Annotated in this window: 66 protein-coding genes and 1 pseudogene (1 of these 67 cut by a window edge); 20 read left to right on the top strand and 47 right to left on the bottom strand. The window is 60.2% G+C overall.

All coding sequences use genetic code 11. The features are described from left to right. The 5 genes from C7443_RS10570 to C7443_RS10550 all read left to right on the top strand — a co-directional run. On the top strand, positions 1 to 173 hold the final stretch of the coding sequence (locus tag C7443_RS10570; protein WP_110018568.1) for a GTP-binding protein. It extends 367 nt beyond the left edge of the window; only the last 173 of its 540 coding nucleotides appear in the window; its start codon lies off the left edge, out of view; its stop codon occupies positions 171 to 173. Next, entirely contained in the window at positions 173 to 796 is a 624-nt protein-coding gene (locus C7443_RS10565) for a hypothetical protein (RefSeq protein WP_110018567.1), read from the top strand. The genes C7443_RS10570 and C7443_RS10565 overlap by 1 nt, the downstream gene beginning before the upstream one ends. 65 nt (positions 797 to 861) lie before the next feature. Continuing rightward, positions 862 to 1,224, top strand: a complete 363-nt coding sequence (locus tag C7443_RS10560; RefSeq protein ID WP_110018566.1) for a roadblock/LC7 domain-containing protein — start codon at positions 862 to 864, stop codon at positions 1,222 to 1,224. Positions 1,225 to 1,252: 28 nt separating this feature from the next. Continuing rightward, positions 1,253 to 1,726, top strand: a complete 474-nt coding sequence (locus tag C7443_RS10555; protein ID WP_110018565.1) for a PAS domain-containing protein — start codon at positions 1,253 to 1,255, stop codon at positions 1,724 to 1,726. 10 nt (positions 1,727 to 1,736) lie between these two features. Beyond that, positions 1,737 to 2,495 (top strand): PhnD/SsuA/transferrin family substrate-binding protein, encoded by a 759-nt coding sequence (locus tag C7443_RS10550; RefSeq protein WP_110018564.1) that lies wholly within the window; start codon positions 1,737 to 1,739, stop codon positions 2,493 to 2,495. 63 nt (positions 2,496 to 2,558) lie between these two features. Here the strand turns inward: C7443_RS10550 and bioF are convergent, their stop codons facing one another. Genes bioF through C7443_RS10535 form a run of 3 tightly spaced genes read right to left on the bottom strand, consistent with a single transcriptional unit; the run spans position 2,559 to position 5,157 of the window. Continuing rightward, on the bottom strand, positions 2,559 to 3,710 hold the full coding sequence (gene bioF, locus C7443_RS10545) for an 8-amino-7-oxononanoate synthase (protein WP_110018563.1): 1,152 nt from the start codon (positions 3,708 to 3,710) through the stop codon (positions 2,559 to 2,561). Positions 3,711 to 3,713: 3 nt separating this feature from the next. Further along, on the bottom strand, positions 3,714 to 4,748 hold the full coding sequence (gene bioB, locus C7443_RS10540) for a biotin synthase BioB (protein WP_110018562.1): 1,035 nt from the start codon (positions 4,746 to 4,748) through the stop codon (positions 3,714 to 3,716). A 7-nt stretch (positions 4,749 to 4,755) separates the two neighbouring features. Further along, on the bottom strand, positions 4,756 to 5,157 hold the full coding sequence (locus C7443_RS10535; protein WP_110018561.1) for a hypothetical protein: 402 nt from the start codon (positions 5,155 to 5,157) through the stop codon (positions 4,756 to 4,758). Between the two features lie 105 nt (positions 5,158 to 5,262). Between C7443_RS10535 and C7443_RS10530 the strand changes: the two genes are divergently transcribed. From C7443_RS10530 to C7443_RS10520, 3 genes are all read left to right on the top strand, one after another. Further along, complete coding sequence (locus tag C7443_RS10530; RefSeq protein ID WP_110018560.1) at positions 5,263 to 5,991, top strand: ComF family protein; 729 nt, start codon at positions 5,263 to 5,265, stop codon at positions 5,989 to 5,991. Positions 5,992 to 6,090: 99 nt separating this feature from the next. Continuing rightward, positions 6,091 to 10,833, top strand: coding sequence for a pentapeptide repeat-containing protein (locus C7443_RS10525; protein WP_170123579.1), 4,743 nt, complete (start codon positions 6,091 to 6,093; stop codon positions 10,831 to 10,833). A gap of 120 nt (positions 10,834 to 10,953) precedes the next feature. Then, positions 10,954 to 12,696, top strand: coding sequence for a substrate-binding domain-containing protein (locus tag C7443_RS10520; RefSeq protein WP_246004613.1), 1,743 nt, complete (start codon positions 10,954 to 10,956; stop codon positions 12,694 to 12,696). Positions 12,697 to 12,759: 63 nt separating this feature from the next. On the opposite strand, the gene ubiA is transcribed toward C7443_RS10520, so the two are convergent. From ubiA to C7443_RS10490, 6 genes and pseudogenes are all read right to left on the bottom strand, one after another. Further along, a complete protein-coding gene (gene ubiA, locus C7443_RS10515; RefSeq protein ID WP_110018558.1) occupies positions 12,760 to 13,629 on the bottom strand; it encodes a 4-hydroxybenzoate octaprenyltransferase in 870 nt (289 codons plus the stop codon). Beyond that, the gene (locus C7443_RS10510) at positions 13,610 to 14,218 is read right to left on the bottom strand and encodes a chorismate--pyruvate lyase family protein (RefSeq protein ID WP_110018557.1); all 609 of its coding nucleotides are present in this window, start codon (positions 14,216 to 14,218) and stop codon (positions 13,610 to 13,612) included. Before C7443_RS10510 ends, ubiA begins: the two co-directional genes overlap by 20 nt. 83 nt (positions 14,219 to 14,301) lie before the next feature. Next, a complete protein-coding gene (gene metA / locus C7443_RS10505) occupies positions 14,302 to 15,369 on the bottom strand; it encodes a homoserine O-succinyltransferase MetA (protein WP_110018556.1) in 1,068 nt (355 codons plus the stop codon). Between the two features lie 141 nt (positions 15,370 to 15,510). Next, positions 15,511 to 17,610 (bottom strand): annotated as a pseudogene (gene recG, locus C7443_RS10500) (ATP-dependent DNA helicase RecG); the annotation flags it as partial. Next, positions 17,609 to 18,367 carry a DUF2242 domain-containing protein gene (locus tag C7443_RS10495; RefSeq protein WP_110018555.1) on the bottom strand — a complete coding sequence of 253 codons (759 nt, stop codon included), beginning with the start codon at positions 18,365 to 18,367 and terminating at the stop codon, positions 17,609 to 17,611. The pseudogene recG and the gene C7443_RS10495, both read right to left, overlap by 2 nt. Positions 18,368 to 18,495: 128 nt before the next feature. Then, on the bottom strand, positions 18,496 to 19,857 hold the full coding sequence (locus C7443_RS10490) for a class II 3-deoxy-7-phosphoheptulonate synthase (protein WP_110018554.1): 1,362 nt from the start codon (positions 19,855 to 19,857) through the stop codon (positions 18,496 to 18,498). A 167-nt stretch (positions 19,858 to 20,024) separates the two neighbouring features. On the opposite strand from C7443_RS10490, the gene dksA reads away from it, so the two are divergent. Further along, the gene (dksA, locus tag C7443_RS10485; RefSeq protein ID WP_110018553.1) at positions 20,025 to 20,447 is read left to right on the top strand and encodes an RNA polymerase-binding protein DksA; all 423 of its coding nucleotides are present in this window, start codon (positions 20,025 to 20,027) and stop codon (positions 20,445 to 20,447) included. Between the two features lie 72 nt (positions 20,448 to 20,519). Here dksA and C7443_RS10480 read toward each other — a convergent pair whose 3' ends face one another. The 5 genes from C7443_RS10480 to C7443_RS10460 all read right to left on the bottom strand — a co-directional run bounded on the left by C7443_RS10480 (position 20,520) and on the right by C7443_RS10460 (position 25,087). Continuing rightward, positions 20,520 to 20,900 (bottom strand): RidA family protein, encoded by a 381-nt coding sequence (locus C7443_RS10480; RefSeq protein WP_110018552.1) that lies wholly within the window; start codon positions 20,898 to 20,900, stop codon positions 20,520 to 20,522. 45 nt (positions 20,901 to 20,945) lie between these two features. Then, positions 20,946 to 23,069 carry a bifunctional GTP diphosphokinase/guanosine-3',5'-bis pyrophosphate 3'-pyrophosphohydrolase gene (spoT, locus tag C7443_RS10475; protein ID WP_425467078.1) on the bottom strand — a complete coding sequence of 708 codons (2,124 nt, stop codon included), beginning with the start codon at positions 23,067 to 23,069 and terminating at the stop codon, positions 20,946 to 20,948. Positions 23,070 to 23,186: 117 nt separating this feature from the next. Beyond that, complete coding sequence (rpoZ, locus tag C7443_RS10470; RefSeq protein WP_110018551.1) at positions 23,187 to 23,498, bottom strand: DNA-directed RNA polymerase subunit omega; 312 nt, start codon at positions 23,496 to 23,498, stop codon at positions 23,187 to 23,189. Positions 23,499 to 23,606: 108 nt separating this feature from the next. Further along, complete coding sequence (gmk, locus tag C7443_RS10465) at positions 23,607 to 24,224, bottom strand: guanylate kinase (protein ID WP_110018550.1); 618 nt, start codon at positions 24,222 to 24,224, stop codon at positions 23,607 to 23,609. Between the two features lie 8 nt (positions 24,225 to 24,232). Continuing rightward, positions 24,233 to 25,087: a YicC/YloC family endoribonuclease gene (locus C7443_RS10460; RefSeq protein ID WP_246004612.1), complete on the bottom strand. Its 855-nt coding sequence runs from the start codon at positions 25,085 to 25,087 to the stop codon at positions 24,233 to 24,235. A gap of 139 nt (positions 25,088 to 25,226) precedes the next feature. Here C7443_RS10460 and rph point away from each other — a divergent pair, with 139 nt between their 5' ends. Together rph and rdgB are read left to right on the top strand one after the other, a co-directional pair. Beyond that, entirely contained in the window at positions 25,227 to 25,949 is a 723-nt protein-coding gene (gene rph / locus C7443_RS10455) for a ribonuclease PH (RefSeq protein WP_110018548.1), read from the top strand. Positions 25,950 to 26,031: 82 nt separating this feature from the next. Beyond that, positions 26,032 to 26,649, top strand: coding sequence for an RdgB/HAM1 family non-canonical purine NTP pyrophosphatase (gene rdgB, locus C7443_RS10450; RefSeq protein WP_110018547.1), 618 nt, complete (start codon positions 26,032 to 26,034; stop codon positions 26,647 to 26,649). A gap of 10 nt (positions 26,650 to 26,659) precedes the next feature. Here the strand turns inward: rdgB and C7443_RS10445 are convergent, their stop codons facing one another. Beyond that, positions 26,660 to 27,163 (bottom strand): hypothetical protein, encoded by a 504-nt coding sequence (locus C7443_RS10445; RefSeq protein WP_110018546.1) that lies wholly within the window; start codon positions 27,161 to 27,163, stop codon positions 26,660 to 26,662. A gap of 167 nt (positions 27,164 to 27,330) precedes the next feature. Between C7443_RS10445 and hemW the strand changes: the two genes are divergently transcribed. After that, the gene (hemW, locus tag C7443_RS10440) at positions 27,331 to 28,494 is read left to right on the top strand and encodes a radical SAM family heme chaperone HemW (RefSeq protein WP_110018545.1); all 1,164 of its coding nucleotides are present in this window, start codon (positions 27,331 to 27,333) and stop codon (positions 28,492 to 28,494) included. A gap of 52 nt (positions 28,495 to 28,546) precedes the next feature. Then, entirely contained in the window at positions 28,547 to 30,313 is a 1,767-nt protein-coding gene (locus tag C7443_RS10435; protein ID WP_170123578.1) for an asparagine synthetase B family protein, read from the top strand. 78 nt (positions 30,314 to 30,391) lie between these two features. Here C7443_RS10435 and rimO read toward each other — a convergent pair whose 3' ends face one another. Next, positions 30,392 to 31,717, bottom strand: coding sequence for a 30S ribosomal protein S12 methylthiotransferase RimO (rimO, locus tag C7443_RS10430; protein ID WP_110018543.1), 1,326 nt, complete (start codon positions 31,715 to 31,717; stop codon positions 30,392 to 30,394). 222 nt (positions 31,718 to 31,939) lie between these two features. Here rimO and C7443_RS10425 point away from each other — a divergent pair, with 222 nt between their 5' ends. Both C7443_RS10425 and C7443_RS10420 read left to right on the top strand, forming a co-directional pair. Continuing rightward, complete coding sequence (locus C7443_RS10425; RefSeq protein WP_110018542.1) at positions 31,940 to 32,185, top strand: type B 50S ribosomal protein L31; 246 nt, start codon at positions 31,940 to 31,942, stop codon at positions 32,183 to 32,185. A 433-nt stretch (positions 32,186 to 32,618) separates the two neighbouring features. Continuing rightward, positions 32,619 to 33,908, top strand: coding sequence for a citrate synthase (locus tag C7443_RS10420; protein WP_110018541.1), 1,290 nt, complete (start codon positions 32,619 to 32,621; stop codon positions 33,906 to 33,908). Between the two features lie 101 nt (positions 33,909 to 34,009). Here the strand turns inward: C7443_RS10420 and C7443_RS10415 are convergent, their stop codons facing one another. After that, positions 34,010 to 34,561 (bottom strand): adenylate kinase, encoded by a 552-nt coding sequence (locus C7443_RS10415; protein ID WP_110018540.1) that lies wholly within the window; start codon positions 34,559 to 34,561, stop codon positions 34,010 to 34,012. A gap of 338 nt (positions 34,562 to 34,899) precedes the next feature. Here C7443_RS10415 and ppa point away from each other — a divergent pair, with 338 nt between their 5' ends. From ppa to rnd, 3 genes are all read left to right on the top strand, one after another. Beyond that, on the top strand, positions 34,900 to 35,433 hold the full coding sequence (ppa, locus tag C7443_RS10410) for an inorganic diphosphatase (protein ID WP_110018539.1): 534 nt from the start codon (positions 34,900 to 34,902) through the stop codon (positions 35,431 to 35,433). Between the two features lie 107 nt (positions 35,434 to 35,540). Further along, positions 35,541 to 36,041 (top strand): cyclic pyranopterin monophosphate synthase MoaC, encoded by a 501-nt coding sequence (gene moaC, locus C7443_RS10405; protein WP_110018538.1) that lies wholly within the window; start codon positions 35,541 to 35,543, stop codon positions 36,039 to 36,041. Then, positions 36,028 to 37,182, top strand: a complete 1,155-nt coding sequence (gene rnd / locus C7443_RS10400; protein WP_110018537.1) for a ribonuclease D — start codon at positions 36,028 to 36,030, stop codon at positions 37,180 to 37,182. The genes moaC and rnd overlap by 14 nt, the downstream gene beginning before the upstream one ends. Position 37,183: 1 nt before the next feature. Here the strand turns inward: rnd and C7443_RS10395 are convergent, their stop codons facing one another. Next, positions 37,184 to 37,906, bottom strand: a complete 723-nt coding sequence (locus C7443_RS10395; RefSeq protein ID WP_110018536.1) for a phosphoadenylyl-sulfate reductase — start codon at positions 37,904 to 37,906, stop codon at positions 37,184 to 37,186. 142 nt (positions 37,907 to 38,048) lie between these two features. On the opposite strand from C7443_RS10395, the gene C7443_RS10390 reads away from it, so the two are divergent. Further along, entirely contained in the window at positions 38,049 to 39,131 is a 1,083-nt protein-coding gene (locus tag C7443_RS10390; protein ID WP_110018535.1) for an ABC transporter substrate-binding protein, read from the top strand. A gap of 90 nt (positions 39,132 to 39,221) precedes the next feature. Beyond that, positions 39,222 to 39,881 carry a protein-L-isoaspartate O-methyltransferase family protein gene (locus C7443_RS10385; RefSeq protein WP_110018534.1) on the top strand — a complete coding sequence of 220 codons (660 nt, stop codon included), beginning with the start codon at positions 39,222 to 39,224 and terminating at the stop codon, positions 39,879 to 39,881. 102 nt (positions 39,882 to 39,983) lie between these two features. On the opposite strand, the gene rplQ is transcribed toward C7443_RS10385, so the two are convergent. The 29 genes from rplQ to C7443_RS10240 form a co-directional block, all read right to left on the bottom strand. Continuing rightward, the gene (gene rplQ, locus C7443_RS10380; RefSeq protein WP_110018533.1) at positions 39,984 to 40,382 is read right to left on the bottom strand and encodes a 50S ribosomal protein L17; all 399 of its coding nucleotides are present in this window, start codon (positions 40,380 to 40,382) and stop codon (positions 39,984 to 39,986) included. A gap of 70 nt (positions 40,383 to 40,452) precedes the next feature. Then, entirely contained in the window at positions 40,453 to 41,460 is a 1,008-nt protein-coding gene (locus tag C7443_RS10375) for a DNA-directed RNA polymerase subunit alpha (protein ID WP_110018532.1), read from the bottom strand. A 19-nt stretch (positions 41,461 to 41,479) separates the two neighbouring features. Beyond that, complete coding sequence (rpsD, locus tag C7443_RS10370; protein WP_110018531.1) at positions 41,480 to 42,100, bottom strand: 30S ribosomal protein S4; 621 nt, start codon at positions 42,098 to 42,100, stop codon at positions 41,480 to 41,482. Between the two features lie 15 nt (positions 42,101 to 42,115). Beyond that, positions 42,116 to 42,505 (bottom strand): 30S ribosomal protein S11, encoded by a 390-nt coding sequence (gene rpsK / locus C7443_RS10365; protein ID WP_110018530.1) that lies wholly within the window; start codon positions 42,503 to 42,505, stop codon positions 42,116 to 42,118. Positions 42,506 to 42,551: 46 nt separating this feature from the next. Next, positions 42,552 to 42,908: a 30S ribosomal protein S13 gene (rpsM, locus tag C7443_RS10360; RefSeq protein ID WP_110018529.1), complete on the bottom strand. Its 357-nt coding sequence runs from the start codon at positions 42,906 to 42,908 to the stop codon at positions 42,552 to 42,554. A gap of 91 nt (positions 42,909 to 42,999) precedes the next feature. Further along, complete coding sequence (gene rpmJ / locus C7443_RS10355) at positions 43,000 to 43,113, bottom strand: 50S ribosomal protein L36 (protein WP_110018662.1); 114 nt, start codon at positions 43,111 to 43,113, stop codon at positions 43,000 to 43,002. 91 nt (positions 43,114 to 43,204) lie between these two features. Beyond that, a complete protein-coding gene (gene secY, locus C7443_RS10350; protein WP_110018660.1) occupies positions 43,205 to 44,509 on the bottom strand; it encodes a preprotein translocase subunit SecY in 1,305 nt (434 codons plus the stop codon). Positions 44,510 to 44,535: 26 nt separating this feature from the next. After that, positions 44,536 to 44,976 carry a 50S ribosomal protein L15 gene (rplO, locus tag C7443_RS10345; RefSeq protein ID WP_110018661.1) on the bottom strand — a complete coding sequence of 147 codons (441 nt, stop codon included), beginning with the start codon at positions 44,974 to 44,976 and terminating at the stop codon, positions 44,536 to 44,538. Between the two features lie 6 nt (positions 44,977 to 44,982). Further along, complete coding sequence (rpmD, locus tag C7443_RS10340) at positions 44,983 to 45,171, bottom strand: 50S ribosomal protein L30 (RefSeq protein ID WP_110018528.1); 189 nt, start codon at positions 45,169 to 45,171, stop codon at positions 44,983 to 44,985. Between the two features lie 3 nt (positions 45,172 to 45,174). Then, on the bottom strand, positions 45,175 to 45,684 hold the full coding sequence (gene rpsE, locus C7443_RS10335; protein WP_110018527.1) for a 30S ribosomal protein S5: 510 nt from the start codon (positions 45,682 to 45,684) through the stop codon (positions 45,175 to 45,177). A gap of 10 nt (positions 45,685 to 45,694) precedes the next feature. After that, complete coding sequence (gene rplR, locus C7443_RS10330) at positions 45,695 to 46,048, bottom strand: 50S ribosomal protein L18 (protein WP_110018526.1); 354 nt, start codon at positions 46,046 to 46,048, stop codon at positions 45,695 to 45,697. Between the two features lie 10 nt (positions 46,049 to 46,058). Beyond that, positions 46,059 to 46,592, bottom strand: coding sequence for a 50S ribosomal protein L6 (gene rplF / locus C7443_RS10325; protein WP_110018525.1), 534 nt, complete (start codon positions 46,590 to 46,592; stop codon positions 46,059 to 46,061). 15 nt (positions 46,593 to 46,607) lie between these two features. Further along, a complete protein-coding gene (rpsH, locus tag C7443_RS10320; protein ID WP_110018524.1) occupies positions 46,608 to 47,003 on the bottom strand; it encodes a 30S ribosomal protein S8 in 396 nt (131 codons plus the stop codon). A 91-nt stretch (positions 47,004 to 47,094) separates the two neighbouring features. After that, positions 47,095 to 47,400, bottom strand: coding sequence for a 30S ribosomal protein S14 (rpsN, locus tag C7443_RS10315; protein WP_110018523.1), 306 nt, complete (start codon positions 47,398 to 47,400; stop codon positions 47,095 to 47,097). An 11-nt stretch (positions 47,401 to 47,411) separates the two neighbouring features. Next, on the bottom strand, positions 47,412 to 47,951 hold the full coding sequence (rplE, locus tag C7443_RS10310) for a 50S ribosomal protein L5 (protein WP_110018522.1): 540 nt from the start codon (positions 47,949 to 47,951) through the stop codon (positions 47,412 to 47,414). Between the two features lie 10 nt (positions 47,952 to 47,961). Next, positions 47,962 to 48,276, bottom strand: coding sequence for a 50S ribosomal protein L24 (gene rplX / locus C7443_RS10305; protein ID WP_110018521.1), 315 nt, complete (start codon positions 48,274 to 48,276; stop codon positions 47,962 to 47,964). Between the two features lie 23 nt (positions 48,277 to 48,299). Then, on the bottom strand, positions 48,300 to 48,668 hold the full coding sequence (gene rplN, locus C7443_RS10300; RefSeq protein ID WP_110018520.1) for a 50S ribosomal protein L14: 369 nt from the start codon (positions 48,666 to 48,668) through the stop codon (positions 48,300 to 48,302). A 41-nt stretch (positions 48,669 to 48,709) separates the two neighbouring features. Further along, complete coding sequence (gene rpsQ / locus C7443_RS10295; protein WP_110018519.1) at positions 48,710 to 48,973, bottom strand: 30S ribosomal protein S17; 264 nt, start codon at positions 48,971 to 48,973, stop codon at positions 48,710 to 48,712. Further along, a complete protein-coding gene (gene rpmC, locus C7443_RS10290) occupies positions 48,970 to 49,164 on the bottom strand; it encodes a 50S ribosomal protein L29 (protein WP_110018518.1) in 195 nt (64 codons plus the stop codon). The genes rpsQ and rpmC overlap by 4 nt, the downstream gene beginning before the upstream one ends. Beyond that, entirely contained in the window at positions 49,164 to 49,577 is a 414-nt protein-coding gene (rplP, locus tag C7443_RS10285) for a 50S ribosomal protein L16 (protein WP_110018659.1), read from the bottom strand. Before rplP ends, rpmC begins: the two co-directional genes overlap by 1 nt. Positions 49,578 to 49,653: 76 nt before the next feature. Beyond that, positions 49,654 to 50,328 carry a 30S ribosomal protein S3 gene (gene rpsC, locus C7443_RS10280; RefSeq protein WP_110018517.1) on the bottom strand — a complete coding sequence of 225 codons (675 nt, stop codon included), beginning with the start codon at positions 50,326 to 50,328 and terminating at the stop codon, positions 49,654 to 49,656. A gap of 13 nt (positions 50,329 to 50,341) precedes the next feature. Continuing rightward, positions 50,342 to 50,674 carry a 50S ribosomal protein L22 gene (rplV, locus tag C7443_RS10275; protein ID WP_110018516.1) on the bottom strand — a complete coding sequence of 111 codons (333 nt, stop codon included), beginning with the start codon at positions 50,672 to 50,674 and terminating at the stop codon, positions 50,342 to 50,344. Positions 50,675 to 50,685: 11 nt separating this feature from the next. Then, positions 50,686 to 50,958 (bottom strand): 30S ribosomal protein S19, encoded by a 273-nt coding sequence (gene rpsS, locus C7443_RS10270; RefSeq protein WP_110018515.1) that lies wholly within the window; start codon positions 50,956 to 50,958, stop codon positions 50,686 to 50,688. Positions 50,959 to 50,973: 15 nt separating this feature from the next. Next, positions 50,974 to 51,804: a 50S ribosomal protein L2 gene (rplB, locus tag C7443_RS10265; protein WP_110018514.1), complete on the bottom strand. Its 831-nt coding sequence runs from the start codon at positions 51,802 to 51,804 to the stop codon at positions 50,974 to 50,976. A 31-nt stretch (positions 51,805 to 51,835) separates the two neighbouring features. Next, on the bottom strand, positions 51,836 to 52,135 hold the full coding sequence (gene rplW, locus C7443_RS10260; protein WP_110018513.1) for a 50S ribosomal protein L23: 300 nt from the start codon (positions 52,133 to 52,135) through the stop codon (positions 51,836 to 51,838). After that, positions 52,132 to 52,752, bottom strand: a complete 621-nt coding sequence (gene rplD / locus C7443_RS10255; RefSeq protein ID WP_110018512.1) for a 50S ribosomal protein L4 — start codon at positions 52,750 to 52,752, stop codon at positions 52,132 to 52,134. Before rplD ends, rplW begins: the two co-directional genes overlap by 4 nt. A 10-nt stretch (positions 52,753 to 52,762) precedes the next feature. Beyond that, positions 52,763 to 53,407 carry a 50S ribosomal protein L3 gene (gene rplC / locus C7443_RS10250; RefSeq protein WP_110018511.1) on the bottom strand — a complete coding sequence of 215 codons (645 nt, stop codon included), beginning with the start codon at positions 53,405 to 53,407 and terminating at the stop codon, positions 52,763 to 52,765. An 82-nt stretch (positions 53,408 to 53,489) separates the two neighbouring features. Further along, entirely contained in the window at positions 53,490 to 53,801 is a 312-nt protein-coding gene (gene rpsJ / locus C7443_RS10245) for a 30S ribosomal protein S10 (RefSeq protein WP_110018510.1), read from the bottom strand. After that, positions 53,801 to 53,896, bottom strand: a 96-nt coding sequence (locus C7443_RS10240; protein WP_484266830.1) for an EF-Tu C-terminal domain-related protein, incomplete at its 5' end; no start/stop codon positions are given. The genes rpsJ and C7443_RS10240, both read right to left, overlap by 1 nt.

Raw genomic sequence — 53,896 nt, 5'->3', positions numbered from 1 at the left:
TCACCCGCAGCGACCTGGCGCAGTCCCCGCTGTCGCTCGACGACTACGCCGGCGCTTTGCGCAGCCTCGACCTGGTCGCGCCGATCTTCGAGGTCGATGCCCGCGAGCGGCGCGACATCTCGCTGCTCGTCCAAGCACTGCTGCTGCAGCTCGATCCCGGACTGGCCGCCTGATGAGCGGTTTCGAACTGATCGAGGCAGGCTATCTGCTGCCGACCCCCGCCGGAGCTTTCGCCGCCACCCGCTCCGGCCTGCCCGAACCGGCCCGCCACCTGCTGCTCGAACTGCTGCGCGAGCCGCAGAGTCGCTACCTCGATCCGGCGGCCAGCGCCGACGCCGGGCCCGACGCCGACACGCTCGGCCTGATGCACCGCCTCGGCAAACTCGGTTATCTGGCCTGGACCGCGCACGTCGAAGCCGCTCCCCATGGCGCGCTGGAGCGCGTGCTGCCGCCACTGCTCGCCGAGATTTCCAGCACCGGCCGGGCGCTGGTCGCCGACCGCCAGGGCCTGAACATGCTCAGCGCCGGATTCGCCCACGAATCGGCCGAGGCCCTGTCGGCACTCGCCGCAGAGCTGCTTGCCCTATATCAACGCCAGGAACCGCTGCTGAGACACAACATCGGCCTGCCCTACGATGGCTGGTCCCTGTGCGATGCCGCAGGCGACGGCCATCTCGGCTTCTGGCCGCTGGATCTTGGCCCGGTGCAACTCGTCCTCAACGTCGAGGGCCTGCCCCGCTTCAATACCCGAGCGTTTCGCGATCTGGTCTGGGCGCTCGCCCGCCAGTACGGCTGACTTTCTGCCTCAGCAGCACCCGCCCTCACTTTTGTCGATCACCCCACAACAAGGAGTTGTCCTTCATGCGCCAGGAAATGCTGACTTCCATTCTCAGTGACCTCAACGGTACCTCTGCCGACATCGAGGCCTCTGCAATCATTTCATCCGACGGCCTGATGATGGCCTGCCTGCTGCCATCGGGCCTCGACGAGGACCGCATCGGCGCGATGAGTGCGGCGATGCTCTCCCTCGGCAGCCGCATCTCGCAGGAACTCGGTCGCGGCGGGCTGGAGCAGGTGCTGGTCAAGGGCGACCGCGGCTACGTGCTGATGACCAGCGCCGGCGATGACGCCGTGCTCTCGGTGCTGGCCAAGCCGAACGCCCGCCTCGGCCTGATCTTCCTCGACGTCAAGCGTGCCGCCGAGGCGACCCGCAAGCTGATCTGACCACCCCACGGACGGGAGCAACGCCGCGATGCAAGACATGGACCCCGGATTCGTCCCACCGCCCTACCGCGAAGTGCTGCTGACCTACCACGACGGCAGCGTGCGCAAGGTGTATGTCACCGACCGCGAAGAACCCTATCCGGACGGCCACCTGATCGTCTCGCGCACCAATTGCGACGGCATCCTCACCCATGCCAACGCCGCCTTCGTCGAGATGTCCGGCTACACCCGCGAGGAGCTGATCGGGCAACCCCACTGCATCCTGCGCCACCCCGACATGCCCAAGGCGGCGTTTGCCGACCTGTGGGCCTGCGTGCAACGCGGCGAACAATGGCATGGCTACGTCAAGAACCTGCGCAAGGACGGCGGCCATTACTGGGTGTATGCCTCGGTCATTCCCAACGTGCGCGACGGCGTCGCCGTCGGTTACACCTCGGTGCGCCGCAAGCCCTCGCGAGCGCGCATCGCCGAGGCCGAAGCCGCCTACCGCGACCTGGATTGAGGCTCCCACGATGGACGACACCCTGCAGTTCACCGTCAGTCCGGATTTTCCGCCTGACCGCCTCTCCGGCTGGTTCGTCTTCAATACCTGGCTGCAACGTCAGCTCGGCTGCAGCGTGCACCTGGAGATGTATGACGGCTTCTCCGCGCAGCGCGCCGCAGTTGCCGACGGCCACGTCGACCTGATCTACGCCAACCCCTTCGACGCCACCGAGCTGGTGCGCCACCGCGGTTTCGTCCCGGTCGCCCGCCCGCAGGGCAAAAGCGATGAAGTGGTCATCATCAGTCGCGCCAGCAGTGCGCAGGATGCCATCGAGGCGCTGCAGCCCGGCGTGCGCGTGGCCTGCACCACCGACCCGGACGTGCGCCAGATCGGCCTGATCCTGCTCGAACCGGCCAATCTGACCCCGGCGGACCTGACGCTGATCGATACCGACAAGCATCTGCTGTCGGCCAAGCAGCTGCTCAAGGGCGAGGCCGACGTCGCCTTCCTGCTCGCCGATGCCTACGACGGCTTTTCCAAGCTGCTGCGCGAGCAGACGCAGGTGCTGGTACGCAGCGCGATCCGCGACATTCACCACGCCCTGCTCGCCGGCCCGCGCCTCACCGCCCGCGCCGCCGAACTGCAGCAGAAACTGGTGGCGATGGGTGACAGCGCCACCGACCGCCAGCTGCTGGGCGAGCTCGACTTTCCGGCCTGGGAAGCCCTGGAGACGGAAGACGTCGAGTTCATGATCGATGTGATCGACACCCTGCGCGCCGGCGCCTGAGCCGGCCTGCACGCGGGACGCCACGGCCGTGGCGTCCCGCGCTGCTTCACGGACAGACAGCGCTCAGCCAGCGAGCGCCACCGCCAGCGCCGCCAGCAGGCGCTCGACCTGCTCCGGCGTGTGCGCCGCACTCAGCGTCACCCGCAACCGCGCCGAACCGGGCGGCACCGTCGGCGGGCGGATCGCCGTCACCAGAATCCCCCGCTCGCGCAGCCGCGCCGCCGCCGCCAGTGCCGCCCCGGCGTCACCGACCAGCACCGGCTGGATCGGCGTCGGCGAATCCAGCAGCCGCAGGCCGAGCGCCTGCGCTCCGGCGCGAAACTGCGCGATCAGCGCTGCCAGATGTTCACGACGCCAGCCCTCGGCGATGACGATGCGCAGGCTCACCCGCGTCGCCGCCGCCAGCGCTGGCGGCATCGCCGTGGTGAAAACGTAGGTGCGCGCCTTCTGGATCAGGTATTCGATCAGCTCCTCGCTGCCGGCGACGAAAGCCCCGGCGGTGCCGAACGCCTTGCCGAGCGTGCCGACCAGCACCGGCACGTCCTTGAGCCCCAGCGCCGCCTGCGCCACGCTGCCGCGCCCGCCCTGACCGAGCGGGCCGAAGCCGTGGGCGTCGTCGACCATCAGCCAGGCGTCATGCGCCTGGCAGCAGCGCGCCAGCTCGGCGAGCGGGGCGATGTCGCCATCCATGCTGAACACGCCGTCGGTGACCACCAGCCGCTCACCCCCGGCATCGGCGAGCCGGGCCGCCAGCGCGGACACGTCGCCGTGCGGGTAGCGGGCGAAGCGCGCGCCGCTGAGCAGGCCGCCGTCGAGCAGCGAGGCATGGTTCAGGCGGTCCTCGAACACGCTGTCGCCGCGGCCGACCAGCGCTGCGATGACGCCGAGATTGGCCATGTAGCCGGTGGAGAACAGCAGCGCCCGCGGTCGCCCGGTGAAGGCGGCGAGTTCCTCTTCGAGCGCGGCGTGCTCGGCCGAATGGCCGCAGACCAGATGCGCGGCACCGCTGCCGGTGCCGTAACGGCTGGCGGCATCGATCAGCGCATCGGCGATACGCGGGTCGGCCGCGAGGCCGAGGTAGTCATTGCTGCAGAAATTCAGCAGCTCGCGGCCGCCGACCAGCAGCACCGGCCCCTGCGTACCCTCGATGCACAGTGGCTTGCGGTAAAGATCAGCCGCGCGGATCGCCGCCAGCTCGGCCGCCAGATCGCGCACGGCTCAGGCGCCGGCACGCAGCTTGGCGGCACCGCAGCCGCAGGCGGCCTCCTGCTCGAAGTCGCCGGCCTGCGGCAGACTGGCTTCGAGCTGCAGCGCCGAAATACCGAGGCGCTCGAACAGCGAACGGTCGTGGTTGGCCTGCGGGTTGGCGGTGGTCAGCAGCTTGTCGCCATAGAAGATCGAGTTGGCACCGGCGAAGAAACACAGCGCCTGCGTCTCGTCGCTCATGTCGGTCCGCCCGGCCGACAGGCGCACGAAGGAGCGCGGCATCATCAGCCGGGCGACGGCGATGGTGCGCACGAACTCCAGCGCATCGAGCCTGGCAACACCGTGCAGCGGCGTGCCCTGCACCTGCACCAGCATGTTGATCGGCACGCTTTCCGGATGCTGCGGCAGGTTGGCGAGCTGCACCAGCAGGCTGGCGCGGTCACGCACCGACTCGCCCATGCCGAGGATGCCGCCGGAGCAGACGTTGATGCCGGCGGCACGCACATGACCGAGCGTGTCGAGGCGGTCCTGATACGTGCGGGTGCTGACGATCTCGCCGTAGAACTCCGGCGAGGTGTCGAGATTGTGGTTGTAGTAATCGAGGCCGGCATCCTTGAGCCGCTGTGCCTGCTCGGCGCGCAGCATGCCGAGCGTGACGCAGGTCTCCAGCCCCAGCGCCTTGACGCCCTCGACCATCGCCACCACGGCGTCGAGGTCGCGATCCTTCGGGCTGCGCCAGGCGGCGCCCATGCAGAAGCGGCTGGCGCCGTTGGCCTTGGCCGTGCGCGCCGCAGTCAGGACTTCTTCCACCGCCATCAGCCGCTCGCGCTCGACCTCGCCCTCGTGCCGCGCGCTCTGCGGGCAGTAGCCGCAATCCTCGGGGCAGGCGCCGGTCTTGATCGACAGCAGCGTCGACACCTGCACCGCGTTCGGGTCGAAGTGCTCGCGGTGCAGCGACTGGGCGCGGAACAGCAGCTCGTTGAACGGCAAAGCGAACAGCGCGAGGACTTCCTCGACGCTCCAGTCGTGGCGCAGGGCGGTGCTCATAGTGGGCTCAGTTCTCGGGCAGGATGATGTCGTTCCACTCCTCGCGGCGGATGCGGCGCAGATCGAGGAGTGACCAGGGAATGATGACCAGCGCGGCCGCCGCCCAGGCGGCGATGTACCAGGTCCAGCCGCCACCGGGGATGAAGGTCGCCGCGGCGGTGAAAAAGCCGGTGATCGCATAGAAGCGGTAGGCCGCCTGCTGCGTGTAATGGCCGACACGCGGCTCCGGGTGATGGCGGTTCATCGCGTAGACCAGCATCGAAGCACCGAACCAGAAGATCAGCAGCGGCACCGGCACCAGCACCGAGACGATGTTGCCCCAGTGCATCCAGCTCGCCGCACGCCGCGAATCGCTGCCGCGCACGATCTTGCCGACCGGGGTCTCTGTAGGGGTGATGGCGGGATTCATGATGTGACCAGGCTCCATGACTGCACAGATGAAGCCGTACAGTTTGCGCCTCAACGCCTGCATGCTAACAGCCGCCACGGACTCGTCAACCAGCAAGGAATGCTCATGGTTTACCAGTGGCTAAAAAATATACAAAACTTCGTACTGCCGCCGAGCTGCCTGCTGTGCGGTGCGCGCGGCCTCGCCCCGCTCGACCTCTGCGCCGCCTGCTGCTCCGAGCTGCCGCGCAATCTGCACGCCTGTGCCGGCTGTGCCGAGCCGCTGCCGCCGGGCGCACCACCCGGCAGCCTGTGCGGTCGCTGCCAGCGCAAACCGCCGGTATTTGCCCGCGCCTTCGCCCCGTACCTGTATGCCTGGCCGCTCGACGGCCTGATCCAGCAGCTCAAGTTCGGCCACCAGCTCGCCGCCGCGCGCAGCCTCGGCAGCCTGCTCGCCGAACGCCTGCAGCAGCGCGGCGGCCCGTGGCCCGAGCTGCTGCTGCCGGTGCCGCTGCATCCGCGCCGGCTGGCCGAGCGCGGCTACAACCAGGCCACCGAACTCGCCCGCCCGCTGGCCCGGCACCTCGGCCTGCCGCTGCGCGAGCTCGCCGCCCGCGCCCGCGCCACCGCCCGCCAGAGCGACCTGCCCTACCGCGAACGCCGCCGCAACGTCGCCGGCGCCTTCATCCTGCGCGAATCGATCACCGCCCGGCATGTCGCCGTCGTCGACGACGTGCTCACCACCGGCCACACCGTCAGCGCCCTGACCAGCGCCCTGCACCTGGCCGGCGTCGAAACCGTCGAAGTCTGGGCCCTGGCCCGCACGGCACCGCCGGGGTGGATGAGCGCTGATTAAAAACATGCGGTTAACTTCGTATATATATCGTATAAAACGTAGTTGACATACAAATCCGATCTCATGAGACTGGACCCACCCAGCAAGGAGGGTCTCGCAATGCCTACCCCCCCACTTTCCGCCACCGCCGTCGAGCGCAACGCCAACCTCCTGCGCGAGCAACTTGGCCGCGCCGACCGTGAGCGCCTCGATGCGCTGTTGGCGCTGCCATTCAGCGAGCAGGGCATCCCGCTCGCCGCCGCGCTGCAGACACTGTTTTCGGCAATGGAACGCGAAGCGGCGCTGACGGCTTTCCGGCAGTTCCGCGGCCGGCTGAACAACGCCGCCAAGGACGCCGACATCACGCTCAGCCTCGAAGTCGACACACAGACGCGCACCCCCCCGCAACAGCGCTGGTGCTGGTTCGCGGGAGACGACGGCGCATCGATGGCGGCGGAAAGTTTTACCGCCGGCGAAGTGGCGGCCGATGCCGCAGGACGTGTTCCGCAATCAGCCTACGAATGCGACGAACACGGCCGGCGCACAGTCCCTTACTTTGTGTCCTCCGCCAGAGACGAAAAGGACCTCGTCACCGACCTGCTCCAGCGGTTGCGCTGTCGACTACAGAATGCGAAGGACTACAGCTTCGTAAGCTGGCGTGACGTGGAGGACTTGATCGTTGGCCAGGACTGGCACAAACAGATTCAGGAGGCGGTCAAGCATTGCCCTGTCGGTCTGTTGTTGGTCAGCCCGGCCTTCCTAGCCAGCGACTACATCGTCAAGCATGAGCTTGCACACTTTTTTCCCAACGACACGACTGCTGACAAATGCGCGCTGCCGGTCGAACTGAAAACCCTCGACTTCAGCGGCAAAACAGACCTCAAAGGATTGGAGACATTACAAGTCTTCCGGCTCAACGAGCATTCCTATCAAAGCTGCTCAACGGATGAGGATAAGGACGATTTCGTCGACGCGCTGTACACCGCAATCATCGAAGCCGTCGACGCTCACTTTGCACCGCCCCCCGATAAACCGCCGCGACGCTGGCAAGACCAGCAACGCGATTACCTCGCCGGCGACGCCCGGCACTTCGTACCGACACAGGCGCAATGCACCAGCCTCGACAAGCTGCACGCGCAGAACATGCGCGCCGAGCGCAACATCGAGCGTGTCGATGCGCTCGACTATCTCGACGACTGGCTGCAGAACCCGCAGGGCCAGCCCTACTGTGCGCTGCTCGGCGAGTACGGCATGGGCAAGACCACCACCTGCAAAGCCTTCGCCGCCCGCCTGCTGGAGCGCCGCCAGCACGTGCCGGCCACGCCGCTGCCGCTGTACTTCGACCTGCGCCATGTCGACGCCGCGCGGCAGCAGGCCCCCCAACTCGACGACATCATCGACAGCGCCCTGCGCGGCAGCTGGCGCGGTGCCGAGGTCACGCTGAGCGCCAACGAAGCGATCCGCCTGGTGCGCGAGGACGGTGCGCTGGCGATTTTCGACGGCCTCGACGAGGTGCTGGTGCATCTGTCGACCGCCGCCGGCCAGCGCTTCACCCGCGAGCTGTTCCGCCTGCTGCCGCCGGCCGCGAACCCGCCCAAGTCCGCGCGCCGTGGCCGCCTGCTGCTGAGCTGCCGCAGCCACTACTTCCGCACGCTGCGTGAGCAGAACACCCACTTCACCACCGAGGGCCGCGACGGCATCGGCGCCCGCGACTACCGCGCGCTGGTCCTGCTGCCGTTCACCGCAGAGCAGATCCGCACCTATCTGCAGCACACCCTGCCCACCGAAGACCCCAAACGCCTGCTCGAATTGATCGCCAGCGTGCACAACCTCAGCGAAATGGCCGCACGGCCTTACACACTGAGCCTGATCGCACAGCACATCGCGCAGATCGAGCGCTGGCGCCTGGAAGGCCGCCCGGTCACCGGCGCACGCCTGTACCGCCACCTGGTGCTGAGCTGGCTGGAGCGCGACACCGGCAAGCACCAGCTGCTGCCCGAGCACAAGCTCGAACTGATGGAGCGCTGCGCGGCGACGCTGTGGCGCGAAGGGCGACGCAGCTGGGCCGTCGGCGAGCTGGAACAATGGCTGATCGACTACCTGCGCACCCACCCGGACATCGACGCGCATTACCACGGCCGCGACCGCGAGCTGCTGAAGGAAGACCTGCGCACCGCGACCTTTCTGGTGCGCGAGGGCGAGGACCGCTTCCGCTTCGCCCACAGCTCGCTGCAGGAATTCTTCCTCGCCAGTCACCTGCAGCGCGCCCTGCGTGCCGATCAGCCGCAGGCCTGGGCGCTGCCGGCATTGAACCGCGAAGTGCTCGACTTTCTCGGCCAGTTGCTGAGTGAAGACGAAGCCGAACACGCCGAGGCACTGCGTCGCGGCCTGCGCACGCTGCGCGACAGCTACCGGGCACAGGCCAGCGAAAACGCCCTGCGCTACACCCTGCATGCCCTCGCCCGCGGCTACCCGCAGGTGCCGCTCAGCGGCGTGCGCCTCGAAGGCGCGCAGCTGCGCGAAATCGACATACAGGGCGACCCGGCCCAGCCGCGGCTGAACCTGAGCCGCGCTGTGCTGCGCGGTGCGCGACTCGACCGCGCCACGCTGCGCCACGTCGACCTCAGCGACGCTGACCTCGGTAAGGCCGACCTGAGCGATGCCGAGCTGTTCGATGTACTGGCCGCACGCGCCGACTTCCGCGGCGCCGAGCTGAACGCCGCCCTGTTCCGCGACTGCCACCTGCCGGCCGCCGACTTTCGCGCAACGCACGGCTACCGCACGCAATGGCTGAGCTGCCAGCTACAGGATGCGCTGGGTTTGCAGGCTGGCTGGCCCGAGCAGCTGGGCGCATTGAACACACCGGCCAGCGCCTTGACGACGCCGCTGCCGGCGCAACACAGGCTGGCCATACTCGATGGCCACGATGACCAGGTCACCGCCTGCGCCTTCGCGCCCGACGGCCGCTCGCTGATCTCGGCAAGCGAGGACCGCACGCTGCGCCTGTGGGACACCGACAGCGGCGAGTGCCTACGGGTTTTCGAGGGCCACATGAGCGACGTCACCGCCTGCGCCTTCGCAGCCGACGGCCGCTCGCTGATCTCGGCAAGCGAGGACCGCACGCTGCGCCTGTGGGACACCGACAGCGGCGAGTGCCTGCGTGTGTTCAAGGGCCACACATACCGTGTCGCCGCCTACGCCTGCGCCTTCGCGCCCGACGGCCACTCGCTGATCTCGGCAAGCAAGGACCGCACGCTGCGCCTGTGGGACACCGACAGCGGCGAGTGCCGGCGGGTGTTCGAGGGCCACACCAACGCCGTCACCGCCTGCGCCTTCGCAGCCGACGGCCGCTCGCTGATCTCGGCAAGCGGGGACCGCACGCTGCGCCTGTGGGACACCGACAGCGGCGAGTGCCGGCGCGTGTTCGTGGGCCACACCAACCCCGTCACCGCCTGTGCCTTCGCGCCCGACGGCCACTCGCTGATCTCGGCAAGCAAGGACCGCACGCTGCGCCTGTGGGACACCGACAGCGGCGAGTGCCTACGGGTTTTCGAGGGCCACATGAGCGACGTCACCGCCTGCGCCTTCGCAGCCGACGGCCGCTCGCTGATCTCGGCAAGCGAGGACCGCACGCTGCGCCTGTGGGACACCGACAGCGGCGAGTGCCTGCGGGTGTTCGAGGGCCACACCAACGCCGTCAACGCCTGCGCCTTCGCAGCCGACGGCCGCTCGCTGATCTCGGCAAGCTGGGACCGCACGCTGCGCCTGTGGGACACCGACAGCGGCGAGTGCCGGCGGGTGTTCGAGGGCCACACAAACTACGTCGCCGCCTGCGCCTTCGCAGCCGACGGCCGCTCGCTGATCTCGGCAAGCGGGGACAGCACGCTGCGCCTGTGGGACGCCGACAGCGGCGAGTACCGGCGGGTGTTCAAGGGCCACACAAACTACGTCGCCGCCTGCGCCTTCGCAGCCGACGGCCGCTCGCTGATCTCGGCAAGCGGGGACCACACGCTGCGCCTGTGGGACGCCGACAGCGGCGGGTGCCGGCGCGTGTTCGTGGGCCACACCAACCCCGTCACCGCCTGTGCCTTCGCGCCCGACGGCCACTCGCTGATCTCGGCAAGCAAGGACCGCACGCTGCGCCTGTGGGACACCGACAGCGGCGAGTGCCGGCGGGTGTTCGAGGGCCACACCAACGCCGTCACCGCCTGCGCCTTCGCAGCCGACGGCCGCTCGCTGATCTCGGCAAGCGAGGACCGCACGCTGCGCCTGTGGGACACCGACAGCGGCGAGTGCCGGCGGGTGTTCGAGGGCCACACAAACTACGTCGCCGCCTGCGCCTTCGCAGCCGACGGCCGCTCGCTGATCTCGGCAAGCTGGGACAGCACGCTGCGCCTGTGGGACGCCGACAGCGGCGAGTGCCGGCGGGTGTTCAAGGGCTACACCAGCGCCGTCACCGCCTGCGCCTTTGCAGCCGACGGCCGCTCGCTGATCTCGGCAAGCCGGGACGGCACGCTGCGCCTGTGGGACGCCGACAGCGGCGAGTGCCGGCGCGTGTTCGTGGGCCACACCAACCCCATCACCGCCTGCGCCTTCGCAGCCGACGGCCGCTCGCTGATCTCGGCAAGCGGGGACGGCACGCTGCGCCGCTGGGACGTGCAAAGTGGCGAGGAAATCGGCCCGCGCATCCAGCTGTTCAGTGACGGCTTTGTCGTGCTCGACCCGCGTGCGAATCGGCTGATCCAGACCAGCGGCGAGGCCTGGCGACATATCGGCTGGCTGGCGGCCGATCCGCGTGATGGTTCGCTGGCGCGCTACCCGATCGAGTGCGCCGGGCCGCTGCCGCAGTGGTCGCCACGCTGAACCGGGTACGCGGCACGGCGGCCTGACCGCGTCACCACGGCGTCATGCTGCGCCTGCACACTTGGCGGCTTCCCAGCCACAAGCACGAGGGATCGCGCGATGAACGGGGAGACGCCACCCATGGACATGGACACCCGCTCGACCGAACTGGGTCTGGCCCTGTGGACCCTGAAGCGGGCTCTGGCCCGCAGCGAGCATGACGAACATGTCGACTTCGAGCGCCTGCGCCGCGACGACACCTATCGCGACGGCATCGTCGAGCAGGCACTGCACAGCGAGCAGGCCGCGGTGCGCGAAGCCGCGGCGCAGGTGCAGCAGATCCTGCGGCGGCCGGCCGCTGCCCCCGCGGTCGCCAGGCGCAGCAGCCGCGGACTGCTGCTGATCGGCCTGCTGCTGGCGCTGCTGCTGCCGCTGCTGTGGTGGTCACTGCCGGGCCGCGACGCACCCAGCGCCGGCGAGCGGCTCGCCCGCATCAGCGAGCTGACCGTGCCGAGCGCCGCAGTCGCCGCCACCGCGCCGGCAGCCGTGCCCGCTGCTCCGGCTCCCGCCACACCCGCGCCAACCGCGGCACCGGCCACCCCCGCCGCCGAGCCGCAGCCGAACCCGGCTGCCGAACTGGTGCTGCGACTGCACGGCTCGAACACCATCGGTGCCGAGCTGGGGCCGGCACTGGTCGAAGCCTTCCTCGTACAGCGCGGCGCGCACGACATCCGCCGCGTGCCCGGCCGCCTCGACGAGCTGCGCATCGAGGCGACGCTGCCGGGCGCGACACAGCCGATCGCCGTCGAGGTGTTCTCGCACGGCAGCGCGACGGCGTTCACCGACCTCGCCAGCGGCAGTGCCGATCTTGGCGCCGCCTCGCGGGCGATCAAGCCGGAGGAGGCGCAGCGCCTCAGCGCGCTCGGCGACATGAGCTCGGGCGCCGCCGAGCAGGTGCTCGGCCTCGACGGGCTGGCGGTGATCGTGCATCCGTCGAACCCGATCACGGCGCTCAGCCGCGAGCAGGTGGCGCAGCTGTTCGCCGGCGAGATCCGCGACTGGTCGCAGCTCGGCGGCAAGCCGGGGCCGGTGACGATCTACGCCCGCGACGAGCGCTCCGGCACCTGGGACACCTTCGCCGCGCTGGTACTCGGCAAGGCACACAAGCTGACCGCCAGCGCGCAGCGCTTCGAGTCCAGCCCGGAGCTGGCCGACCGCGTCGCCGCCGATCCGGGGGCGATCGGTTTCATCGGCCTGCCCTATGTGCGCTCGGCGAAGGCGCTGGCGATCGCCGAGCCGGGGGCGCTGCCGATGCTGCCAACGCCGTTCACCGTCGCCACCGAGGACTACCCGCTGGCGCGCCGCCTGTACCTGTACCTGCCGCCGACCAGCGACAAGCTGCTCGCCCGCGAGCTGGTGGAATTCGCGCTCAGCGACGCCGGGCAGGATCTGGTCGAGGCCAACGGTTTCATCTCGCAGCGGGTGCGCCCGGAGCGCGTCGCCGTGCTCGGCGAGGTGCCGCCGGAATACGCCGAGCTGACCAGCCGGGCGCAGCGGCTGTCGGTGAACTTCCGCTTCCGACCCGGCAGCGAAACGCTCGACGGCAAGGCGCAGCGCGATCTGCACCGGGTGACGGAATTCCTCGCCCAGGCCGCCAACCGCGGCCGCCAGGTGCTGCTGTTCGGCTTCACCGACAACCGCGGTGATCCGAACTTCAACCGCCGCCTGTCCGAGCAGCGGGCGCAGGAAGTCGGTCGCGAGCTGCTGGCGCGCGGCATCCAGCCGCGGGCGATCCGCGGCTTCGGCCCGGCCAACCCGGTCGCCGATAACGACAGCACCACCGGCATGGAGAAGAACCGGCGGGTGGAAATCTGGGTGCTGTGAGTGCGCCCCGCTCCCCGGCCCTCCCCCGAGGGCCGGGGGACTCTCCCGAGGGCGCAGGCGAAATCAGGGCAGGCTGTCGACCAGCAGGCCGGCGAAGACCGACAGGCCGATCCAGTTGTTGTTGAGGAAGGCGCGGAAGCTGGCGTGCGGGTCGCGGTGACGGATCAGGTACTGCTCCCACAGCGCGAACCAGACGCCGGCGAACACGCCGAAGTAATAGACGCAGCCGAGCCCGGCGAGCACGCCGATCCACAGCAGCAGCGCGAAGAACAGGCACTGCAGGATGCCGATGATCTGGCGGTCGCGGCGACCGAAGAGGATCGCCGTCGACTTCACGCCGATCTTCAGATCGTCCTCGCGATCGGCCATCGCGTACATCGTGTCGTAGATCACCGACCAGATCACATTGCTGAGAAACAGCAGCCAGCCGACCAGCGGCACCTGCTGCTGCTGCGCGGTGAAGGCCATCGGGATGCCCCAGCCGAAGGCCATGCCGAGCACCACCTGCGGCAGATGGTGCCAGCGCTTCATCAGCGGATAGCAGGCGGCGAGCACCACGCCGACGAAGGACATGGCGATGGTGAGCGTGTTCTGCGTCAGCACCAGCGCGAAAGACGCCAGGCACAGACCGATGAACAGCCACAGCGCCTCGCGCACGCTGACCTTGCCGGCGGCGAGCGGGCGCGTCTTGGTGCGCTCGACGTGCGGATCGAAGCGGCGGTCGGCGATGTCGTTGGCGACGCAGCCGGCCGAGCGCATCAGGAACACGCCGAGCACGAAGACCACCACCACTGATTCGCGCGGCAGCCCGTCGCCGGCGATCCACAAAGCCCACAGCGTCGGCCACAGCAGTAGGAAACTGCCGATCGGCCGCTCCAGGCGCATCAGCCGGGCGTACTGGATGAATCGATCTTCAAGGTGCTTCGCGTTCATGGGCAGGCTTCGCGTCGAGGGCGTCGGCCAGGGCCGGCAGGAAAATCTCGCAGACCAGCAGTGGCCGGTCGGCGATGAAGAAAGCCGAGCGCCGCCCCCACAGCGTGCGCGGCGCATGGCAGCCGAGCGCGCGCCGCGCCAGCGGGCAGCGCAGATCGAGGCGGGCGATGTGCAGCTCGCCGCGGCGCACGCCGGGATCGGCGAACAGCATCGCGCCGAGCGGCCGCTCGCCGAGCCGGGTCAGCGCCCGGCCGTGACCGCGCAGCGTGCGCAGCGGCACCACGGTGCGGGCGAACACCCAGGGCGTATCGCCACCGAGCAGATGCACTTCCCGCACCCAGGCGCGCTGGCCGCGGCGCAGGCCGAGTGCGCTGTCTTCTTCCGTCAGCGTGCGCGCCACCCGCTCGCTGAGCACGCGCACTGAAAAATGCAGGCCGCGGCGGGCACATTCACCGCGCAGCAGCGCGGTCAGCGAACCGCGTTCGAGCAGCGCCGGGCGCTGCGCCGGCGGCAGGGTGGCACGCAGCAGGTGGCTGGCAGGCTGCCAGCGCGCCTGCAAAACCAGTTGGTGCAGGTGCTGGATCGGCAATTCGGTCGGCTCGGTCGGGGAAGCGACGGATTATCACACGCCGGTCCCCGCCGCGGTCCGGCGCCGGTTTGCGCCCTGTGAACTCAGAGTCCGCGTAGCGGATCGTTCGGGTCGACACCGGCCATGAACGGCCGGGCGCGCTCCGAGCTGGTGATCTGGTACATCAGGCCGAGCCAGTTGTTGAAGATCGCCTTCGCCGTGTCGGTCCAGGTGTTGTCGAGCAGCTGGCGCACCGCCGCCTCGGGGAAATCGGTCTGCAGGCGGCCATGCGCGCGCGCCGCCATCGCCCGGTTCTTGAACTCGTAGAGCAGCGCCTGCGCCGGCTCGCTGAAGTAGTTGTGCACCAGCGGCGGGTAGTCGTCGCGCTCGCCGCGCACGTAGCGCAGCACTTCGCGCTTGTATTCCTTGAGCAGGCTGTCGGTGTCGTATTCCGGGTGCCCCTGGAAGAACACCTGGCGGAAGCCGTCCGGGCTGACGGCGATGTGCGGCCCGACCTCGGCGCTTTCCACCAGCGTGATCAGGCCGGCCTCGTCGAGCTGCTCGCGGGTGACTTCGTTCCAGCGCGAATGCGGCACGTCGAAGCGGGTGTTGATGTTGCGCACCAGCGGGTGGCGGCGGCTGACGACGCGGTGCGGGAACACGCCCCAGACCTTCTCGGTCAGGCGCTGACGCACGATGCCGTACTTCATGCGCATGGTCGCGTGCGCGGCGAGGCAGGCGAACAGCGTCGTCGTCACGTTCTCCGAGGCCCATTCGACGACCTCGCGCAGCGGCTCCCAGAACGGCTCCTGCGTGAAATCGGGGTTGGAGATGTTGGCGCCGGTGATGATCAGCGCATCGAGGCCGTCGCGGCGGATGTCCGCGAAACACTCGTAATAGCTGGCGACATAGTCCTGCGCCTCGGCACCGCGCTCGATGCCGTCGACGCTGAACGGATGGAAGTAGAACTGCGCGATGCGGTTGCTGGAACCGATCAGGCGCATGAACTGGCGCTCGGTCGCACCGAGGGCGGCATCGGGCATCATGTTCAGCAGCCCGATGTGCAACTCGCGGATGTCCTGTTGATTCGCGCGCTGTTGCGCGAGGATCTCCTCGCCTTCGTCAGCGAGGCGCCCGAAGCTGGGCAGGGCGGAATGTGCGACCAGAGGCATGGTGAGCAGAAGCTCCTGTTGTGACCAGTCCGCGGCGCAACGCCGTGGGGGACCGTGTAGTTGAGCGCATCGGCTGCATCAGTTCAACCATCGGCCTGACAACGCCCGGCGGCATCTGTCAGCCACGCGGGACGCCCGCGCTCAGACTTCGCCGAAACGCTCGCTGGCACCGGTCCAGCGCCGCTGCAGTGCCTGCGCCGCCTGCGGAGCTTCGCGCAACAGGCGGTCGGCGGCCTGCTGCACCGCCGGCAGCAGGTTCTCGTCGCGGATCAGATCGGCGACACGCAGCGCCAGCGCGCCGGTCTGGCGGGTGCCGAGCACTTCGCCGGGGCCGCGCAGTTCGAGGTCGCGGCGGGCGATCTCGAAGCCGTCGCAGCTCTCGCGCAGCACGGCGAGCCGCGCCCTGCCCTGCTCCGACAGCGGCGGGTGATACAGCAGCACGCAGCTCGAAGCGGTGGCGCCGCGACCGACGCGCCCGCGCAGCTGGTGCAGCTGGGCCAGGCCGAGGCGCTCGGCGTTCTCGATGATCATCAGGCTGGCGTTGGGCACGTCGACGCCGACCTCGATGACCGTGGTCGCCACCAGCAGGTCGAGCTCGCCGGCCTTGAAGGCAGCCATCACCGCTTCTTTGTCGGCCGGGCGCAGGCGGCCGTGCACCAGGCCGACGCGCAGCCCGGCCAGTGCCTCGGTCAGCGCCGCCGCGGTATCGGTCGCCGCCTGCGCGGCGAGCTGCTCGGATTCATCGATCAGCGTGCACACCCAGTAAGCTTGGCGGCCGGCGGCGCAGGCGGCACGCACGCGCTCGATGACCTCGGCGCGGCGGGCATCGGAAATGGCGACGGTCTGCACCGGCGTGCGCCCCGGCGGCAGCTCGTCGATCACCGAGGTGTCGAGATCGGCGTAGGCGCTCATCGCCAGCGTGCGCGGGATCGGCGTCGCGGTCATGATCAGCTGGTGCGGGCAGTGCTCGCCGGCACGACCCTTCTCGCGCAGCCGCAGGCGCTGGTGCACGCCGAAGCGGTGCTGCTCGTCGATCACCACCAGCGCCAGATCGGCGAAGCTGACCTCGTCCTGAAACAGCGCATGGGTGCCGACCACCAGCGGCGCCGAGCCGTCGGCGAGCGCCGCCAGCGTCGCCTCGCGCGCTTTGCCCTTGAGGCGGCCGGTCAGCCACTCGACGCGGATGCCGAGCGGCTGCAGCCAGTGCGTGAAGCTGCGCAGATGCTGCTCGGCGAGCAGCTCGGTCGGCGCCATCACCGCCGCCTGCGCGCCGCTGGCGAGCGCCGCCAGCACCGCAGCGGCGGCGACCACCGTCTTGCCGGAGCCGACGTCACCCTGCACCAGCCGCAGCATCGGCTTCGGCTGCGCCAGATCGGCATCGATCTCGGTAATCACCCGCTGCTGCGCAGCGGTCAGCGGGAACGGCAGCGCCGCGAGAAAACGCTGGCGCAGGCCATCGGCGGCCAGCGGCTGCGCGCGCTGACGCTGCAGGCGCAGGCGCAGCTCGCGCAGCGCCAGCTGGTGCGCGATCAGCTCCTCGAAGGCCAGCCGCTGCTGCGCCGGATGCTGGCCATCGGCCAGCTGCTCCAGGCGCACGTCGGGCGGCGGCCGGTGCAGCAGGCGCAGCGCGCCGTGCAGATCGGGGAAGCCATGCGCTGCGGCGATATCGGCCGGCAGCCAGTCCGGCACCAGCGGCAGGCGCTTGAGCGCCTCGTCGGTGAGCTTGCGCAGGCTGATCTGATGCAGGCCCTCGGTGCTCGGATAGAACGGCGTCAGCGCCGTTTCACCGCTGTCTTCCTCATCGAGTGCGCGGTATTCGGGGTGGATGATTTCCAGACCGCTGAGGCCCGGTCGCACCTCGCCGAAGATGCGCAGTCGCGTGCCGGTCTTCAGCGCCGCCTGCAGCTGCGGGCCGAAGTGGAAGAAGCGCAGGCACAGCGTGCCGCTGCCGTCGCTGACCCGCACCAGGAAGGAACGCCGGGTGCGGCCGACCGTTTCCATGCCGACGACTTCGGCTTCGACCACCGCCGGCTCGCCGGCGGCGAGCGAGGCGATCGGCACCACGCGGGTACGGTCCTGATAGCGCGTCGGCAGGTGGAACAGCAGATCCTCGACGCAATGCAGACCGAGTTTCGCCAAACGCTCGGCGAGGCGCGGACCGACGCCCTTGAGCGCGGTCAGCGGCATGCCGTTCTGGCTGGCGGCGCCGCTCACCGGGCGGCGCCGCGATGTGCGGCCCTCACTGCACCGCGCTGCCCGCGGACGGCGCGGGCGTCGGGCTTGGCGCCGGTGTCGCTGCCGGAGCGGCGGCGCCTGCCGGCATTGTGGTGGCTGGCGTTGTGGTGGCTGGCGTTGCGGTGGACGGCGGAGCGGATGGCGCCGCGGCGGCGGGCTCGGGGGCGGCCGGCAGCGGTTGGGCCTGCGGCACGCTCGGCGGCGTCGCCGGCGTGGCCTTGGTCTCGCTCGCCGCCATCGCGCGCGCCACCTCGGGCAGGTAGTGCTTCACCAGATCGAAGAAACGGTCGTAGTACTCGCCGGCGGGAATGGTCTCGGCGCCGATCTTGACCAGCGAGTCGTCACTCGAACCGAGCGGCAGCGAAATCGAACCGACGGCGCCGACACCGACGCTGGCCGCCGAGCTGGTCTTTTTCACGCCATACAGCGTCTGCTCGGCATTGGCGAAGGCGATCGAGCCACTGGTTTCCGGCGCGCAGGTGACGCGCACGCCGATCTCGACATGCTGATCGCGGTCGGGCTGAAAGGTCTTCTTGGCATCGACGCCGTCGGCGCGGGCATCGTTGATCTGGTAGCCCTGGCTGAGCAGCGCGCGCCGCGCCGCTTCGCAGGTCGCGGCGGGGGTGGCGCTGAAACGGCGCGAATAGCCGTTGTCGGCCGCGAAGCGCTCAGCCTGATACACCGGCTTCGGCGTGCTGCAAGCGGTCAGTGCAAGCAGCAGTGCCGCCAGCAGCGACGGCACAGGGCGTAACAGCGGAATCATGATCCCGATCTCCTCACTGGCGAGATGCGTGCGCCCGCCAGGTCTTGGCAAGCGGATTTTGTGCACCGCACAATCGCGGCAAGGTTAAAACAATCCGTATCGGTCGGGTATGGGCGAACGCGTCAGGATCAAGCGCGCGCCTTGCGCTCATCCTTCAGCGTGCCGGCGATCAGGAAGGCCAGTTCGAGCGACTGCGAGGCGTTCAGGCGCGGATCGCAGTGCGTGCGGTAGCAGGCCGCCAGCGCCGCATCGTCGATCGCCTGCGCACCGCCGGTGCACTCGGTGACGTCCTGCCCGGTCATCTCGAAATGCACGCCGCCGGCGTGGGTGCCTTCGGCGCGGTGCACGGCGAAGAAGCCGCGCACCTCGGCCAGCACTTTGTCGAAGGGGCGGGTCTTGTAGCCGGTGCTCGACGTGATGGTGTTGCCGTGCATCGGGTCGCAGGACCAGACCACCTTGCGCCCTTCACGCTGCACCGCCCGCACCAGCGCCGGCAGCACGTCGCCGACGGTCTCGGCGCCCATGCGCGTGATCAGCGTCAGGCGACCGGCCTCGTTGCCCGGATTGAGCAGGTCGATCAGCCGCAGCAGCTCGTCAGGCGTGGTCTTCGGACCGATCTTGACGCCGACCGGGTTGCCGATGCCGCGACAGAACTCGATGTGCGCGCCATCGGGCTGGCGCGTGCGCTCGCCGATCCAGACCATGTGCGCCGAGCAGTCGTACCAGTCGCCGGTGAGGTGGTCGCGCCGGGTCAGCGCCTGCTCGTAGCCGAGCAGCAGCGCCTCATGCGAGGTGTAGAACGCGGTTTCGCGGATCTGCGGCGTGGTCTCGGCATTCAGGCCGCAGGCCTCCATGAAGCCGAGCGCCTGGGTGATGTGGTCGGCCAGCTCACGGTAGCGCGCGCCGGCCGGCGAGCCGTCGACGAAATCGGCAGTCCAGCGGTTGACCTGGTGCAGGTCGGCATAGCCGCCCTGGGCAAAGGCGCGCAGCAGGTTCATCGTCGCCGCCGACTGGAAATAGGCGTGCACCTGGCGCTGCGGATCGGGCTCGCGCGCCGCGGCGGTGAATTCGATGTCGTTGATGTTGTCGCCGCGGTAGCTCGGCAACGTGACGCCGTCGCGCGTTTCGGTGTTGGCGCTGCGCGGTTTGGCGAACTGACCGGCCATGCGACCGATCTTGACCACCGGCAGACCGGCACCGTAGGTCAGCACCACCGCCATCTGCATCAGCACGCGGAAGGTGTCACGGATGTTGAAAGCGTGGAACTCGGCGAAGCTCTCGGCGCAGTCGCCGCCCTGCAGCAGGAAACCACGGCCCTCGGCAACCTCGGCCAGCGCCCGGCGCAGCGTGCGCGCTTCGCCGGCGAACACCAGCGGCGGATACTTCGCCAGACTGGCTTCAGCGGAGGCAAGCGCCTCACGATCGGCGTATTCGGGCATCTGTCGCACGGGGAACGCACGCCAGCTATCGGGGGTCCAGATGGTACTCATGCTTCGAGCCTCTCAAGCAATGCACGCGGGTCACACGACAGACACACGCGTGGGACCGCGCAGAGTCGCGCATCCTTGAAAAAGCCGCAAGCGAGCGCCATAAAGGCGGCTTACAGCGTGATCGGAACACGCACATTACAAGTCCCACCGGGGGAGGACCGGAAACCATGGCCATCGAATTGCCCGCAGACTACAAGCCCTCGCCCGACGAGCCTTACATGAATCCGCGTCAGCTGGAGTACTTCCGCCGCAAGCTGCTCAGCTGGCGTCAGGAGCTGTTCAACGAGGCGCAGGCGACCATCGACGCGATGCGCGAAGCACCGCACGAGGTCGCCGACGAGGCCGACCGCGCCAACCGCGAAAGTGATACCAGCTTCGAATTGCGCACGCGTGACCGTTATCGCAAGTTGCAGACGAAGATCGACGAAGCGCTCAAGCGCATCGAGAACGGTGAGTACGGCTACTGCGAGGAAACCGGCGAGGAAATCGGCCTCAAGCGCCTGGAAGCCCGGCCGATCGCCACGCTGACCGTCGAGGCGCAGGAACGCCGTGAACGCCAGCAGGCACAGGTCGCCGATCCGCACTACTGATGCGCCGCATGAAAAAGCCCCGCCGGACGCTCGCCCGGCGGGGCTTTTTCATGGGCTGGCGAGCGGGCTTATTCAGCCGAGCTCGACGATGCCGTCCATCTCCACCAGCGCCGCGCGCGGCAGCGCGGCGACACCGATCGCCGCACGTGCCGGATACGGCTGCGTGAAGTACTCGGCCATGATCTCGTTGACCTTGGCGAAGTGGCCGAGATCGGTCAGGAAGATGTTGAGCTTGGCGATGTCGGCCAGACTGCCGCCGGCGGCCTCACACACTGCCTGCAGATTGTCGAACACGCGGCGCACCTGCGCCTCGATGCCCTCGACCAGCTGCATCGTCGCCGGATCGAGCGGAATCTGGCCGGACAGATAAACGGTGCTCCCGCACTTGACGGCCTGGGAATAGGTGCCGATCGCCGCCGGGGCGCGGTCGGTGCTGATGATTTCACGGGGCATGACAGCTCCTGTTGAACGCATGAATGAAAACCACGCGAGCGCGGCTCACGACGCCTTGCGCGAAAGCTTGAGCACTTCCGGCAGCGCCCGCAGACGCTTCATGACCCGGGCCAGCTGCACGCGATCGCGCACCTGCAGGGTCAGATTGATCGTCGCCGTGATGCCGTCGCGCTCGGTGGTGGCGATATTCTCGATGTTGGTGTCGGTCTCCGCGATCGCAGCGGCGACACTGGCGAACACGCCACGCTTGTTGGAGACATCCAGACGCAGCTCGACCGGGAAATCGGCATTGATCTGCGAGGCCCATTCGACCTCGACCCACTTGTCGGGGTTTTTCTTGTAGTCGGCGACGTTCTTGCAGCTGTCGCGGTGGACGACGACGCCGCGCCCGGCCGTCAGATAGCCGACGATCGCATCGCCCGGCAGCGGCCGGCAGCACTTGCCGAAGCTGACGACGGTGCCCTCCGAGCCCTTGATCAGCAGTGGCGCGCCCTTGCCGGCACGCTCGGCCTCCGGCGCGTCATTGCCACCCTGGTTCGGCAGCAGACGCTTGGCCAGCAGCGGCGCGACCCGCGTACCGAGGCCGATGTCGGCGAGGATGTCCTCGAAGCTCGGGGCGTTGAGCTCTTCGACCAGCGCCTTGACACGATCGGCCGGCAGCTCGGCGAGCGAGCTGACCTGACCGAGCAGGGCTTTTTCCAGCAGGCGCTTGCCGAGCAGCATGGCCTCGTCGCGCTGCAGGTTCTTCAGGTAGTGGCGGATGCTGGCGCGCGCCTTGGCGGTGACAACGAAACCGAGCCAGGCCGGGTTCGGCCGCGCCGTCGGCGTGATGATGACCTCGACGGTCTGGCCGTTTTCGAGCGGCGTGCGCAGCGGCGCCAGGCGGCGGTCGACTTTGGCGGCGACGCAGGTGTTGCCGACGTCGGAATGGATCGCGTAGGCGAAATCGACCGCCGTCGCGCCTTTCGGCAGCTCGATGATCTCGCCGCGCGGCGTGAACACGTAAACCTCGTCGGGAAAGAGATCCATCTTCACGCTTTCGAGGAATTCGACTGAATTGCCGGCGCGACGCTGCATGTCGAGCAGCTTCTGCAACCATTCACGAGCGCGGGCGTGCGCGGCATTGCCCTGCGCGCCGGGTGACTTGTACAGCCAGTGCGCGGCGACGCCAGCCTCGGCCATCACATGCATGTCGTAGGTGCGGATCTGCATTTCGATCGGCACGCCGTGCGGCCCGAACAGCACGGTGTGCAGCGACTGGTAGCCGTTGGCCTTGGGGATCGCGATATAGTCCTTGAAACGCCCCATCAGCGGCTTGTACAGGCCGTGTACCAGACCGAGCGCGCGGTAACAGGTATCGACGCTGTCGACGATGATGCGCAGCGCATATACGTCGTAGACGTCCTTCAGCGGCAGCCGTTTGGCGCGCATCTTTTTATAGATGCCCCAGAGATGCTTCTCGCGGCCGATGACCCGCGCCTTGATGCCATCTTCGAGCAGGCGGTTGCGCACACGGGTTTCCAGCTGGCCGACGATTTCGCGGCGGTTGCCGCGCATCTTGCGCACCGATTCTTCGAGCACGCGGTAGCGGGTCGGGAACAGATAGGCAAAACCGAGCTTTTCGAGCTCCAGGCGCAGATGGTTCATGCCCAGACGCCCGGCGATCGGCGCGTAGATTTCCAGCGTCTCGCGGGCGATGCGCCGGCGCTTTTCCGGCGGCATGGCGCCGAGCGTGCGCATGTTGTGCAGCCGATCGGCCAGCTTGACCATGATCACGCGGATGTCCTTCGCCATCGCGAGGAACATCTTGCGGAAGTTCTCGGCCTGCGCCTCGATCTTGGAGCTGAACTTGATCTGCGTGAGCTTGCTGACGCCGTCGACCAGCTCGGCGACCTCGGTGCCGAAACGCTCGGCGACCTGCTCCTTGCCGAACTTGGTGTCTTCGATGACGTCGTGCAGCACCGCCGCCATCAGCGTCTCGTGATCGAAACGCACTTCGGCGAGGATGCGGGCAACGGCGATCGGGTGAAAGACGTAGGGTTCGCCGCTGCGGCGGAACTGCCCCTGATGGGCTTCAGCGGCGAACAGGCAGGCGCGGCGTACCGCTTCGATCTGCTCGGGGTCCAGATAGCCGCTCAGGACCGCAGCCAGTTCATCGACCCGCGCCAGCAGGTCATCCGACCAGTCGGTCATCGGCAGCGGGCTGACGGAATTCATGCGGTACTCACTCCTGACGGTGGCGGACGCCGGGAGCCTGACCGCCGCGGCGGGATACAGCGGGCGGGATCAGCGCTCGGCGTCGTCGGCGGGCGGCGCGGTCTTGGCGGCCGACTCTTCAGAAAAATTCGCGCCTTCCTCTTCGAGAAACACCGGCTGTTCCCGTTCCGGCTTGTACATCGGCTCGCGCAGCAGCGCCGCCGGGTCAAGCAGGCCGGCCGCCAGTTCGCGCAGCGCGATCACGGTCGGCTTGTCGTTTTCTTCCGGCACCAGCGCCATCTTGCCGAGTGCGATCTGGCGCGCGCGCCGCGAGGCGACCAGCACCAACTGAAAACGGTTATCCACCTTGTCCAGACAATCTTCAACGGTGACGCGAGCCATCGGGTACGACCTCGAAAAATCAGGGGCTACGGCAAATGCCGCGCAAAGAGAAGCAGTTTAACGACGCGCAGAGGCTTCCCTCAACCGAATTGCGCGCCGCCCGCCACTTCAGCCGACCAGCCGTGTGAACAGCTCGCTGTGCCGCCGGGCCTGCACCTCGCGGCGCTGGCGGTTGGCGACGAACACCGCCCGCAGGGCATCGAGCGCCTGCGCGAAGTCATCGTTGACGACGACATAATCGAACTCCTGCCAGTGCGAGAGTTCCGCCCGCGCTTCGTCCATGCGCTGCTCGATGACTTCGGCGGCATCCTGCCCGCGGCCGGTCAGGCGCCGGCGCAGCTCGGCCAGCGACGGCGGCACGATGAACACGCCGAGCGCATCGGTAAAGATGCTGCGCACCTGCCGCGCGCCCTGCCAGTCGATTTCGAGGATGACGTCGACGCCGGCTGCCAGCCGCGCGGCGACCGTATCGCGACTGGTGCCGTAACAGTTGCCGAACACCTCCGCGTGCTCAAGGAAACGCCCCTCCCCGACCAGCGACCTGAACACGTCCAGCGTGACGAAGTGATAGTGCACGCCGTGCGTTTCGCCAGGCCGCGGGGAGCGTGTGGTATGCGATACCGAGACCTCGACGCCGTCGAGGCTTGCCAGCAGCGCCTTGACGAGACTGGTCTTGCCCGCCCCGGACGGGGCGGCAACGATGTAGAGCTGGCCGGCTGCGTTCATGGCACGGATCACTCGATGTTCTGGATCTGTTCGCGCATCTGCTCGATCAGCACCTTGAGCTCGACCCCGGCGCGCGTGGTTTCGGTATCGAGCGACTTCGACGACAGGGTGTTGGCTTCGCGGTTGAGCTCCTGCATCAGGAAGTCGAGCCGCCGGCCGACCGGCTCTTTGCGCTTGAGCACGTCACGGATCTCGGCGATGTGTGCATCAAGGCGGTCGAGCTCCTCCTCGACATCCATGCGCTGGGCGACAATGACCATTTCCTGTTCGAGCCGCCCCGGATCGCCGGCGTTCGGCAGTTCGGCGAGACGGCCGATGAGTTTTTCGCGCAGCCGCGCCACGACTTCCGGACGACGACTGCGCACGAACGCGACCTGCGCGCTGATCGCTTCGCAGCGGCTGAGGATCATCTCTGCGGTGCGGGCGCCCTCGCGCTCGCGGGTGGCGATCAGCTCGGCCAGCGCCGCATCGAGGACTTCGAGGACTTCGCGCTTGAGCGGCTCAAGATCCTGCTCGGCTTCGACGACGACGCCGGGCCAGCGCATGACATCCGCCAGGCGCAGGCCGGTGCCCGGGCCCATCAGGTTTTCGAGTTCGCCGGCAATACCGAGCAGCTTCGCCGCCAGCGTGCTGTTCAGCGACAGTTCGCCGGCGGTGTTCGGCGCTGCGGAAAAACGCAGCGTGGCATCGACCTTGCCGCGATTCAGGCGTGCCTGGATACGCTCGCGGGCAGAGATTTCCAGCGAGCGCAGCGTCTCCGGCATGCGCATCGCAGCTTCGAGATAACGGTGGTTGACCGAGCGCAGTTCCCAGGCGATGGCGCCCAATTCGGTCTGGCGCTCGCAACGCGCAAAAGCGGTCATGCTACGAATCATCGCGGGTCTCGCTGACTGAGTGTCGGGCCGAACATGGTAAGCGCTCGCCGCGGCTTGGAAAACCGGCACGGAGGCTCTGCTATACTCCGCGCCCTTTTTCCGCAGTCCCCTGAAAAGGTATCGCGTTATGCGTCCAAGCGGCCGTGCACCCGATCAGCTTCGCCCCATCCGTATCACCCGCGATTTCACCAAACACGCCGAAGGTTCGGTGCTGGTCGAATTCGGCGACACCAAGGTCATCTGCACCGCCAGCGTCGAAGAGCGGGTGCCGGGATTTCTCAAGGGCAAGGGTCAGGGCTGGGTCACCGCCGAGTACGGCATGCTGCCGCGCGCCACGCATACCCGCAGCGCCCGCGAAGCCGCGCGCGGCAGCCAGAGCGGACGCACGCAGGAGATCCAGCGCCTGATCGGCCGCAGCCTGCGCGCGGTCGTCGATCTCGCCGCACTCGGCGAGCGCACCATCACCATCGACTGCGACGTGATCCAGGCCGACGGCGGCACCCGCACCGCCTCGATCACCGGCAGCTTCGTCGCGCTGGCCGATGCCGTGCGCAAGCTGCTGGCACGCAAGGCGCTGAAGAAGAACCCGCTGCACGGCCAGGTGGCCAGCGTGTCGGTCGGCATCTATCGCGGCGTGCCGGTTCTGGACCTCGACTACGCCGAGGACTCCGAAGCCGAGACCGACATGAACGTGGTCATGAACGAGGCCGGCGCCTTCGTCGAGGTGCAGGGCACGGCCGAAGGCCACGCCTTCCGCATGGAGGAGCTCGAAGCCATGCTGGCGCTGGCGCGCCAAGGCATCACCGAGCTGGCCGAAAAGCAGCGCGAGGCCCTCGGCCTGCGCCACTGACCACCGCCCTGCGCGGCACGCCCGTTCGCGTCACACGCCAGAGCCGTTCCCGGACCGTTCACCGTCAGCGACCTGAGTCACCATGTCCAGCACCCCGCTGCTTTCCCGTCGTGTCGTTCTCGCCACTGGCAATGCCGGCAAAGTCCGCGAACTGTCCGGCTGCCTCGCCGACCTCGGCATCGAGGTCGTGCCGCAGGCCGAGTTCGCCGTGCCGGAAGCCGAAGAGACCGGCCTGAGCTTCGTCGAAAACGCCATTATCAAAGCCCGCAACGCCGCGCTGCACACCGGGCTGCCGGCGATCGCCGACGATTCCGGTATCGAGGTCGATGCGCTCAAGGGCGCACCCGGCATCTATTCGGCGCGTTATGCCGGCGCCAATGCCAGCGATGCCGCCAACAACGCCAAGCTGCTGGCGGCCCTGAGCGGCATCGCGGCGGAACACCGGCAGGCACGCTACCGCTGTGTGCTGGTGTACATGCGTCACGCTGAGGACCCGATGCCGACGATCTGCTGCGGCACCTGGGAAGGCCTGTTGATCGATCATCCGCGCGGCGATGGCGGTTTCGGTTACGACCCGCTGTTCTGGCTGCCGGCGCAGCAGTGCACGGCGGCAGAACTGCCGCCGGCAGCGAAACAGCGTCTCAGCCACCGCGGCAAGGCTCTCGCCGAACTGCACGCCGCGCTGGCGGCATGCCCCTGAGCGTTGCGGCTCAGGGCAGCGACAGCATCAGCGGTTCGAGCTGCTTCCAGACCTGCTCGGCCTGACGCTTGGGCATCAGCTTGGGCAGCACATCACGCAGCTCGTCGAGCTGCACACGCAGCTCACCGACGCTGCTGACGCTATCGAGCCGTTCAGCGCGGCGGGCACCGACCGGGCCGAGCGCCCCGCAGACGACGTAGCGTGCAAACCCTTTCGCTTTGTCGAGATTGAATTCGGCGAACTGAGGAATCACCGCAGCAACGGTGCTTCCCGCATATTGCTCAACGGCGGCGGCGGCACCGGCCGGGGCCAGAAACCCCTGCGCCAGCAATTCGGCAAGTTGCTCTTCGAGATCGTCGCCCAGCGCCTGCAGGCGCTGCAGCGTATCCGTCACAGAACTGCGTCCGTCGACCATGATCAGCAGCCGCCGCAAACGCGGCGTCAGTTTGTGGGCTCGGGTGCGGATTTCGTCCTGTCCCTTTGGCGTCTTGACGAGAATTTGATTCCTGTTCATCGGTGGTTTGTCACCTCTTGTTTTATCGTCGCTCTTTCCCGAGCGCTGACCCTGCACCGGGGCCTGCGGTACATCGTTTCCGTATCTGCCGTAGACAACTCTACCGCGCGAGCCTCATGACAAGCATTCGTGGAGCGGTATTGCAGGCCGCCCCTTTGGAGAAGCCCATGCTGCAGTTCAGCACACCGATTCCGCTCACGCTTTACGTGCACATGCCGTGGTGTGTACGTAAGTGTCCATATTGCGATTTCAACTCGCATGTATCTCCCGAGCCGCTGCCACAGGCTGCCTATGTCGATGCGCTGCTCTCCGACCTCGAACACGACCTGCCCCGTGTCTGGGGACGGCGCGTCGACAGCGTGTTCATCGGCGGCGGCACACCCAGCCTGTTCAGCGCCGAGGCCATCGACCGCCTGCTCGCCGGACTGCGCGCCCGGCTGGCGCTGCGCCCGGATATCGAGATCACGCTGGAAGCCAATCCGGGCACCGTGGAGGCCGGACGGTTTGCCGAGTTTCGCGCCGCCGGCGTGACGCGGCTGTCGATCGGCGTACAGAGCTTCGATGACGATCAGCTGCAGGCCCTCGGCCGCATCCACGATCGCCGTGCGGCGATCCGCGCCGCTGAAAGCGCCCACGCGGCCGGCTTCGACAACTTCAATCTCGACCTGATGTTCGGTCTGCCGGGACAAACACCGGAACAGGCGCTGCGCGATCTGGCCACGGCCATCGACCTTGAGCCGACCCATCTTTCGTACTATCAGCTGACGATCGAACCGAACACGCTGTTCCATCGCTACCCGCCGACGCTGCCGGACGACGACACGCTGTGGTCGATACAGCAGGCTGCGCAGCAGCGCATGGCCGCCCGCGGCTATGCCCAGTATGAAATCTCGGCCTACGCGCGCGAGGGGCGACGCTGTCAGCACAATCTCAATTACTGGGAATTCGGCGACTACCTCGGCATCGGCGCCGGCGCCCACGGCAAGCTCACCGACCCGGCAGCGGGCACGATCCGGCGGACGCTGAAGCACAAACACCCGCGCGAGTATCTGGAGAGTGCCGGGCGTGCATCCTGCCTGAGCCTGGACAGCGAAGTCAGTCCCGCCGAGCTGCCGTTCGAGTTCATGCTGAACGCGCTGCGCCTGATCGACGGCGTGCCGGCGGCCCTGTTCAGCGAACGCAGCGGTTTGCCATTCGAGACCCTCGCACCGGCGCTGGAGCAGGCTCGCCGGCAGCAGCTGATGCTCGACACGCACACCCGGCTGCAGGCGAGTCCCCGCGGCCTGCAGTTCCTCAACGATTTGCTGCAGCTGTTCATCGACAGCCCCTAAGGTCGCAACAGCAGCGCGGGCACGGTTGCAGCACCGCCGGTCAATGCCGATAGTGCCGGCTCTGCACGGCGGATGGAGGCTACCCGTGGGTCTGTTCATGCTTTCGCGCGACACCGGCGCCGATGCGCTCGGTGCGCCCTGGCTCGCCGCGCATCAGCGGCATGGTTTTACCGAGCGCCGCAATCTCACCGCGGCCGGCTGGCGGCTGAACCTGTTCGGCAAACTCAACGGCAGCGCACCACAACTCTTCGAACGCTCCTCGGATGAGTTCGCTGCCTGCAGCGGCGTGCTGTTCTATCGCGGCGCTGCGACTGACACCGCGCTTGAACGACTGCTCGAGGATTTCGACGGCCGCCGGTTTCCGTGGTCGGAATGCCGCGGGCACTTTGCCGTGCTCATTCACAAGTTCGGGCAGCTGTATCTCGCCACCGACGCCCTGGGAGCTTACAAGGTCTACCACGACGGCGAACGGCATCACTGGTCCAGCAGTTTTACGGCGATCCGCCAGACGCTGCCGGATCACCCCCAGGCTGATCCGCAGGGGGTATACGAGTACGCCTGGAACGGGGCGACTTACGGCACGCGCACGTTTCTGCGCGATATCCACCAGCTGCGCTGCGGCAGTCTGCTGCGCTTCGGCCAGTCGGTGGAGCTGCTGGCGGAAGAAGCCGTGCTCGACTGCCAGCCCGCGCCCGCCCGTTCGCTCGATGAAACGGCCGAGGACTACGCCGCCCGCCTGCGTGCCCTGTTTCGTGTTTATGCCTGCGGTGGCGGCCAGTTTCGTACCGCGCTGTCCGGTGGCTATGACTCGCGCCTGATGCTGGCGCTGCTGCTTGATGCCGGTCTGACCCCGCAGATCTACGTGTACGGCCGCGACAACGACGACGACGTGCAGGTCGCCAAAGCCATCGCCCGCGGTGAAGGGCTGGAGCTCGAACACGTCGATAAAAGCCAGCAGGCACCGCCGGCAAGCGCGGCACGCATCGAACGGGCCTGGGTTCGCTTCGATGGTTGGAAAAACGATGGTCTGTTCGACTCCGGCGTCGATGCCGAAGACCGTCTCGTTCGCGCGCCACGTGGCGTCTCGGTCCTCAACGGCTCTGCCGGTGAAATTTTCCGCAACTTCTTTTACCTGCCCGAACGCACCTACCGCCCTGTCGAGCTGGTCTGGTCGTTTTACTCACGCATCGATCCCCGCACCATCACACCGGCGTTCGACCTACAGGCCTACGAGTCGGCCATGGCACTGGACCTGAGCAAAGCGCTCGGCCATGACGGACAGAAACGCTTCAGCCGCATCGAACTGGAAGCGCTCTATCCGCTGCATCGAGCCCGCTACTGGACGGCTCGCGACGTGGGCCTGAATCAGCGCTTCGGCCCGCTGCTGTTCCCGTTCATGGAAGCCACAATCATGCGTGGCACCGAAGCCATCCCGCTGAGCCAGAAAAATTATGGCGTACTGGAAGCCAAAATCATCGAACGGATCAGCCCTGCGCTGGCCCGCTACCCGAGTGCCTACGGCTACGTACCGACCCAAGGACCGTCGCTGCGCTATCGGCTGAAAATGCAGGCAACCTTTCAGCGGCCACCGTGGTTGCGGCGCTGGAGCTACCGGGTGCAGCAATGGCGTGCGCCGCGCCTCACGGATGAATGGCTGCAGGCCGCCAGGCTCGCCGAGGGACTCGATCCAGCGCTGCCGGCCATGCGCGAGTTTTTCAAACCCGAGGCCGTTCGTGACGCGGACGTCCTCAATCGGATCTGTACGATGGAGCTCGCGCTACAGGGTTTGCCCCACCCCTTTACGCCCCGCAGCGAATGAAACGGCCGATCGACTGAAGAGGGCTCCCTCCAGCCAGGCATTCTGGCCCCCCTCGGTCGAACCTCATTCACCCACCACTCAAGACGGCAGCAGGCTCGCGTAAAGATCGTGTTCGTCGGTGTCCTCGACGCGCACGCGGGCAAACTCGCCCGGCTTGAGGTGCTGCCCGTCTTCGATGACGACGATACCGTCGATCTCGGGCGCGTCGGCCGCCGAACGTGCGATCGCACGCCCGTCTTCGGCATGGCCGTCGACGAGGACCTGCAGATCGCGCCCGATCTTGCATGCCAGCTTGTCGGCGCTGATCTGCGCCTGCAGCTCCATGAAACGCTCCAGACGCTCCTGCTTGAGCTCTTCAGGCACTGCACCCGGTAAATCGTTGGCTGGCGCTCCCTCGACCGGCGAATAGGTGAAACAACCCACGCGGTCCAGTTCGGCCTCTTCAAGAAAATCGAGCAACGACTCGAAATCGTCTTCGCTTTCGCCCGGGAAGCCAACGATGAACGTACTGCGCAAAGTCAGATCCGGACACAGCTCGCGCCAGCGCTGAATGCGCTCCAAGGTACCCTCGATATTCCCCGGACGCTTCATCGCCCTGAGGATGCGCGGGCTTGCATGCTGCAGCGGAATATCGAGATACGGCAAGATCTTACCGTCAGCCATCAGCGGAATCACGTCGTCAACATTCGGATACGGATAGACGTAGTGCAAACGGACCCAGGCGCCCAGTGTCCCCAACGCCTGCGCCAGTGCAGTCATCTGGGTCTTCAATGGCCGACCACTCCAAAATCCCGTGCGATAGCGAACGTCGACGCCATAAGCACTGGTGTCCTGCGAGATCACCAGCAGTTCTTTAACCCCCGAGCGAACCAGGTTTTCCGCTTCCTGCATGACATCGCCGATCGGCCGGCTGACCAGATCCCCACGCATATGCGGAATGATGCAGAAACTGCAGCGGTGGTTGCAGCCTTCAGAAATCTTCAAATACGCGTAGTGACGCGGCGTCAGCTTGATACCGGCTGGCGGCACGAGGTCCATGAACGGATCATGCGGCTTCGGCAGATGCTGATGGACAACCCCCATCACTTCCTCCAGCGCATGCGGCCCCGTAACCGCGAGCACACTGGCATGCACATCCGTAATCCGCTCCGGCCTGGCTCCCAAACAGCCAGTGACGATGACTTTACCGTTCTCGTTCAATGCCTCGCCGATGGCGTCGAGAGATTCCTCCACAGCGGCATCAATGAAGCCACAGGTGTTGACTACAACCAGATCGGCACCCTGGTAACTCGGTGCGATGTCATAACCTTCCGCACGCAGGCGCGTGATGATCTGCTCGGAATCGACCAGCGCCTTCGGACAACCCAGGCTGACGAAACCGACACGGGGGGTAGAGATGCTCATTTTTCTTTCCAGATAAGCGGCTTAGCGTCGATATGGCGACATGCCTGGCGGCGCGCCTTATACACGATGCATGCACGATCAACAAGTTATTCACAACATCATGACTTGCGCCTTCCCGTGTCTTTGCTTACATTACGGGACTTTTCCGCGCCCCGGCGCCAAAATTCCAAGGTGACGCTCGCCGCGGCACCCTTCCGACTCACGCACCAAGGCTTGGCAATCATGAAGAAAGACATCCATCCCGAATACCGCGAAGTGGTATTCCAGGACCTGTCCGCCGACTTTTCTTTTCTGACGCGCTCGACGATCAAGACTAGGGAAACCATCACCTGGACGGACGGCAAGGAATATCCGCTGGTAAAAATCGAAGTCTCCAGCGCATCGCATCCGTTCTACACCGGCAAACAGAAGATCGTTGATACTGCGGGACGTGTCGACCGCTTCCGCCGCAAGTACGGAATGGTCTGAACATCCTCTCACTGACAGATTTCACACCATAAAAAAGGCATCCGCAGGGATGCCTTTTTTATGCTCCGCACTCGAACACAGCACACATCGCTCACCACCAACAAGCCATAAAAAAAGCGAGTTTTTTCAAAAGGTTATAAACACGCTTTTCGCATCAAGAAACAGAAAGCACAGGACAAACCGTCACGGGCTCAGCTATAGTTTGAAAGTTCGGATGCTTGAAATAATCAAAGAGAGATCGATTTGGTCATCCACAACCGGCGCTGCTTCCGAAGGAGGCTAACCGAACAGCATGAGGGTATCCCCTGCTTCCGCGCCGCGAAGACCAATTATTCGGGGCCATTCCATCGACACGCATGTGTGTAGCACCGTCGCTCTCGCAGCGGGCGTACGGTAACTCACCCAATCGAAGCCGTATTTAGGAGGTAGTTGAATGTCTAACGCGAGCGTCACCATCAAAGACAACGCGTCCGGCAAGACTGTCGACATGCCCATCCACCACCCGACGCATGGCGATCCGGTGGTGGACATTGGCTCGCTGAACAAGGAGTTCGGCTACTTCACATACGACCCGGGTTTTGTCTCGACAGCGTCGTGCAAAAGCGCCATCACGTATCTCAATGGCGACAAGGGTGACCTGCTTTATCGCGGCTACCCGATTGAGCAGCTTGCAGAGCAGTGCTCCCATCTGGAGGTCAGCTACCTGCTTCTGAATGGTGAACTGCCAACCGCAGAGCAACTCAAGACGTTCGAGTACACCATCAGCCACCACACGCTGATCAAAGACAATTTGCTCAAATTCTTTGACGGCTTCAACCACGACGCACACCCGATGGCCATGATGACGGGCGTGGTCGGCTCGTTGGCCGGTTTCTATCACGACAACCTCAACATTCTTGATCCCGACCATCGCAAGATCACCGCCCATCGGCTGATCGCGAAAATGCCGACGATCGCGGCCGCCTGCTATAAACACAACATCCAGCAGCCGTTCATCTACCCGCGCAACGACCTGAGCTACTGCGGCAATCTGCTCCACATGATGTTCGCAACACCGTGCGAGGAGTACGAGATTGACCCCGTTGCCGAAAAGGCGATGGACGTACTATTTATTCTGCACGCTGACCACGAGCAAAACGCATCCACCTCTACGGTCCGCCTGGCTGGCTCCTCCGATGCCAACCCCTACGCAGCCATTGCCGCCGGCATCGCATGCCTGTGGGGTCCTGCACACGGCGGTGCCAATGAAGCCGTTCTGCGCATGCTCGATCAAATCGGCGACGTCTCCAACATTGAGAAGTTCGTAGCCAAAGCCAAAGATAAGAACGACTCGTTCAAACTCATGGGCTTTGGTCATCGGGTCTACAAGAACTTCGACCCGCGAGCGAAAATAATCAAGACTATTTGCCACGATGTACTCGCGAAGTACGGCAATGATCCACGCATGGAATTGGCGATGCGCCTGGAAGAAATCGCCCTTCAGGACGAATACTTCATTGAGCGCAAACTTTATCCGAACGTCGATTTCTACTCCGGAATCATCTATAAGGCACTGGGTATTCCAGTAGAAATGTTCACGCCAATGTTCGCAATCGCGCGCACGGTTGGCTGGATTTCGCACTGGATGGAAATGATTGCCGACCCCGCCAAGAAAATTGGACGCCCACGCCAACTCTACATTGGCGCCGCGAAACGCGACGTTCCAGCAATTTCAACACGCTGAACTTGGCAAACAGACCAACAAAAAGGCGACCGTCTGGTCGCCTTTTTCATTTTAGTAAAAACACACTTCCCTGTGGTCAATTTCCTATCAAGAAAAATTAATTAACGGTACGCATCAAGCACAGCAAAGATCTTGGCCGAAATTTCTTCTATCACACCGACCCCTTTAACAGTCTGCAGCACACCCTTATTCGCATAATACTCAATCAAAGGAGCTGTTTGTTCTTCATAAACAGCCAAACGCTTACGTATCACCTCTTCGACGTCGTCCGCTCGCCCGCGAGACAACAAACGGCGGGTAATCTCATCGAAATCAACATCAAAAAACAATACACAATCTAATGGTTTACCCAACCTTGCCAACAAATTATCCAAAGACTCGGCCTGCGCCAAGGTTCGGGGAAAACCATCAAGCAGAAAGCCTTTTTCCAACCCCCCCAGCTTAGCCTCCATCATGCCCAGCACGATGTCATCCGATACAAGCCCACCCGCCTCCATGATGGCCTTCGCGCGATTGCCGAGTTCACTGCCTGCCGCAACCTCTGCACGCAGCAAATCGCCGGTCGAAATATGAGTAATCGCATAGCGAGCTACGATGCCCTCGGCCTGCGTCCCCTTACCTGACCCTGGCGCCCCCAACAAGACGGTTCTCATAACGGCGTTCCCATCCTTTCACTAAAATTGGCGGCATAATAACCGCATCAAGAAACGACAGTGCAGCTCAACACCACACTTGTCAGCATTAGACTTAGTTTTTATAAAGCTTACCTTTTTCACCACCGCTGTCAATGCAATCAAGGCCTTGCTGCATCGTATATACAAATCACATACAACACATGCCAAAATGAAAAAATCCTTATGCTTTTTTTGTTGCTTGCAACGGCCAAAATGAATGACTTACCTAGCACGGAGACTAGTCTTGTCGCATTGAAAACCAACTCCATGGTAATCTTGCAAAGCCTAAAAGTGGCTCAACCTGAGGGGAAAAGCAAATGATTCTGGATCGAGTAACTGCCGGCCGCGACTTACCAAACGATTTCAACGTCATCATTGAGATTCCTGCCAACGCAGATCCCGTGAAATACGAAGTCGACAAAGAAACAGGCGCGCTGTTCGTTGACCGCTTCATGAATGTAGCCATGCACTATCCCTGCAATTATGGCTACATCCCAAACACCTTGTGCGGTGACGGTGATCCACTTGATGTGCTCGTTGTTACGCCGTTTCCACTGGTCTCCGGCTGCGTAGTTCGATGCCGTCCGCTAGGCCTCCTCAAGATGTCGGACGAAGGCGGACAAGATTCAAAGTTGGTTGCCGTGCCAATTAAGAAACAGTGCACTTTGTACGAAAACGTTGAGAAAATTGAGGACCTTCCGGCTGTCATTATGTCACAAATTGCACACTTCTTTGAGCATTATAAAGATCTCGATAAGGGCAAATGGGTCAAAGTTGATGGCTGGGGTTCAGTCGAAGACGCAAAAACAGAAATTGGTGCAAGCGTGAAGATGTACGAGGAGTCCAAATAACAGGCTATCAGCCACTCACTGCCGGGGGGGGCAAGCTTGATAATCGAAAAAAAATCAGCCCCCCCATGGTTTTTGCCAAAGCCCTTAGCACATGGGGCAGAATCAGCATGCCACACTTAACACATTTTAATAAATCTGGCGATGCTCACATGGTAGATGTGGGCCATAAAAAAACGTCCATACGCACAGCAACAGCAGAGGGGATCATTTTGATGACCCCTTCTACTTTAGAGTTAATTGAAGCTGGAGGTCATAATAAAGGTGATGTATTAGGCATCGCTCGCATTGCAGCCATAATGGCAGCAAAAAAAACATCTGAACTGATACCTTTATGCCATCCAATTCATTTAACACATGTAGAAGTAAATTTCAAAATCATTAAAACTCCATCCGCAATTCAGTGCAGCGTCACAACTAAAACTATAGGACAAACAGGGGTAGAAATGGAGGCATTAACTGCTGTCCATATCGGACTTCTCACAATTTACGATATGTGCAAGGCGGTGGACAAAGAAATGGAAATGAGCGACATCCATCTTATGGAAAAACAAGGCGGTCGCTCAGGACATTGGAAACGATCAAGGTTTTCAAAAGATGAAAAACAGTAGCCCACCCATTTTCATCAATTCATATGAAGCACTCTACGAATTCATCAGAACCTTGAATTGCCCGCGGTATATTGCCCTCGACACGGAGTTTATGCGTGAAAAAACCTATTTCCCACAACTCTGCCTTATACAAATAGAATCAGAAGGAACGGTGGCATGCATTGACACAATAGCAATTAACAAAAACGAACTCCATCCGTTAATAAATTTAATCAAAAACCAAAAAACAACAAAAATACTACATGGTGCGACACAAGATCTTGAAATTTTTTATCACCTTTGCGACTCCATTCCTTCACCCATATTTGATACCCAAATTGCAGCTGGTTTATTAGGTCAAGGGAACCAAATTGGCTACGCACCATTAACCGAACTACTCTTGGGAATAAAAATTGATAAATCGCAAAGCCGCACGGACTGGAGCCAACGCCCACTTTCAAACGAGCAATTAGCATATGCTGCTAACGATGTGCGTTTTTTGCACAAAATTTATCACATACAAGCCGAACAGCTTGCAGTAAAAGGAAGAAACAAATGGCTTGAAGAGGACACACACAAGCTGTATGACGCACAACGTTACGTTACAGCCCCACATGATGCTTGGCACAAAATAAAAAACACTTCGACGCTAAACAAAAAACAACTCGCAACACTACAAGAACTATCCACTTGGCGTGAAAATACGGCCATTAAAAAGAACCTGCCGCGTAGATGGATTATGTCAGATGAAGCATTAATTGAAGCAGCCAAAACAACCGTTCATACGGTCAAAACACCAGAGTCATCTATAACCGACAACGAAAAAGCATCAAAACAACCCTGTTTTTATTTAACAAAAAACAACATAAAAGCATTAAAAAAAAATACATCGCATTTAAAACCCAGACACATACATTCAAACAATCTAACTGCCGATCAAAAAACAACCATACAATTCATAACAAAAAAAGTACATATTTGTGCCGTACAAAACGACATCACTCCAGAACAAATATTAACGCGCAAACAAATTGAAGCCATAGTAAAAAAAGAAAAAAGTTTCGAATCCATAGGAAACTGGCGAAGCGAACTACTCGGCCCATACGTTATAAACGAACTACACCAACTTCTTATAGAACAAGACCCAACCAAAAAAACTTGAATCAAATCAACTCATGAATTCCGCACTCTCTTTTAAGACCAAAGAATCTCGTTTCCTCTTCTGTCATTCCGTCTAATAAGCGACTGGTTGTATGCACATCACCTATCGAAACATACCCTTTTTCCCACAAAGGATGATAAGGCAGATCGAAACGCTGCAAGTACTGATAAACATCATAATCATTCCATTCAATTATGGGATGTATTTTTATTCTTCCCTTCCGCGCCAATAACACCCCCAAATCAACGCGTGATTTTGCCTGTTGGCGTCTTAGACCTGAAATCCAGCCTTTCGCATCAAGACCGTCCAATGCCCGAGCCATAGGCTCAACTTTATTTATATAATTATAACGATTTAAACCATCCAAACCTTGCTCCCAAAGTCGGCCATATGTAGCCTCTTGCCAAGCAGGCCCCTTTGATGACCTATAGACATGTAAGTTTAGACGGAGCCTATCTGCCAACTCATCAATAAAACGATAAGTTTCCGGAAACAAGTATCCTGTATCGATTAAAATCACCGGAATACTTGGATTTACAGTTGTAGCCATATGCAGACATACAGCGGACTGGGCCCCAAAACTAGAGGAAAGAACGAGATGTTCTCCAAATTGCGCACTCGCCCATTCAACACGCTCTATAGCGGGCACACCTTCAAGCCACGCACTCAAAGCGTGGACATGCTCCAATAACTCTTTCGTCTCTTCACCATCAGAGCTTTGCATAGCCCCCCCTTACGCAATAGACTAGATGAGTTCGCTTAGAGCCTACCCAAGCATCGTAACAATTAAAAGAAATAAAAAAAAATATAAATATAACAAAAACAAATAACGCTCAATTAAGACCGCAAATGAATCGATACTCTACATGAAGCACCTGTATGTTTTTTTAAAAGCATTGATTTCTACTCATTTGTATCAATATCTTTCAATGTACTCAAAAGACATGCTATTAAAGCCACTCAAAGCCATCATGAAAGCTAAATTATTTTTTTTTACATTTATACAAATTTTAAACTTTTTTTTATTAACTCAACCAGTAGTCGCCAAAGAAACACAAAAAGATTCATTTGTGATTTTTTTTGACCAACAAATTAACAGCTCTCATATTGCTTTATTGGCAACAAGAGAGCTTGGATTTTTTTCAGATTTAGGCTTAGATGTGAATTTTGTATTGGCGACCAGCCCAAGAGAAGCATTTCAACAAATTATTGATGATCGCGGACTTTTAGCGGTAACGACACAAACGCGCCTTTTTCTATTTGTTGGAGACGGCATAGCTGTAAAACGAATTGCAACACTAATTGACACACCATTGTCAGGCATAGTAACGCTTACAAAATCAAATATTCGCATACAGCAAGACCTAAAAGGCAAACGCCTTGGTTACCAAGCAGATTCATTAGATGCAAAAATAATACAGGCTATTTTATCTAATACAGAAAAATCATTTAATGAAATACAATTCGTTTCATTAGATCAACCAATTACTCAGGCCTTATTAGAAGGCTACGTAGATGCAATAATAACAACAGAGCGCCAAAAAACTATTGGAGTAATTGAAGCACATAAAAAAACAGCATTTTTACTACCAATAGAAGAACTAGGCATCCCCCCTTTTGACGGAGTTGTGGCAATTGCAGCACGAAATAAACTTAATGACCCAAAGCTAAAACGCTTTCTTCAAGCACTCGAACACGGCACCCTCTGGGTACTCGACCACCCCCAAGATGCCTGGAAGTTGATCGCTCAAAAATACAACTTCTTTAACAATGAAGCAGAGCAACGTGCCTACCCGGATCTTCTAAATCGCTTATCCGCTCAGCCTCAAGCGTTTAGCTCGCTTCGATATAAACGCTTTGCATCCTTCTTAGTCGAACATGATTTAATCACTGTTGCTTTACCTATATCAAACTATGCTGTTGAGCTAAACGACGAGAGCAAACCTTAACCGAGGAATGACTATGATAAAATCCTCCAGCAGTCGACAGCGAGCATTTTTAACTTTCGCCGTACACATTAAAAACCAAGGGCTTACATCATGAGCGAGATGAACTTCGAACAAGCACGGTTTAACATGATTGAACAACAAGTCCGCCCATGGGAAGTACTCGATCCTCGTGTGCTCGATGTCCTAGACAATATAAAACGAGATTTTTTTGTTCCAGAAAGATATAAACGTCTAGCTTATGCTGATATCGCTGTTCCTATTGATCACCAGCAATCAATGATGCACCCCGTAGTAGAAGGACGAATGCTACAAGCGCTAAGCATTAGCCCCGACGATCGCATTTTAGAAATTGGTACTGGTTCAGGATTTATTACTGCATGCCTTGCATTCCTTGGCGGTAATGTTTTAAGCGTTGATATATATGCTGATTTTATAGAAACCTGCGGCGAGAAATTAAAATCACTTGGTGTTCATAATGTTAAACTTCAAACAGGAGATGCATCAAAAGGATGGGGAGAACAAAACTACGATGCAATAGCCATTACAGGAGGTTTATCTTCTGTTGAATCAGTATGGCTTGAAAAACTAGCTGTTGGCGGACGTTTATTTGCTGTCACGGGTGAAGACACATTAATGAATGCAGTCCTTATAACTCGCACAAGCAAAAATGAATGGACAACAGATAGTCTTTTTGAAACAAAACTTGCTTATTTAATAAACACCACCAAGAAAAATAAATTTAATTTTTAATGCTTAATTTTTAACATAAGCGCATGCATATAAGCGCATGCGTTTATGTTCAAAAAAAAACCCCTCAAAAAAGAGGGGCTGTGATGAAAATTAAAAACTACATTAATCTGTTGAGACTGAATCCATATTTTCACTGACTGCCTGCGGACGATCAACCAACTCCACATAGGCCATAGGAGCGTTATCCCCAGCTCTGAACCCGCACTTCATAATGCGAAGATACCCGCCAGCTCTTGAGCTATATCGCGGACCCAATTCAGCAAACAATTTAGTCACCGCATCGCGGTCTCTCAGACGCGCAAATGCTAATCGCCGACCCGCGACACTATCAACCTTACTAAGCGTAATCAACGGTTCTGCTACACGACGCAATTCTTTTGCTTTTGGCAGTGTTGTTTTTATCAGCTCATGAGATATCAACGATGCAGTCATATTTCGAAACATTGACTGCCGATGACTACTTGTTCGATTAAGCTTACGGCCCGACTTGCGGTGACGCATAGGTGCAATTCCTTAACGTGATTCCAGGTTTCCGCATTCGATAAATCGATACAGCGGCTCCCTAAATAATTCAGGCACTGGCGCGGTCGTCAACCTTATCTCCAGCAAGCTGGGGAGGTGGCCAGTTTTCTAACTTCATGCCCAGAGATAAACCGTGCGAGGCAAGCACATCTTTAATTTCAGTAAGAGACTTCTTACCTAAATTAGGAGTCTTAAGCAACTCTACTTCAGTTCTCTGAATTAGATCGCCAATGTAATAGATACTCTCAGCCTTAAGACAGTTAGCCGAGCGCACTGTCAGCTCGAGATCATCAACGGGCCGAAGAAGAATCGGGTCTATATCGACGGCTTCCGGCTGCAGCTCAGTCTCTTCCTTTCCTTTTAAATCAACAAAAACCGATAACTGATCCAATAAAATACGTGCCGCTGCCCGAATCGCTTCCTCGGGATCAACAGTACCATTGGTTTCAAGATCAATTACCAATTTATCGAGATTAGTCCTCTGCTCCACTCGAGCAGCTTCAACCTTATAGCTAACACGGTTAATAGGACTAAACGAAGCGTCGAGCTGTAAACGGCCAATAGGACGACTCTCACCTTCCGCTGTTACACGCTGAGTCGCAGGCTCATAGCCACGACCCTTTGCGATGCGGAGCTTCATGCCAAGCTCAACTTCCTTGGTGAGCGTCGCAATCACATGCTCTGAATTAATAATTTCAACAGCATGCGTAGTTTGAATATCCACCGCCTTAACGACGCCTGGCCCCTTTTTACGAAGCGAGAGAATTACGTCGGCGTCACCATGCATAACAATTGCCAAACCTTTCAGGTTCAGCAATACATCGATAACGTCTTCTTGGATCCCTTCAACAGCCGAGTACTCGTGCAATACTCCTTCAATTTCGCACTCGACAACAGCAGCCCCGGGGATAGATGACAAAAGAATGCGACGCAGGGCGTTACCCAGGGTATGACCAAAGCCGCGCTCAAGTGGCTCAAGCGTAACCCGAGCACGTCGATCATCAATACGCTCGACATCGACAATGCGTGGTTTAAGAAAATCAGATGTGCCCGACATCTATGAGGGTCCCCCAGACTTACTTGGAGTACAACTCCACAACGAGTGACTCATTAATGTCGGCTGGCAGATCTGAACGATCTGGAATCCGCTTAAACACACCGGACATCTTAGCCACATCAACCTCAACCCACTCCGCAAAGCCGCGACTCTGTGCCAGCCCTAACGACTGCTGGATGCGAAGTTGATTGCGAGACTTTTCACGTACAGCTACAACATCTGCAGCTTTCAACATATAAGACGGAACGTTAATTGCCTCACCATTAACAAGAACAGCTTTATGGGAGACCAGTTGACGTGCCTCAGCTCGGGTTGCCCCAAACCCCATGCGATAAACAACATTATCAAGGCGGCTTTCAAGAAGCTTTAGCAAATTTTCGCCAGTGGATCCTTTACGACGAGCAGCCTCTTGGTAATAACGCCGAAACTGCCGCTCCAAAACGCCGTAAATACGGCGGAGCTTTTGCTTTTCTCTTAACTGAAGCCCGTAGTCTGACAAACGACTGCGTCTCGCACCATGTTGACCAGGTACGCGCTCCAGATTGCACTTGGACTCCAAGGCCCGAGCCGATGATTTCAGCCCCAGATCCGTACCTTCGCGACGGCTGAGCTTGCATTTTGGACCGATATATCTCGCCACAACCACACTCCTCGCTTAGACGCGGCGCTTTTTCGGGGGACGGCAACCGTTATGAGGAATCGGTGTAACGTCCATAATATTCGTAATTTTAAAACCTTGAGCATTCAATGCCCGGACAGCCGATTCACGACCAGGACCAGGACCGTTTACATTGACCTCAAGATTTTTAAGACCGAATTCTTTAACAACAGCACCCGCTCGCTCAGCGGCTACCTGTGCTGCGAAAGGAGTGCTTTTACGAGAACCACGGAAACCAGAGCCTCCCGCAGTAGCCCAAGACAATGTATTACCTTGCCGATCAGTAATGGTAATGATGGTGTTATTGAACGATGCGTGAACATGTGCAATACCATCAACAACCGACTTTTTGACACGCTTACGCGCCTTAGCAGCAGGCTTGGCCATAAAACAGTACCTTTCAACCTATGCGGAACATTGCAAAACGCGACGACTACTTCTTGATGGCGCGCCGCGGTCCCTTACGAGTACGGGCATTCGTACGTGTGCGCTGTCCCCGCAACGGCAGACCACGGCGATGGCGTAAGCCCCGATAACAGCCAAGATCCATAAGTCGCTTAATATTCATGGAGACCTCTCTGCGGAGATCGCCTTCTACGACAAATTTCGCAACCTCGGCACGAAGAGCCTCGACCTGCGCTTCAGTCAAGTCCTTCACCTTCGTTTCCGGTGAAACATCAGCACCAACGCAAACAGATTTCGCACGAGTTGGACCAATGCCAAAAATAGATTGCAGCGCGATAACCGCGTGCTTATTCACCGGAATATTGATACCTGCAATACGGGCCATGCACGAAACTCCCCTGCCACCGCGGCGAATGCGTTCGCGGTAAACTGCGAACTATACAACACTCAGCGCAACGATTCAAATTGCACAACGATCAGCCTTGCCGCTGTTTGTGTCTTGCATCTTTACAGATGACTCTCACAACTCCTTCACGGCGGACAATCTTGCAATTTCGGCACAGTTTTTTTACAGAAGCACGAACTTTCACTTTAAGCTCTCCCATGCCGTGCCATACACACGACATATAAACAAGGCAACTGCACAATTGAAGTCAACGACATTTAAATTGTGCAATCGTATTATCGCAATGCTCCACCCGCCCGAAAATTGGCTTTTTTCATCAGACTCTCATACTGATGAGACATCAGATGCGCCTGCACTTGGGCCATAAAATCCATAACGACTACAACGATGATAAGCAGAGATGTTCCGCCAAAATAGAACGGGACTTTCCAATATAGTATTAGAAACTCCGGCAACAAACACACCGTTGTAATGTAGACAGCCCCAGCCAAAGTCAATCGAGTCAACACCTTATCAATGTATGCTGCGGTATTGGCTCCAGGACGAATCCCGGGAATGAACGCCCCAGACTTCTTCAACTGATCAGCGGTTTCTTTAGAATTAAAAACTAATGCAGTATAAAAAAAGCAAAAGAACACAATAAGACTGGCATACAACGCCACATATAATGGCCGCCCTGGCGCCAACATCGATGTGATGTCACGGATCCATCCCATTCCAGGAGTGGATCCTAGCCATGATCCAATTGTAGTTGGAAACAAAATTAAGCTAGATGCAAAAATTGGCGGAATAACGCCAGACATATTGAGCTTTAAAGGCAAATGGCTCGACTGTGCCGCGTAAACACGACGCCCTTCTTGGCGTTTCGCATAATTCACCGTAATACGCCGCTGTCCTCGCTCAATGAAGATCACGCACGCAGTAACGCCAAGCGCAACTAAAAACAACGCGATAACAAGTAGCGTACTCAATTCACCTGTACGTGCCAGTTCCAACGTCCCACCCAGAGCAGCCGGCAGACCAGCGACAATGCCAGCAAAAATAAGCATCGATATACCATTACCGATGCCCCGCTCGGTTACCTGCTCACCAAGCCACATAAGGAAAAGCGTGCCACACACGAGCGTAATTGCTGCAATTGCAACAAAACCCACCCCAGGATGAGGGACAACAGCCATCCCCCCAGCTGACTGACCTTGCAACGCAACACTAACACCAACTGACTGAAAAGCGGCCAAGACAACAGTCAAATAGCGCGTATATTGGGTAATTTTCCGGCGTCCAGCGTTACCTTCCTTTTTCAACCTCTCCAGAGAAGGCAGGATTACAGTCAACAGCTGCACAATGATTGAAGCAGAAATGTACGGCATTACACCGAGTGCAAAAATTGACAACCGCTGCAACGCACCACCCGAGAACATGTTAAACATGTCAAGGATGGTGCCTTTTTGTTGCTGAAACAGCTGGGCCATTGCATGCGGGTCTATCCCCGGAACTGGAATATGCGTTCCAATCCGAAACACCACCAGAGCCCCGAGAAGGAACAATAGCCGCGATCGGAGCTCGGTCATTTTCCCCATCGAGGGCAACGGCGCTGACATAGAGCTTACTCTTCGACGCTACCGCCAGCGGCTTCAATGGCAACACGCGCACCCTTGGTGACGCTAATACCCTTGAGAGTCACAGCGGAATTAATCACACCAGCCAAAACAACTTTGGCATACCGTGCTTGCTGGGGAATAAGATTCGCAGCCTTAAGGACATGAATGTCGATAGCCTGCCCAGCAACTGTCACCGTATTCAGCTCGTGTAGCCGTACTTCTGCCGTTTCCCCAGCCTTCAGGGAGCGGAAGCCTATTTTCGGCAAGCGACGCTGCAAGGGCATCTGACCGCCCTCAAAGCCCACTTTATGGAACCCACCTGATCGCGAGTGCTGGCCCTTATGTCCACGCCCGCCGGTCTTGCCAAGCCCCGAACCAATGCCACGACCAACGCGCTTTCCAGCAGGACGGGAACCCTCTGCCGGCTTAATATTATTCAGGCGCATAATCATTCATACCTCTTCAATTTTCAGCAGGTACGAAACCTTGTTCATCATGCCCCGGTTTTCCGGGGTATCGACAACAAGTGCACTATGATTCATCCGACGCAACCCAAGACCACGCACGCACGCTTTATGGGCTGCCAAGCGACCTGCCGTGCTCTTCACAAGAGTCACTTTGACTTGCTTATTTGCGGACATGGATTACCCCAAAATATCTTCAACTTTCTTGCCGCGCTTGGCTGCAATGTAATCCGGAGAGGTCATTCCTTTGAGGCCATTAATTGTGGCGCGTACCACATTAATAGGATTACGCGAACCTACACATTTCGCGAGCACATCCTTAACGCCAACGACCTCAAACACCGCGCGCATAGCACCACCGGCGATAATTCCCGTACCTTCCGATGCTGGCTGCATAAACACATTTGCAGCACCATGCTCGCCTTTCAGCGGGTGCTGAAGAGTGCTACCTGCAAGTGCGATGGCGCTCATATTCTTACGCGCTTTCTCCATCGCCTTCTGTATCGCCACAGGGACTTCACGGGCCTTCCCATAGCCAAAACCAATGCGCCCCTGTCCGTCCCCCACCACAGTCAATGCAGTGAAGCCAAACTGGCGGCCGCCTTTCACAACTTTAGCGACACGATTTACAGCAATGAGCTTTTCATGCAGACCATCGGTGCTCTGCGAACTTTCAACATTCGTAGCCATTATTCAACCTTTAGAACTGCAAGCCGTTCTCACGCGCCGCATCGGCAAGCGCCTGCACACGTCCGTGGTACTTAAAGCCGGATCGGTCAAATGCCACTGAAGTCACACCGATCGCCTTCGCCTTCTCAGCGATAGCCTTACCAACAAGTTTGGCGGCATCGATGTTCCCGGTGCTCTTCAGGTCAACGACCAGTGCCTTTTCGAGTGTCGAAGCGGCGGCAAGAACCTCAGAACCGTTTGGAGCGATGATCTGCGCATAAATGTGACGTGGGGTACGGTGCACACACAAACGCACGACACCCAGTTCACGAATCTTCATTCGAGCCCGCAAACCGCGCCGAATACGTGTAGCTTTCTTGTCCATTTCCGCCCCTTTACTTCTTCTTCGCCTCTTTGAGGACGACGGTCTCGTCCGCGTAGCGCACACCCTTACCCTTGTAAGGTTCCGGCGGGCGGAATGCTCGAATTTTTGCAGCAACCTGTCCAACCTGCTGCTTGTCAACCCCCTTCACAAGCACTTCAGTCTGCGAAGGAGTCTCAATGGTAATGCCGGTGGGAACTGCGAAAACGACCGGATGCGAAAATCCCAAGGTCAAGTTCAAGGCAGCACCTTGAACTTGTGCACGGTACCCGACGCCGACAAGTTGTAATTTTCGTTCAAATCCCTGGCTGACACCGAGCACCATATTGGCTACGAGAGCCCGCATGGTACCCGCCATGGCACGATGCTCAGCAGCATCACTGGCAGGAATCATTCTAAGTTCGTTGTCCTCATAGACAGCACTCACAGTCGGGTGCAGATTAAGCGACAACGCCCCTTTCGTTCCCTTGACCGACAGGCTACCGCCTTCCAATACAATAGAAACACCTGCCGGAACCGGAACCGGCTTCTTCGCTACGCGAGACATGCCTATTCCCCCCGCTCAGGCAACGACGCAAAGCACTTCGCCGCCGTGACCGGCAGCTCGCGCGGCACGATCAGTCATGATGCCATGCGACGTGGAAACAATAGCAATACCGAGACCGCCAAGAACTTTTGGCAGTTCATCGCGACCTCTAAAAATTCGTAGACCGGGACGACTCACCCGCTTGATGGTTTCGATAACCGGGCGTCCCTGATAATACTTCAACGAAATATTTAGCTCTGGTTTGCCCATTTCCGACGAAACGCTAAAGTCATTAATATAGCCTTCGTCTTGCAACACACGGGCAATAGCCATCTTAATCTTGGAAGACGGCATAGAAACCGACGACTTGCCAGCCGTCTGGCCATTGCGGATTCGAGTCAACATATCCGCGATCGGATCAGTCATGCTCATAAATAAAAACTCCAGTGGGTCAGTGTTAGGGCTCAAAATACACCTGTAGTGCCCCTCAACTTAAGACCTGGGTTACATCAAAGCAGCGATTTTACCAGCTTGCCTTACGCAGACCAGGGATATCGCCACGCATTGCAGCCTCACGCAATTTATTACGGCACAGCCCAAACTTTCGATAGAAGCCATGCGGACGACCCGTTACACGACAACGATTACGAAGCCGGCAACGACTTGCATCACGAGGCTGTGATTGCAACTTAGCCTGCGCCTCTCTGCGCTCGTCATCAGTTGATACCGGGCTCACGATAACGCGCTTCAACTCCATACGCTTGGCAGCATATTTTGAAACTAAACGCGCACGCTTAGCTTCGCGATTTTTCATCGACAGTTTCGCCATCGATCACGTCCTCAGTTACGGAACGGGAAGTTGAACGCTTCGAGCAAGGCACGGCCTTCCTCATCGCTACGCGCCGTAGTCGTAATGGTGATATCCATTCCACGCAAAGTGTCGACACGGTCATAGTCGATTTCCGGGAACATAATCTGTTCACGCAAACCGAAGCTAAAGTTTCCCCGTCCATCAAACGAACGGCCATTGATTCCACGGAAATCGCGGATACGCGGCATGGCCACACTGATGAGTCGATCAAGAAACTCATACATACGCTCGCGGCGCAATGTTACTTTGCAGCCAATCGGCCAACCTTCACGGATTTTAAATCCAGCAACCGATTTACGAGCGAGGTTGACAACAGGTTTCTGGCCTGCAATCGCCGTCATATCGGCAAGCGCATGCTCCATCACCTTTTTATCACCAACCGCCTCTCCGACTCCCATATTGAGAGTAATCTTGACGATTTTCGGAACTTCCATTACGGACTTGTAGCTAAAACGCTCTTGGAGCTTTTTAACCACGGCATCACGATAATGCTCTTGCAGTCTTGCCATATCGGTTGCCTCAAACGTCCACAACTTCGTTGTTGGACTTGAAATATCTGACCTTACGTCCGTCATCAAGCATACGGATACCGACACGGTCAGCTTTCTTCGTCAGCGGGTTAAACAGCGCAACATTCGAGACATGGATACTCGCCTCGCGCTCAACAATCCCACCGGCCTGACCCCGCGCCGGATTTGGCTTTTGGTGCTTTTTGACCAGATTCACGCCTTCTACAAACAGGCGATCCTCAACAACCCGCACCACCTTGCCGGTACGCCCTTTGTCTTTACCCGTAGTGACAATAACTTCGTCACCTTTTTTAATCTTCTGCATCGCGACCTTCTCCGCTCACTCGCTTAGAGCACTTCCGGCGCTAATGAAATAATCTTCATAAAGCGCTCACCACGCAGTTCGCGGGTTACCGGTCCAAAAATGCGAGTGCCAATCGGCTCAAGTTTGTTGTTCAACAAAACAGCAGCGTTCCCATCGAAACGGATCAGCGAACCATCCGAACGACGAACGCCTTTTCGTGTTCTCACAACAACGGCGTTATAAACGTCGCCTTTCTTAACTTTTCCGCGAGGAATCGCTTCCTTGACACTAACCTTGATAATGTCCCCAATCTGAGCATAACGGCGGTGCGAGCCACCGAGCACCTTTATGCACATCAGACGGCGTGCGCCGCTGTTATCAGCGACTTCCAAATTACTTTGCATCTGAATCATGGCTTTTACTCCGATCCGAAACGTTAATTAGTGGCTAATACTCATTCAGCCGACTGAGTTTCGACGCGGACAAGCCGCCAAGCCTTACTCTTTGAGAGCGGCCGGCACTGCTCGATAGTCACAATGTCGCCCTCACGACACTCGTTCAGAGCATCATGTGCGTGAAGTTTCGTCGAGCGACGGATGTACTTACCGTACACCGGATGTTTAACTAAGCGCTCAATAACTACCGTGATCGTTTTGTCCATCTTATTGCTGGACACACGCCCGGTCACAGTACGTGAAATTTTGACTTCGTCACTCATGCTGCACCCGCTTTCTCGCCGAGAATAGTCTTCACCCGTGCGACATTTCGACGCACCTGCTGAAACAGATGCGGCTTACCCAGCTGACCGGTTGCGCGCTGCATGCGAAGATTGAACTGCTCTTTCAACAGAGCAAGCAGTTCCTGCTTCAATTCCTCTACGCTCTTGGCGCGAAGCTCACTTGCCTTCATCACATCACCGTCCGACTGACAAAGGTGGTCGCAACAGGGAGCTTGGCTGCGGCGAGACGGAAAGCCTCACGTGCAGTTGCCTCTGCAACACCCTCGATCTCGTACAAAACCTTACCCGGCTGCACTTTGGCAACCCAGTACTCCACGCTACCTTTACCGCTACCCATACGGACTTCAAGCGGCTTTCGTGTGATTGGAACATCTGGAAAAACACGAATCCAAATTTTGCCACCACGCCGCACATAGCGGTTAATCGCACGACGCGCCGCTTCAATCTGGCGAGCGGTGATTCGGGCACGCCCGACACATTTCAGTCCGAACTCACCGAAACTTACTTTGTTTCCGCTATTTGCCAGGCCGCGATTGCGCCCCTTCCGCATTTTGCGGAACTTTGTTCTCTTCGGCTGTAACATCATTTTCCCCTGCTAGCAAAAAAGGAACTCCGCGCCAATTGCGCGGAGCTCCCGAGCGTTGCGGTGCTCAAACATCTTAGTTGGCAGATGCTTTCTCAGGCTTGGACTCGCTTTTGCCATCCAGACCGAAGACTTCACCCTTGAAGACCCACACCTTGATACCGATAACACCGTAGGTCGTGCCAGCCTCGGCAACACCATAGTCAATATCGGCCCGCAAGGTGTGCAGGGGAACACGGCCTTCGCGATACCATTCGCTGCGCGCAATCTCCGCACCGTTCAAACGACCGGAAACGTGTATTTTAATACCTTGCGCACCCAAACGCATAGCGTTACTTACAGCCCTCTTCATCGCGCGACGGAACATGATGCGGCGCTCAAGCTGCTGAGCAACACCCTCCGCCACCAACTGCGCGTCAAGCTCCGGCTTCCGGATTTCCTCGATATTGATGTGCGCCGGCACACCCATCATCGTAGAAACCTCTTTACGAAGAACCTCAATGTCTTCGCCCTTCTTACCAATCACAACACCAGGACGCGCCGTGTGAATGGTGATGTGAGCGGTTCGAGCAGGACGGGAGATCTGTATGCGACTGACGGAGGCATGTGCGAGCTTCTTTTTCAGGAACGCACGAACCTGCATGTCCTGCTCAAGAAAGTCTGCGAAACTCTTGCTGTCCGCGTACCACTTTGCAGTCCAATCAGTTGCGATGCCGAGACGGATACCCGTCGGATGGACTTTGTGCCCCATATCGCTAGGCTCCTTACTTCTCGGCCACGGTCACAGTGATGTGACTGGTACGCTTGACAATACGGTTGCCACGCCCTTTCGCACGCGCATGCATGCGTTTGAGCTGCGGTCCTTCGTCAACACAGATGGCGGACACTGTCAGCTCGTCGACATCCGCGCCTTCGTTATGCTCGGCATTGGCTATCGCCGACTCAAGCACACCCTTAACCAGCTCAGCAGCTTTCTTACTGGAGAATGAAAGCAACTGCAGCGCACGGCCGACGGACATTCCGCGCACTTGATCAGCGACTAGACGAGCCTTTTGCGGCGAGATCCGCGCATATTTAAGCTTTGCATATGCCTGCATGACCCGCCCCCTTACCTGGACTTCTTGTCTGCCGCGTGCCCTTTATACGTACGCGTCGCGGCAAACTCACCCAGTTTGTGACCAATCATGTTTTCCGTCACGAGGACAGGGACATGCTGGCGCCCATTATGAACAGCTATCGTCAAACCGATCATGTTCGGCAAAACCATTGAACGGCGAGACCAAGTCTTGATTGGCTTTTTGCTATTTGCAGCAAGCGCCTCGTCCACCTTCTTCGCGAGATGAAGGTCAACGAACGGCCCTTTCTTTACTGAACGTGGCACTGTCCGATTCCTCTACTATTTCTTCGAGCTGCGACGGCGAACAATAAAGGCGTCGGTCCGCTTGTTTGTGCGCGTCTTATAACCCTTGGTTGGCACGCCCCACGGAGTAACCGGATGGCGACCGCCTGAAGTGCGTCCTTCACCACCACCATGCGGATGGTCGACGGGGTTCATCGCGACACCACGCACAGTAGGCCGCACCCCGATCCAACGCTTGGCACCAGCTTTACCGAGAGAACGAAGACTGTGGTCTTGGTTACCCACTTCGCCGATGGTGGCTTTGCAATCCAGATGCACTTTGCGCATTTCTCCCGAGCGCAAGCGCAGAGTGGCGTACAAACCTTCTCTCGCAACCAGCTGCACCGAAGCACCGGCACTTCGCGCCAGCTGAGCACCCTTTCCAGGACGCATTTCGATGCAGTGAATTGTTGAGCCGACCGGGATATTGCGCAGCGGCAGAGCATTACCGACCTTAATCGGCGCAGCCGCTCCAGAAACGATCACCGCGCCAGCAACAAGCCCTCGCGGGGCAATGATGTAGCGGCGCTCACCATCGGCATACAACACGAGAGCAATGTGTGCGCTACGATTCGGGTCGTATTCAATACGCTCGACACGAGCCGCAATGTTGTCCTTGTCCCGGCGAAAATCGACAACACGATAGTGCTGCTTATGCCCGCCACCCTGATGACGGACCGTGATACGACCGGCGTTATTGCGCCCGCCGTTCTTTTTCTGCTTTTCAAGCAGAGGAGCGTAAGGCGCTCCTTTATGCAGATCCGGCGTAACAACCCGGACCACAAAGCGCCGACCAGCCGAGGTCGGCTTCATCTTCACGATAGCCATTGCTTGCTAACCTTCTGCTGTCCCGAGGCTGTTACTCGCCAGAACCGAGGAGATCAATCTCCTGGCCATCTGCAAGCGACACATAAGCCTTTTTCCAGTCGGAGCGGCGGCCAAGCATCTGACCAAACCGCTTGCGTTTGCCCTTAACGTTGCAGACAGCGACGGATTTGACCTTGACGTTGAACAACATCTCGACCGCACCCTTTACTTCCGGCTTGGTCGCATCGGCCGCAACTTTAAAAACAACCTGATTGCCACTCTCGGCAGCGCGGGTACTTTTCTCTGACACGTGAGGCGCCAGCAGCACCTTCAGCAGACGCTCCTGATTCATGCCAAACGCTCCTCAACCCGCTTCAGGGCCCCAACAGTCATCACAACTTTTTCAAACCCGATCAAATTGACCGGGTTCAATCCACTCACATCACTCACACCGGCGGTATGGATATTCCGAGCCGCAAGGTACAAGTTCAGATCCAGATCTTCAGTCACAAACAAGACATTGCGCGACCCGAACTCATTCAGACGAGCATCGATCAACTTGGTCTTCGGCTCAGCCACTGACAGGTCGTCGACTACAACTAGACGATCCTGCCGCACCAACTCGGAAAAAATCGAGCGCAATGCAGCGCGATACATCTTTTTGTTAACTTTCTGCGAGTAGTCTCTGGGCTTGGCAGCAAACGCCACGCCACCACTGCGCCAAATCGGGCTATTGCTTGAACCGGAACGTGCTCGGCCAGTGCCTTTCTGACGCCACGGCTTGATACCGCCACCCGACACTTCATGGCGAGTTTTCTGCGCACGCGTGCCAGATCTGCCCGCGGCCATATAGGCCACGACGACCTGATGCACGAGCGCTTCATTGAATTCGCGACCGAACGATTCGTCGGCCACCACAACGGTCCCCCCGGTAGCTTGCCCGGCAGAGGTCTTGACAACGAGTTCCATGACAGCCTCCTCAGCCGCGAGCCTTGACCGAGGGGCGCACGATCAGATCGCCACCCTTCGAACCGGGAACAGCCCCTTTGACCAACAGCAAATTGCGCTCGACATCGACGCGCACAACCTCAAGATTGAGGGTGCAGCGACGGGCGGCACCCATGTGCCCTGCCATGCGCTTGCCTTTGAACACTCGCCCGGGAGTCTGATTCTGACCAATCGAGCCAGGAGCACGATGTGAAACGGAGTTACCGTGGCTATTGCGCTGATGATGAAAATTATGGCGCTTGATACCACCGGCAAAACCCTTACCGATTGTGGTACCGGTAACATCGACTTTCTGCCCTTCAGCAAACATGTCGACCTTGAGCTCGGAGCCAACAGTTACGTCGCCACCTTCCCCGTCGGCAAGCCGAAACTCCCACAGGCCACGGCCCGCTTCGACGCTGGCTTTAGCAAAATGCCCGGCTTCTGCCTTTGTGACGCGCGAGGCGCGACGCTCACCCGTCGTCACCTGCAATGCACGATAGCCATCGACCTCGTCGGTCCTCAGCTGAGTAACACGATTTGGCTCGATTTCGATAACGGTCACAGGAACCGAGACCCCTTCCGCCGTAAAGACGCGGGTCATACCGGCCTTTCGACCGATAACTCCAATTGCCATTTGTTTGACTCCCAAACGAAGGAAAACGGGTGAGAGGAGGAGGTGGCAACCCCCTCATCACCCGGCAAGAAGGCGCAGGATTCTAGTTCAGTTTGATCTGAACGTCCACACCTGCAGCAAGATCAAGCTTCATCAGCGCATCGACGGTCTTCTCAGTCGGATCGACGATATCCATCAGACGCTTATGAGTACGCAGCTCGTACTGATCGCGCGCATCCTTATTGACATGCGGCGAAACCAGAACCGTAAACACCTCGTGCTTGCTCGGCAGCGGAACGGGACCGCGGACTTGGGCTCCGGTGCGCTTCGCCGTCTCAACGATCTCGCGCGCGGACTGGTCAATCAAGCGATGATCAAACGCTTTCAAGCGAATACGAATGCGCTGACTGGCCATTACTCGATCACCTTAGCGACGACGCCGGCGCCGACCGTGCGACCACCCTCACGAATCGCGAAGCGCAGACCTTCGTCCATCGCGATCGGCGCAAT

Origin of the sequence: Plasticicumulans acidivorans, assembly GCF_003182095.1 — a bacterium.
GTDB lineage: Bacteria > Pseudomonadota > Gammaproteobacteria > Competibacterales > Competibacteraceae > Plasticicumulans > Plasticicumulans acidivorans.
Note: the sequence above shows the minus strand (reverse complement) of the source record. Positions and strands in the feature narration are given on the sequence as shown.

What these genes read in the sequence shown, in the direction of transcription:
- rpsK (WP_110018530.1), bottom strand. Translation starts at nt 42,505, where the DNA reads ATGGCCAAGCCTGCTGCTAAGGCGCGTAAGCGTGTCAAAAAGTCGGTT.
- rplQ (WP_110018533.1), bottom strand. Translation starts at nt 40,382, where the DNA reads ATGCGTCACCGCAAGTCGGGCCGTAAGCTTAATCGAACAAGTAGTCAT.
- rnd (WP_110018537.1), top strand. Translation starts at nt 36,028, where the DNA reads ATGAAAAACAGTAGCCCACCCATTTTCATCAATTCATATGAAGCACTC.
- rpmC (WP_110018518.1), bottom strand. Translation starts at nt 49,164, where the DNA reads ATGAAGGCAAGTGAGCTTCGCGCCAAGAGCGTAGAGGAATTGAAGCAG.
- C7443_RS10395 (WP_110018536.1), bottom strand. Translation starts at nt 37,906, where the DNA reads ATGCAAAGCTCTGATGGTGAAGAGACGAAAGAGTTATTGGAGCATGTC.
- gmk (WP_110018550.1), bottom strand. Translation starts at nt 24,224, where the DNA reads ATGAACGCAGCCGGCCAGCTCTACATCGTTGCCGCCCCGTCCGGGGCG.
- rpsM (WP_110018529.1), bottom strand. Translation starts at nt 42,908, where the DNA reads ATGGCCCGTATTGCAGGTATCAATATTCCGGTGAATAAGCACGCGGTT.
- rplX (WP_110018521.1), bottom strand. Translation starts at nt 48,276, where the DNA reads ATGCAGAAGATTAAAAAAGGTGACGAAGTTATTGTCACTACGGGTAAA.
- bioB (WP_110018562.1), bottom strand. Translation starts at nt 4,748, where the DNA reads ATGAGCACCGCCCTGCGCCACGACTGGAGCGTCGAGGAAGTCCTCGCG.
- C7443_RS10560 (WP_110018566.1), top strand. Translation starts at nt 862, where the DNA reads ATGCGCCAGGAAATGCTGACTTCCATTCTCAGTGACCTCAACGGTACC.
- C7443_RS10425 (WP_110018542.1), top strand. Translation starts at nt 31,940, where the DNA reads ATGAAGAAAGACATCCATCCCGAATACCGCGAAGTGGTATTCCAGGAC.
- C7443_RS10390 (WP_110018535.1), top strand. Translation starts at nt 38,049, where the DNA reads ATGAAGCACCTGTATGTTTTTTTAAAAGCATTGATTTCTACTCATTTG.
- rplC (WP_110018511.1), bottom strand. Translation starts at nt 53,407, where the DNA reads ATGGCAATTGGAGTTATCGGTCGAAAGGCCGGTATGACCCGCGTCTTT.
- C7443_RS10375 (WP_110018532.1), bottom strand. Translation starts at nt 41,460, where the DNA reads ATGTCGGGCACATCTGATTTTCTTAAACCACGCATTGTCGATGTCGAG.
- rpsC (WP_110018517.1), bottom strand. Translation starts at nt 50,328, where the DNA reads ATGGGGCACAAAGTCCATCCGACGGGTATCCGTCTCGGCATCGCAACT.
- hemW (WP_110018545.1), top strand. Translation starts at nt 27,331, where the DNA reads ATGCTGCAGTTCAGCACACCGATTCCGCTCACGCTTTACGTGCACATG.
- C7443_RS10555 (WP_110018565.1), top strand. Translation starts at nt 1,253, where the DNA reads ATGCAAGACATGGACCCCGGATTCGTCCCACCGCCCTACCGCGAAGTG.
- rplF (WP_110018525.1), bottom strand. Translation starts at nt 46,592, where the DNA reads ATGTCTCGCGTAGCGAAGAAGCCGGTTCCGGTTCCGGCAGGTGTTTCT.
- rplW (WP_110018513.1), bottom strand. Translation starts at nt 52,135, where the DNA reads ATGAATCAGGAGCGTCTGCTGAAGGTGCTGCTGGCGCCTCACGTGTCA.
- ubiA (WP_110018558.1), bottom strand. Translation starts at nt 13,629, where the DNA reads ATGAACGCGAAGCACCTTGAAGATCGATTCATCCAGTACGCCCGGCTG.
- C7443_RS10565 (WP_110018567.1), top strand. Translation starts at nt 173, where the DNA reads ATGAGCGGTTTCGAACTGATCGAGGCAGGCTATCTGCTGCCGACCCCC.
- rplD (WP_110018512.1), bottom strand. Translation starts at nt 52,752, where the DNA reads ATGGAACTCGTTGTCAAGACCTCTGCCGGGCAAGCTACCGGGGGGACC.
- C7443_RS10445 (WP_110018546.1), bottom strand. Translation starts at nt 27,163, where the DNA reads ATGAACAGGAATCAAATTCTCGTCAAGACGCCAAAGGGACAGGACGAA.
- C7443_RS10530 (WP_110018560.1), top strand. Translation starts at nt 5,263, where the DNA reads ATGGTTTACCAGTGGCTAAAAAATATACAAAACTTCGTACTGCCGCCG.
- secY (WP_110018660.1), bottom strand. Translation starts at nt 44,509, where the DNA reads ATGGGGAAAATGACCGAGCTCCGATCGCGGCTATTGTTCCTTCTCGGG.
- rimO (WP_110018543.1), bottom strand. Translation starts at nt 31,717, where the DNA reads ATGAGCATCTCTACCCCCCGTGTCGGTTTCGTCAGCCTGGGTTGTCCG.
- metA (WP_110018556.1), bottom strand. Translation starts at nt 15,369, where the DNA reads ATGCCTCTGGTCGCACATTCCGCCCTGCCCAGCTTCGGGCGCCTCGCT.
- rplV (WP_110018516.1), bottom strand. Translation starts at nt 50,674, where the DNA reads ATGCAGGCATATGCAAAGCTTAAATATGCGCGGATCTCGCCGCAAAAG.
- C7443_RS10550 (WP_110018564.1), top strand. Translation starts at nt 1,737, where the DNA reads ATGGACGACACCCTGCAGTTCACCGTCAGTCCGGATTTTCCGCCTGAC.
- rpsQ (WP_110018519.1), bottom strand. Translation starts at nt 48,973, where the DNA reads ATGAGTGACGAAGTCAAAATTTCACGTACTGTGACCGGGCGTGTGTCC.
- rpoZ (WP_110018551.1), bottom strand. Translation starts at nt 23,498, where the DNA reads ATGGCTCGCGTCACCGTTGAAGATTGTCTGGACAAGGTGGATAACCGT.
- moaC (WP_110018538.1), top strand. Translation starts at nt 35,541, where the DNA reads ATGCCACACTTAACACATTTTAATAAATCTGGCGATGCTCACATGGTA.
- C7443_RS10420 (WP_110018541.1), top strand. Translation starts at nt 32,619, where the DNA reads ATGTCTAACGCGAGCGTCACCATCAAAGACAACGCGTCCGGCAAGACT.
- C7443_RS10415 (WP_110018540.1), bottom strand. Translation starts at nt 34,561, where the DNA reads ATGAGAACCGTCTTGTTGGGGGCGCCAGGGTCAGGTAAGGGGACGCAG.
- rplE (WP_110018522.1), bottom strand. Translation starts at nt 47,951, where the DNA reads ATGGCAAGACTGCAAGAGCATTATCGTGATGCCGTGGTTAAAAAGCTC.
- rpmD (WP_110018528.1), bottom strand. Translation starts at nt 45,171, where the DNA reads ATGTCCGCAAATAAGCAAGTCAAAGTGACTCTTGTGAAGAGCACGGCA.
- rph (WP_110018548.1), top strand. Translation starts at nt 25,227, where the DNA reads ATGCGTCCAAGCGGCCGTGCACCCGATCAGCTTCGCCCCATCCGTATC.
- C7443_RS10525 (WP_170123579.1), top strand. Translation starts at nt 6,091, where the DNA reads ATGCCTACCCCCCCACTTTCCGCCACCGCCGTCGAGCGCAACGCCAAC.
- rpsH (WP_110018524.1), bottom strand. Translation starts at nt 47,003, where the DNA reads ATGAGCATGACTGATCCGATCGCGGATATGTTGACTCGAATCCGCAAT.
- C7443_RS10520 (WP_246004613.1), top strand. Translation starts at nt 10,954, where the DNA reads ATGGACATGGACACCCGCTCGACCGAACTGGGTCTGGCCCTGTGGACC.
- dksA (WP_110018553.1), top strand. Translation starts at nt 20,025, where the DNA reads ATGGCCATCGAATTGCCCGCAGACTACAAGCCCTCGCCCGACGAGCCT.
- rplR (WP_110018526.1), bottom strand. Translation starts at nt 46,048, where the DNA reads ATGGACAAGAAAGCTACACGTATTCGGCGCGGTTTGCGGGCTCGAATG.
- rplP (WP_110018659.1), bottom strand. Translation starts at nt 49,577, where the DNA reads ATGTTACAGCCGAAGAGAACAAAGTTCCGCAAAATGCGGAAGGGGCGC.
- rpsN (WP_110018523.1), bottom strand. Translation starts at nt 47,400, where the DNA reads ATGGCGAAACTGTCGATGAAAAATCGCGAAGCTAAGCGTGCGCGTTTA.
- rplN (WP_110018520.1), bottom strand. Translation starts at nt 48,668, where the DNA reads ATGATTCAGATGCAAAGTAATTTGGAAGTCGCTGATAACAGCGGCGCA.
- rdgB (WP_110018547.1), top strand. Translation starts at nt 26,032, where the DNA reads ATGTCCAGCACCCCGCTGCTTTCCCGTCGTGTCGTTCTCGCCACTGGC.
- rpsJ (WP_110018510.1), bottom strand. Translation starts at nt 53,801, where the DNA reads ATGGCCAGTCAGCGCATTCGTATTCGCTTGAAAGCGTTTGATCATCGC.
- ppa (WP_110018539.1), top strand. Translation starts at nt 34,900, where the DNA reads ATGATTCTGGATCGAGTAACTGCCGGCCGCGACTTACCAAACGATTTC.
- rpsE (WP_110018527.1), bottom strand. Translation starts at nt 45,684, where the DNA reads ATGGCTACGAATGTTGAAAGTTCGCAGAGCACCGATGGTCTGCATGAA.
- C7443_RS10480 (WP_110018552.1), bottom strand. Translation starts at nt 20,900, where the DNA reads ATGCCCCGTGAAATCATCAGCACCGACCGCGCCCCGGCGGCGATCGGC.
- C7443_RS10535 (WP_110018561.1), bottom strand. Translation starts at nt 5,157, where the DNA reads ATGAATCCCGCCATCACCCCTACAGAGACCCCGGTCGGCAAGATCGTG.
- rplO (WP_110018661.1), bottom strand. Translation starts at nt 44,976, where the DNA reads ATGCGCCTGAATAATATTAAGCCGGCAGAGGGTTCCCGTCCTGCTGGA.
- C7443_RS10490 (WP_110018554.1), bottom strand. Translation starts at nt 19,857, where the DNA reads ATGAGTACCATCTGGACCCCCGATAGCTGGCGTGCGTTCCCCGTGCGA.
- C7443_RS10460 (WP_246004612.1), bottom strand. Translation starts at nt 25,087, where the DNA reads ATGACCGCTTTTGCGCGTTGCGAGCGCCAGACCGAATTGGGCGCCATC.
- C7443_RS10385 (WP_110018534.1), top strand. Translation starts at nt 39,222, where the DNA reads ATGAGCGAGATGAACTTCGAACAAGCACGGTTTAACATGATTGAACAA.
- C7443_RS10495 (WP_110018555.1), bottom strand. Translation starts at nt 18,367, where the DNA reads ATGATTCCGCTGTTACGCCCTGTGCCGTCGCTGCTGGCGGCACTGCTG.
- rplB (WP_110018514.1), bottom strand. Translation starts at nt 51,804, where the DNA reads ATGGCTATCGTGAAGATGAAGCCGACCTCGGCTGGTCGGCGCTTTGTG.